Genomic DNA, 56,733 nt, shown 5'->3' on the forward strand with positions numbered 1-56,733 from the left:
GCCGGATGCCGCGCAACCGCAGGTCGACACCGTGTCGGGCGCACTCGGCGACCAGCGCCCGGGCGTCCACGAACAACCGAGGATCGTGAATGCCACGCGGCACCGTCGGCAGCCGTTCGGCGATCCGGACCGCGACGAGCCGGGCCAGCGCCGTGTCGTTCAGGGTGTCCAGCACCAGCACGCCACCCGGGCGCAACAGCCGGCACGCCTCGGCCACCGCCCGCGGCCAGTCCGGCACGTGCTCCAGCAACTCGCCGGCGGAGACCACGTCGGCACAGCCGTCGGGCAGCGGAACAGCGGTGGCGTCACCCTGGATCACGCTGACCCCGTGCTCGGCCGCCTGGACGAGGGCCGAGCGGGTCAGATCCACCCCGACGTGGCGGTAGCCCCTGCCGGCCAGGTGCGGCGCGAGCAGGCCGGCACCGCAACCCAGATCGACGAGCACCGCGCCCGCACGGGTGGCCGGCGGCACCAGCGCCGCACGCGCCTCCGCCAACCAGTGCAGCATCGCGAACGCGCCGTCGGGCCGCCACCACTCACCGGCCAGATCGTCGTACTGACGCGGATCGTTTCGCGGCAGCACCCTCGGCCCGGTGGACGCCCCGGCCGCAGCCACGTCTCGCATGGAACCGAGCGTGGCACGACTGCTCGGTAACGACCAGACTTCCCTTATGTCGTCGAGGGTGTTAGGGCTGGTCAGAGCGAGCCATCCGGAACCGGCCGCGGCGGTGACCACGGTGGCCGGTCTGCTGGCGTGGGGAGTGGGCCACCGGCCGGCCGGAATCGTCTCGGTGGTGCTCGCCGTGCTGGCGAGCCAGCTCGCTGTCGGCTGGACCAACGACGCGCTGGACGCCGAGCGGGACGCCACTGTGGGGCGTACCGACAAGCCGGTCGCCAGTGGCGCGGTCGGTCGGCGCGTCACGGCCTGGGCCGCCGTCGTGGCCGCGGTGGCCTGCCCTCTGCTGGCGCTGACCACGAACCCGGCGGCGGCGTTCTGGCTGACCCTCGCCCTGGTCTCCGCCCTGCTCTACGACTGGCCGCTCAAGGCCACCGCGTTCTCGGTGCTGCCCTACGCCGTGTCGTTCGGCGCGCTGCCCGCCTTCGTGGTGCTGGCACTGCCCGGTCAGCCGGCCCCGCCCGTCTGGCTGGTGGCGGCGGCGGCCTGTCTGGGCGCCGGCGCGCACTTCGCCAACGTGCTGCCCGACCTGGCCGACGACGCCCGCACCGGCGTGCGCGGCCTGCCCCACCGGTTGGGCGCCGCCGGCAGCCGGGTGGCCGCGGCGGGTCTCCTGCTCGCGGCGACCGCGGCCCTGGTCCTCGGGCCACCAGGGCCGCCGTCGGCGATCGGCTGGGCGGCGGTCGGCACGGCCGCCGTGGTGCCGCCACTGAGCTGGTACGCCGGACGCTCGGCGAGCCGGGCCGGTCAGCGGCCGGTGGCGGCCTTCCGGGCGGTCATGCTGGTGGCCCTCATCGACGTGGTTCTGCTGGTGGCGAGCGGTCGGGTGGTCTGAACGCCACCCGGCCAGGTGGCATTGCCGGGTCCGCGTGCGGGCCTCGATCAGCCCCAACTACCCTGGAGCGCGGTCTGCGCGGGTATGGCCACCGTGCCCGGCGTACGGCCCGGGTGGGGATTGTGACGAGGAGGACCGACGTGACGCGCTCGATCAGGGGATCCCGGCGGGCGGCCCTGTTGCTGTCCGGGATTGCGGCGGCCAGCCTGCTGGCTTCGGGATGCGGCGCCGGTCAGATCGCCGAGACCGCGTTGAAGGAGCCGTCGGTCCAGGGCGTCAACCTCACGACCGACAACGGTTCCTTCTCGGTGCGGGGCCTGCTGGTGGACTACCCGGGCACCGAGGGTTACCGGGCCGGGCAGGACGCCGGCCTCGGCGCAGTGATCTACAACGACTCCAAGGAGACGGTGACGGTCACCGTCACCACCGAGAGCGCCCGCGAGGTGGTGATCAGCGGCGGCTCGGCGAGCCCGTCGCCATCCGCCTCGGAGTCCGCCTCGGAGAGCCCGTCGCCGTCCGGTTCGGCCAGCCCGTCGAACTCCACCTCGGGTTCGCCGAGCCCGTCGGCGACGCCGTCCGAGACCGGGTCGTCCTCGGCCACGCCGTCCGCCCCGGAGTCGGCGCGGGCGTCCGGTTCGGCCAGCCCGGCCGCTCCGGGCCAGCCGGCCCGGATCGAGCTGGCGCCGTTGAGCTACATCCAGTTCAACTCCGAGGCCACCTCGCAGCTCCGGCTGATCGGCCTGACCGAGGCGCTGCGCTCCGGTCAGAACGTCGTGGTGACCTTCGACTTCGGCAACGGCAACACGGTCACCGGCCAGGCGCCGGTCGCGGTGCCGCTCACCCCGGCGGCCCCTCCGTCGCCGATCATCGAGCGCGAGGGCGGCTACGAGGGCGACGAGGGCGGCACGACCCACGAGTGACCCGTAGCGCACATCGACGAACGCCCCGGCGTGGTGACCACCACGCCGGGGTGTTTTCGTCGTACGCGGGGGCTAGCGTCCTGATGTGACCACGTCCCGATCGACCCCTCCGCGTGGCGGCACGGCCGGTGCCGCCCGTGCTCGGTCCGCCGCCCGCGAGCCGCGTCCGGCCTACCAGTGCGACGCCTGCGGGCACCAGCCGCCCAAGTGGGTGGGGCGCTGCCCGGAGTGCGGCGAGTGGGGGGCGGTGGTCGAGAGCACGGTGACCGGCCCGACCGTCTCCGGTCGGGTGGTCAGCTCCCGGATGCCGGCCGAGCCGGCCCGGCCGATCGCCACCATCAGCGCCGCTCCGGCCCGCGCCCGTCCCACCGGGGTCAGCGAGCTGGACCGGGTGCTCGGCGGCGGCCTGGTCCCCGGTGCCGTGGTGTTGCTCGCCGGCGAGCCCGGCGTGGGCAAGTCGACCCTCCTGCTCGATGTGGCACAGCAGTGGGCGGTCAATGCCGGCAGCCCTTCGCTGGTGGTCAGCGGCGAAGAGTCGGTGAGTCAGGTGCGGCTGCGCGCCGAGCGGATGGGCACCCTGCACGAGCAGCTCTACCTCGCCGCGGAGAGCGACCTGGCCTCGGTGCTCGGGCACCTCGACGCGGTCAAGCCGGGCCTGTTGGTGCTCGACTCGGTGCAGACCATCTCGACGACCGGCACCGAAGGGGTGCCCGGTGGGGTGACCCAGGTCCGCGCGGTCACCGCGGCGCTGGTGTCGGTCGCCAAGGAGCGGGGCATCGCCACCGTGCTGGTCGGGCACGTCACCAAGGACGGCCAGGTGGCCGGGCCTCGGGTGCTTGAGCACCTGGTCGATGTGGTGCTGCACTTCGAGGGCGACAAGCACTCGTCGCTGCGCCTGGTGCGCGGCGTGAAGAACAGGTTCGGCGCGGCCGACGAGGTCGGCTGCTTCGAGATGCACGAGGGCGGCATCAGCAGCCTGGCCGACCCGTCCGGGCTGTTCCTGACCCGCTACGCGGAGCCGGTCCCGGGCACCTGCGTCACGGTGGCAATGGAAGGGCGGCGGGCGCTGGTCACCGAGGTGCAGGCGCTGATCGGCGCGACGGTGGCGGGCTCTCCCCGACGCACCGTCTCCGGCCTCGACTCGGCGCGACTGGCGATGGTGCTCGCGGTGCTGCAACGGCGCACCGAGCGGCTGACCCTGCACGACCGGGAGGTTTTCGCCGCCACCGTGGGCGGGATCCGGGTGGTGGAGCCGGCCGCCGACCTGGCGGTGGCCCTGGCGGTCGCCTCCGGCGGGCTCAACCTGGCGATCGCGCCGCACCTGGTGGCGATCGGTGAGGTGGGGCTGACCGGCGAGGTGCGGCGGGTCGGGGCGGTGCCGCGCCGACTGGCCGAGGCGGCCCGGCTGGGGTTCAAGGTGGCCCTGGTGCCGCCCGGCTGCGGCCCGGCCAGCACCGGCGCCGGGCCCGAGCAGATGCGGGTGACCGAGGTCACCGACGTCCGTTCGGCGCTACACCATGCGGCCCGTGCGTCCGCCGAGTGACCCACCGTGCCGACGAGGGCGGCGAAACCGGACAGCGGGTCGTAAGCGGGAAACGCCGGAGAGGGCGGCATCGTGACACATCACAGTAACCACGACAGCACCCACCGCACGGCAGTCCGTAGACTGTGCCCGTGCCGATCGACCGCGATACCACCAAGCCAGCCGGCGCGCCGCCCCAGGCCCGCACCGGCGCCGTGGGCTCGCCCGCCCGCCCGATCAGCGTGAGCGTGACTGCGGGGGCCGCCGGGAGCGCCGGAGATCCGCTGCGGGCCAACCTCGCCCTGATGGCCCCGGGCACCGCCCTGCGCGACGGTCTGGAGCGCATTCTGCGGGGTCGCACGGGTGCGCTCATCGTGCTCGGCTACGACAAGGTGGTCGAGGGCCTGTGCACCGGCGGCTTCCCGCTGGACGTGGAGTTCTCCGCGACCCGGGTGCGCGAGCTGTGCAAGATGGACGGCGCCGTTGTGCTCTCCAGCGACGGCACCAGGATCGTCCGGGCCGCCGTGCACCTGATGCCTGACCCGTCCATCCCGACCGAAGAGTCCGGCACCCGGCACCGCACCGCCGAGCGGGTGGCCCGCCAGACCGGCTATCCGGTCATCTCGGTCAGCCAGTCCATGCGGATCATCAGCCTCTACGTCAACGGTCAACGACACGTGCTCGACGACTCGGCGGCCATCCTCTCCCGCGCCAACCAGGCGCTCGCCACCCTGGAGCGCTACAAGCTCCGGCTGGATGAGGTCTCCGGCACGCTCTCCGCCCTGGAGATCGAGGATCTGGTCACCGTGCGGGACGCGGTGGCAGTGGTGCAGCGACTGGAGATGGTCCGCCGGATCGCCGACGAGATCGCCGGCTACGTGGTGGAGCTGGGCACCGACGGCCGCCTGCTCGCCCTGCAACTCGACGAGCTGATGGCCGGCGTGGACGCCGACCGGACCTTGGTCATCCGGGACTACCTCCCGGTCGGCCGCAAGTCCCGCACCCTGGACGAGGCTCTTGTCGAGCTGGACCTGCTCGGTGCCACCGAGCTGATCGACCTGGTGTCGGTCGCCAAGGCGATCGGCTACCCGGCGGCGTCCGACGCGCTCGACGCCGCGGTCAGTCCGCGCGGCTTCCGACTGCTGGCCAAGGTGCCCCGGCTCCCGGTGGCGGTGGTCGACCGCCTGGTGCTGCACTTCGGCAGCCTCCAGCGGCTGCTCGGCGCGACAGTGGAGGACCTGCAAGCCGTCGAAGGGGTCGGCGACGCCCGGGCCCGTGGCGTCCGTGAAGGGCTGTCCCGGCTCGCCGAGGCATCCATCCTGGAACGCTACGTCTGAGCGGGCTCAGCCGGCGACGGTCAGCTTCACCGGCTCGCTGAGCTTCGTGCCGACCCTGGCGAACACCTGGTACGACCCGACCGGCGCGAACGGCCCACCGGCCAGCGCACCGTCGCAGCGGCTGGTGTCCCGCCCGTTCCACGGCACCTCGTAGGAGCGCACGAAGCCCGGCGTGAAGGTCTGCACGTCCGACCCCTGGACCTTGCCGCAGGTGTCCGACGACCAGACCTTCTCGGCACCGGACTTGATGAAGATCTCCTGCAGGTCGGCGCCGACGTTGCGACTGCACGTCCGGTCCGACGTGTTCTTGATCTTCAGTTGCAGCTCGACCACCGCGCCTCGCTGCACCGAGGTCTGGCTCGCCGACGAGACCACGCTGATCTCCCCGTCGGTGCAGGTGCCGTCGTCCTCCGAACCGGCCGCCGCGCCCAGCGGCGGGGTGTTGCTGGTGATCGCCGGGCTCGGAGTCGTCGCAGTCGAATCAGCGGGCGCGGGCGGTGACGGAGACCCGGTCTGCGGTGTCAACACCGGCCCGCCGGGATCAGACGTCGCGGAGGACGTCGCCGACGGGGTGCCTCCCGCCGTCGGCTTCTGACCGCCGGACCGATCCGAACCGGTGCAGGAGTAGAGCAGGACAATCAGGAACAGAAACCCCGCTCCGAGTACGACGGCGCGACGCCGCCAGTACACGGCGGGTGGCAGGGGGCCGACCGTCAGACGCATGATGCCCTCCACCGTAGCCGCGCCGTACCCGGCAGTGCGGCGCGACGCGCCGGAACCGATTCGAGGGCTACGCCCCACCGTCCACTGAGGACGGACGACGCACCGGTCACAGGTAGACCTTGCGCTGATAGATCGCGTGCGCACCGGCCACCCGGTCCAGGAAGAGCAGCCCCGCGCAGTGGTCGATCTCGTGCTGCAACGCCCGAGCCTCGAAGCCGTCGGTCACCAGCCGGACCGGCTCGCCACTGCCCGGCAGGTCACCCTCCACCACCAGCCGGCTGGCCCGCTTCACGTCACCGGTCAGGTCCGGCACCGACATGCAGCCCTCCCGGCCCGGCTTCCACCGGGTCGCCTCGACCACCCGCGCGTTGCACAGCACGAACGTGCCGTGCACCGTCACCGCCTTCGGATGCCCGGTCACGTCGACAGCGAAGACCCGAGCGCCCACCCCGACCTGCGGTGCGGCCAGCCCGACGCAGCCCGGCGAGACCCGCATCGTGGCCACCAGGTCGGCCGCCAACTGGACCGTCTCCGCGGCGGTGGGATCGACCTCGTCCGAGGCCCGGCTCAACACCGCGTGCGGGGCGGATACCACCGGCCGCACCACGCCAGGCACCAACAGCGAGTCCGGCGTCCAGTCACCCAGACCGGTGTACGCCTCGACGTCCGGCACGCGCTCCTCGCCCGTCACAGCAGATCCGGGTCCGCCGGCCGGAGGGTGACCTCCACGCCCAGCTCGGCAGCCGTCCGGTGTAGCCGGTCAACCAGAGTGTCCGCCACCCCGGCCGGCAACTCGACCTCCGCCAGGACCACGTAGAGCTCACCGGTCAACCGGGTGCTCAGGTCGGTGACATTCCCCCCGGCGTCCACCAGCACCCGGGTCATCGCCGCGACGATCCCCATCCGGTCCGAACCGTGCACCGCCATCACGTACGGCTCACCGGCCGGCGGCACGTCGCCGTCCGGGGTGACCGCGCGTACCGTCGCCAGCAGCTGGCCCTCGGCGGTCAGTGACGCCAGTGCGGCCTCGACCTCGGCGGCGGCCGGCCCGGTGCAGATGAGGGTCATCGCGAAATGCCCCCGCAGGCGCGTCATCGTGCTGTCGGTGAGGTTCGCGCCCAGTCGGGCCAGCACCTCCGCGACGTCGGCCACGATGCCCGGCCGGTCCCGACCGATGACGGTGATCGCGAGCTCGTTCATCCGGGCATTCTCCCCCGTCCGCCGGACGACGATGTGGCACCCCGCCCGAGCCGCCCATCCAACGGGAACGCCGGGCGTGACATCATCGACGACGCCATGACTCAACCCGACTTCGCCACGGCGGTCAGCCGATGGTTCCAGCAGCACGCCCGGGACCTGCCGTGGCGCGAGCCCGGTGTCACCCCGTGGGCCATCCTGGTCAGCGAGGTCATGCTTCAGCAGACGCCAGTCGTCCGGGTGGTGCCGGCCTGGGAGGCCTGGCTGGCGCGATGGCCGGAGCCGGCCGCGTTGGCGGCGGACACCCCCGCCGAGGCGATCCGGATGTGGGGACGCCTCGGCTACCCCCGTCGGGCGGTGCGGCTGCGCGAATGCGCGGTCGCGATCGTCGACCGGCACGCCGGCCAGGTGCCGGACCGGCTGGAGCACCTGCTGGCACTGCCCGGCGTCGGCACCTACACCGCGCGGGCGGTGGCCGCCTTCGCGTACGGGCAGCGGCACCCGGTGGTCGACACCAATGTACGCCGGGTCGTGTGCCGGGCAGTGGCCGGTGAACCGGACGCCGGGCCGGTCACCCGACCCGCCGACCTGGTCGCCACCGAAGAACTGCTCCCACTGGAACCGGCAGCGGCAGCGCTGGCCAGTGCCGCGTTCATGGAGCTGGGAGCGGTGATCTGCACCGCCCGGTCGCCGCGCTGCACGGCCTGCCCCGTCGAGTCGACCTGCGCCTGGCGGGCGTCCGGCCAGCAGGCACCGGCGGGGCCGACCCGTCGGCCCCAGCGGTACGCGGGTACCGACAGACAGGTACGCGGCCTGCTGCTCGGGGTGCTGCGGGACAGCACCGGACCGGTTCCGCACCAGCGGCTGGACCAGGTCTGGACCGACGACGTGCAGCGCGCCCGCGCCCTCGCCGGCCTGGTGCAGGACGGGCTGGTCGAGCCCGCCGGCACCGACTCCTTCCGCCTGGTCGGTGACGGCCCCTCCCTGCCAACGGCCGACCTCACGACCTGACCGTCCGCAAGATCGTGCTCGATCCTGGAAGTAGTGGTGTCAGGCGCGACGGATGCCACTACATCCTGGATGTTGTGCGATCTTGCGGGCGGAAGCGCTCCACCGGGACGAGGCCACCGCCGAGCGGGTGCGACGGGTCGGGCGGGTCGGGCGGTCCTGGAGGGTGGTCGGCCGGGCGGCGGCGGGGTGGCGGGTGTTGTTCGTGCGGGTGGCGCACGAAGGCGGGGCCCCGGTGGCTTGCGCCACCGGGGCCCCGCCCCTTGCCGGTTGTGCTACTCGTCCACGCCTGCGGCGGCGGTGCCAGCGGCAGTGCCACCGAGATCGGCCGGGACGGCGTCCGGAACTTCGACCGGCTTGTCCGAGCCCCGGAAGACGAGCTTGGACTTGTCGATGTCGTCCGGGTCGCCCTCGCAGTCGACCACCACGATCTGACCGGGGGTCAGCTCGTTGAACAGGATCCGCTCGGAGAGGTTGTCCTCGATGTCGCGCTGGATCGTGCGACGCAGCGGACGGGCACCGAGCACCGGGTCGAAGCCCTTCGCGGCCAGGTACTTCTTGGCGTTGTCGGTCAGCTCCAGACCCATGTCCTTGTTCCGCAGCTGGCCCTCGATCCGCTGGATCATGATGTCCACGATCGAGAGGATCTCGGTCTGACGCAGCTGGTGGAAGACGATGGTGTCGTCGATCCGGTTGAGGAACTCAGGCCGGAAGTGCTGCTTGAGCTCGTCGTTGACCTTCTGCTTCATCCGGTCGTAGTTGGACTCGGAGTCCTCCGACTGCTGGAAGCCCAGCGACACCGCCTTGGCGACGTCTCGGGTGCCCAGGTTGGTGGTCAGGATGATGACCGTGTTCTTGAAGTCCACGATCCGACCCTGACCGTCGGTGAGCCGACCGTCTTCGAGGATCTGCAGGAGCGTGTTGAACACGTCCGGGTGGGCCTTCTCGATCTCGTCGAAGAGGACCACCGAGAACGGCCGACGCCGCACCTTCTCGGTCAGCTGCCCGCCCTCGTCGTAACCGACGTAGCCGGGAGGGGCACCCACGAGCCGGGAGACCGTGTAACGGTCGTGGAACTCGGACATGTCCAGCTGGATGAGGGCGTCCTCGCTGCCGAAGAGGAACTCGGCGAGCGCCTTGGACAGCTCGGTCTTACCGACACCGGACGGGCCGGCGAAGATGAACGAGCCCGACGGGCGCTTCGGGTCCTTCAGGCCGGCCCGGGTACGCCGGATCGCCTTCGAGACCGCCTTGACCGCGTCCTCCTGGCCGATGACGCGCTTGTGCAGCTCGTCCTCCATGCGCAGCAGGCGCGAGGTCTCCTCCTCGGTCAGCTTGTAGACCGGGATGCCGGTCCAGTTGCCGAGCACCTCGGCGATCTGCTCGTCGTCAACCTCGCTGACGACGTCCAGGTCACCGGCCTTCCACTCCTTCTCCCGCTGGGCCTTCTGGCCGAGCAGCTGCTTCTCCTTGTCGCGCAGCTGGGCGGCGCGCTCGAAGTCCTGCGCGTCGATCGCGGACTCCTTGTCGCGACGCACCTGGGCGATGCGCTCGTCGAAGTCACGCAGGTCTGGCGGCGCGGTCATCCGGCGGATCCGCATCCGGGCACCGGCCTCGTCGATCAGGTCGATCGCCTTGTCCGGCAGGAAGCGGTCGGAGATGTACCGGTCGGCCAGCGTCGCGGCGGCCACGAGCGCCGCGTCGGTGATGCTCACCCGGTGGTGGGCCTCGTACCGGTCGCGCAGACCCTTGAGGATCTCGATGGTGTGGGCCAGCGACGGCTCACCCACCTGGATCGGCTGGAACCGGCGCTCGAGAGCGGCGTCCTTCTCCAGGTGCTTGCGGTACTCGTCGAGGGTGGTGGCACCGATGGTCTGCAGCTCGCCACGGGCCAGCATCGGCTTCAGGATGCTGGCGGCGTCGATGGCGCCCTCGGCGGCACCCGCACCCACCAGGGTGTGGATCTCGTCGATGAACAGGATGATGTCGCCGCGGGTGCGGATCTCCTTGAGCACCTTCTTGAGGCGCTCCTCGAAGTCACCGCGGTAGCGGGAACCCGCGACCAGCGCACCCAGGTCGAGCGTGTAGAGCTGCTTGTCCTTGAGGGTCTCGGGCACCTCGCCCTTGATGATCTTCTGGGACAGCCCCTCCACCACAGCGGTCTTACCGACGCCGGGCTCACCGATCAGGACCGGGTTGTTCTTGGTACGGCGGGAGAGCACCTGCATGACCCGCTCGATTTCCTTCTCGCGCCCGATGACCGGGTCGAGCTTGCCCTCGCGGGCGGCCTGGGTCAGGTTGCGGCCGAACTGGTCCAGCACCAGGCTGGTCGACGGCGCGGCCTCACCCGGCGCGGCGCCCGCCGCGGCAGGCTCCTTGCCCTGGTAGCCGGAGAGCAGCTGGATCACCTGCTGGCGGACCCGGTTGAGGTCGGCGCCGAGCTTGACCAGCACCTGGGCGGCGACGCCCTCGCCCTCACGGATCAGCCCGAGCAGGATGTGCTCAGTGCCGATGTAGTTGTGGCCGAGCTGCAGCGCCTCGCGCAGCGACAGCTCCAGCACCTTCTTCGCCCGCGGCGTGAACGGGATGTGCCCGCTCGGCGCCTGCTGGCCCTGGCCGATGATCTCCTCGACCTGCTGGCGGACGCCCTCCAGGGAGATGCCGAGGCTCTCCAGGGCCTTAGCCGCGACGCCTTCACCTTCGTGGATCAGGCCCAGCAGGATGTGTTCCGTACCGATGTAGTTGTGGTTGAGCATCCGGGCCTCTTCTTGGGCCAGGACGACAACCCGTCGCGCTCGGTCGGTGAACCGCTCGAACATGCCCTCGTGCTCCTCACGTGCCGTGCGCCTTGATGGTCAAGATCTTGGCGGGGCCGGTGCACGAACGTCCAGGACGGGCGTCCGTGCCTCCTTACTCTATCGTCGCTGACCGACTCAGCTGAGGTCGTGTGTCTCCGGTCTGGGTCAGTTCCACGTCGTTTTGAACAACCGTCCGCGCTCAGGAGGTGTTCCGGTAGCCCTGTCGCTACGCGCAGAGCGAAATCCGACTGGCGCCACCGAAGCCCGATCCGGGGTCCGGAAGCGCTCCCGGAGGCTCCGGGCGGCCGGACCGGCGGTCGCGACAAGCGTCGCGCCGGACCCTGGGGAGGTTGTCCACAGGTTGTGGACAGCTGGTCCACTGGTTGTGGACAACGACGGTCGGCTCGAATTGCTTCCCGGCCCGGACCGGACCCGACGACGCCGCCCCCGAGCGGCCACCGCGACCCCAGCGGCGAAACGGTCACTCACCCCGAACGGGCACACGACGCGACATCCCGGATACGGCGACGCCGGCCCGGAGAACTCCTCCGGCCCGGCGTCGGTGTCGCCTGCGGTGGCGGCTGGCCACCACGCTGCTGACAGGTCAGCGCTTCGCGTGGAACTCGTCCACGATCTCCTGGGGGATACGACCCCGGTCCGAGATGTCCTTGCCGGCCTTCTTGGCCCACTCCCGGATCGCCTTGTTCTGTTCCCGATCGGCGGTCGCGCCACCGCGACCGCGGGCAGCCCGCCCACCGATCACGACACCACCACGGCCGACCTTGGTGCCGGCGCCAACGTACGCGGCAAATGCATCACGCAATTTCGCGGCGTTGGCGCTCGACAGGTCGATCTCGTACTGAACGCCGTCGAGGGCGAACTTGACGGTCTCGTCCGCGTCCCCGCCGTCCAGGTCATCGACCAGCTTGTGAATGATCTGCTTGGCCACGTCCCACATTCCTTTCGAGCAGGGCGCTCCTGCTAACTAGAGCACAATAACCCCCGCGCCGCTCGTCGCGTCAATAGGACCCCGTTACGGCCCGCCGTGAGCTCCGGCCCGGACTACTCCTGGCGGACCAAGGGGAAGAGGATCGTTTCCCGAATTCCGAGGCCGGTCAGCGCCATCAACAGCCGGTCGATTCCCATTCCCATACCGCCGGCCGGCGGCATTCCATACTCCATCGCCCGAAGAAAGTCCTCATCGAGACGCATCGCCTCGTCGTCGCCACGGGCGGCCAACTGCGCCTGGGCGACCAGCCGCTCCCGCTGCACGATCGGGTCGACCAGCTCGGAGTACCCGGTGCCCAGCTCGAAGCCGAGCACGTAGAGGTCCCACTTCTCGGCCAACCCCGGCTCGCTGCGGTGGCCCCGGGTGAGCGGGCTGGTCTCCTCCGGGTAGTCCCGGACGAAGGTGGGCGCCTCCAGGCCGGGAACGACCAGCTCCTCGAACAACTCCTCGGCCAGCTTGCCCGGGCCCCACTTCGGGTCCACCGCCAATCCGACCTTGTCCGCGTACTCCACCAGGCGTGAGCGTTCGGTGCGGACCGTGACCTCCTCGCCCAGCGCTTCGGAAAGCACACCGAACAACGTCACGGACCGCCACTCGCCGCCGAGGTCGAACTCGCGCCCGTCGGCGTGGGTCACCACAGTCGAACCGCTCACCGCGATCGCCGCCTGTTGCACGAGATTACGGGTCAACTCGCCGATCGTGTCGTAGTCGCCGTACGCCTGGTACGTCTCCAGCATCGCGAACTCCGGCGAGTGCGAAGAGTCGACACCCTCATTACGGAAGTTGCGGTTGATCTCGAAGACGCGGTCGACGCCGCCGACCACAGCGCGCTTGAGAAACAGTTCGGGAGCGATTCGCAGATACAGATCGGTGTTCAACGCATTGCTGTGGGTCACGAACGGTCGAGCCGTCGCGCCGCCATGCAGCAGTTGCAACATCGGCGTTTCCACCTCGATGAAGCCCTGCCCGTGCAGTGAATCGCGCAGACTGCGTACGGCGGCGGCCCGGGTACGCACCATCTCCCGTGCCTGCGGCCGGACAATCAGGTCGACGTAACGCTGCCGGACGCGCGCCTCCTCGGACAGCGGCTTGTGGGCCACCGGCAACGGTCGCAGCGCCTTCGCCGTCATCTCCCAGTGCTGGGCCAACACCGACAGCTCACCCCGGCGGCTGGTGATCACCTCACCGGTGACGCCGACGTGGTCGCCGAGGTCGACCAGGCGCTTCCACGCCTCCAGCCGCTCCGGCCCGACCCGGTCCAGCGAGAGCATCGCCTGCAACTCGGTGCCGTCGCCGTCCCGCAGGGTCGCGAAGCAGAGCTTGCCGGTGTTGCGTACGAAGATCACCCGGCCGGTGACAGCGACCTGGTCGCCGGTCGCGGTGTCGGTCGGCAGGTCGGCGTAGGCCGCCCGGACCTGCGCCAGGGTGGTGGTGCGGGGGAAGCCGACCGGGTAGGGCTCGACACCCTCGGCGAGCATCCGGTCCCGCTTCTCCCGGCGGACCTTCATCTGCTCGGGAAGGTCGTCGGCGGGGTCCACTGGCACGGGGTTCTGCTCGCTCACGGCACGCTTCCTCGTCACGATGACTACGGGGGGTCAGGCCCGAGCGTACTCAAGCGCTCAGGTGGCTGTTACCGGATAACCTGCCCGTCATGGCGGATCACACTCACGCCCTGTCCTTCGGCGTCGCGGCGAGTGACTATGACCGCTTTCGGCCACGTTATCCCGAAGCTGCGGTCCGCTGGGCCCTCGGCGGGCTGCGGGCGGGCCAAGTGGTGGATCTCGCGGCCGGCACCGGCATCCTGACCCGCGCCGTGCTGGCCCTGGGCCACCAGGTCGTACCGGTCGAGCCCGATCCGGGGATGCGGGCGCAACTCGCCGTCAGCACCCCGGGCACGACCGCGCTGGCGGGCACCGCCGAGGCCCTGCCGCTGCCCGACTCGGCCGCGGACGCGGTGCTGGTGGGCACGGCGTACCACTGGTTCGACCGGGAGCCCGCGCACGCCGAGATCGCCCGGGTGCTCCGTGGCGGTGGCACCTTCGCCCCCCCTGTGGAACATCCGTGACGACAGCGTCGACTGGGTGGCCGAGCTGGGTCGTATCGCCCACTTCGGCGACAACTCAGCCAGCCTGGCGGGCAACGACCACCCCGACTTCGGCTCCGCCTTCGACCCGATCGAGCGGCGCGAGTTCCGGCACCACAGCACGCTCACGCCGGACGAGCTGCGCGGCGTGGTCCGCACCCGTTCGTACTGGCTCACCGCCACCACGGACGATCAACGGCGGGTCGAGCGGGAACTGACCGAACTCCTGAACACCCACCCCGCCCTCGCTGGCCGGGACACCATCGAGCTGCCGTACCGGACGCTGGTGCTGCGCGCCCGACGCCGCTGAGGTCCACCCGACGGCCGCCCCCGACGGCGGCCGGGGTCACCGGTTGCGCTCGTAGACCATCCGCAGGCCGATCAGCGTGATCATCGGCTCGTGGTGGGTGATGGTGCGGCACTCGTTGATCACCAGGGAGGCGAGGCCGCCGGTGGCGATCACCGCCCGCACCTCGCCCAACTCCTCGGTCATCCGCTCGACGATCCGGTCCACCTGCCCGGCGAAGCCGAAGTACAGGCCGGCCTGAAGGCACTCCACGGTGTTCTTACCGATCACCGAGCGGGGCTTGGTGGCCTCCACCTTGCGCAACTGCGCCGCCCGAGCGGCCAGCGCGTCGAAGGAGATCTCGATACCCGGGGCGAACGCGCCGCCCAGGAACTCACCGCGCTCGCTGATCACGTCGAAGTTGGTGGTGGTGCCGAAGTCCACAACAATCGACGGGCCGCCGTAGAGGGTGTACGCCGCCAGGGTGTTCACCACCCGGTCGGCGCCCACCTCCTTCGGGTTGTCGATCGCCAACTGCACGCCGGTCCGCACACCGGGCTCCACGATCACGCTCGGCAGGTCGGCGTAGTAACGGCCGAGCATGGTCCGCAGCGACCGCAACGCGGCCGGCACGGTGGAGCAGGCGGCCACGCCGGTGATCTCGACGTTGTCCCCGGCGAGCAGACCCCGGAACTTCAGGCCCAGCTCGTCCGCCGTCGAGCGGGCATCGGTCTTGATCCGCCAGGAGTGCACCAGCTTGTCGCCGTCGAAGGTCGCCAGCACGGTGTTGGTGTTTCCGATGTCGATGCAGAGCAGCACGCACGCAGCCTAGACAACTAGTCGGTACGCAGGTCCATCGCGATGTCCAGGATCGGCGACGAGTGCGTCAACGCGCCCACCGAGAGGAAGTCCACGCCGGTGGCCGCGTACCGGCCGGCCACCTCCAGGGTCAGCCCACCGGTCGCCTCCAGCTCCGCCCGGTCACCCACCGCGGCCACCGCCTCGGCCAGCGCCTCCGGCGTCATGTTGTCGCAGAGCAGGAAGTTCGCCCCGGCCTCCACCGCCTCCACCGCCTCGTCGACGCTGGTCACCTCGACCTGCACCGGCACCTCCGGGAACGCCTCCCGGACCCGCCGGTAGGCCGCCGTGATGCCCCCGGCCGCCAGCTTGTGGTTGTCCTTGATCATGGCGACGTCGTAGAGGCCCATCCGCTTGTTGGTGCCACCGCCCGCCCGCACCGCATACTTCTCCAGAGCCCGCAGGCCCGGCGTCGTCTTGCGGGTGTCCAGCACCATCGCCTTCGTACCGGCCAGCGCGTCCGCCCAGGCCCGGGTGTGGGTGGCCACCCCGGACATCCGGCAGAGCAGGTTGAGCGCCGTCCGCTCGGCCGTCAGCAGCAACCGGGTCGGGCCGGTCACCGTCGCCAGCACGTCACCGCGGGCCACCCGCTCACCGTCGCGGGCCAGCACCGACACCTCGACGGTACGACCGAAGCCCGTCACCTCACCCACCAGCTCGAACACGGCGGCGGCCACCGCCATCCCGGCCAACACCCCGTCCGCGCGGGCCACCAGGTCGGCCGTGTCGGTCTGCTCCGCCGGGACGGTGGCCACGCTGGTGACGTCCAGGAAGTCCGGGCCCAGATCCTCGACCAGCGTGCCCTCGATCACCTGCCGCACCTGTGCCGGGTCCAGCCCGGCCGCCTGCAACGCCACCGCCGTCGGCCCCGTCAACGCCATCTCCGTCGCGCTCACCGTGAACTCCCCTCCCACTGTTGCGTCACCCGGCCCTGCGCCCCGACCGCCCCGACGAGATGGCCCAGCCACCGTTCGTCGGCCGTCGGAAAGTCCTCCCGCCAGTGGCAGCCCCGAGTCTCACCACGGGCGTACGCGGCGGCGACCAGCGTCGACGCCACGGTCAGCAGGTTCGTCGCCTCCCAGTCGGCGGTGCGCGGGCGACCCCGGGCAACACCCAGCTCGGTCAACGTCCCGGCCGTCTCGGCCAGCGTCGCCGCGGATCGGAGCACCCCGGCCCCCCGGGTCATCGCCCGCTGCAGGGTCGGCGTCACCTCCGCCGGCAGCACCCAGCCCGTGCCGCCACGCCAGGCGCCGACGTCCGCCGGCTGGGCCTGCTCGGGCAGGCCGGCCGCGATGTCCTCGGCGATCCGCCGGGAGAAGACCAGCCCTTCCAGCAGCGAGTTGCTGGCCAGCCGGTTCGCGCCGTGCACGCCGGTGCAGGCCACCTCGCCGCAGGCGTACAGGCCGGGGATGGAGGTACGGCCGCGCAGGTCGGTCCGGACCCCGCCGGAGGCGTAGTGGGCGGCCGGCGCCACCGGGATCAGGTCGGTCGCCGGGTCCACGCCGATCGCCAGGCAGGACGCCACGATGGTGGGGAACCGACCGGCCAGGAAGTCGCCGCCCAGGTGCCGCGCGTCGAGGAAGACGTGGTCCGCGCCGGTGGCCACCAATACCCGGTGGATGCCCTTGGCCACCACGTCCCGGGGGGCCAACTCGGCCAACTCGTGCTGGCCCACCATGAACCGCTTGCCGTCCGCGTCCACCAGGTACGCGCCCTCGCCGCGCAACGCCTCGGAGACCAGCGGCTGCTGCGCGTGCCCGGCCCCGGGCACCCCCGCGCCGGCCGGGGTGATCAGGGCGGTCGGGTGGAACTGGACGAACTCCACGTCGGTCACCGCCGCGCCGGCCCGCAGCGCCAGCGCCACCCCGTCCCCTGTGGAGACCGCCGGGTTGGTGGTGGCCGAGAAGACCTGCCCCATTCCGCCGGTGGCGAGCACCACCGCGCGGGCCAGCAGTGCGCCGACGCCGTCCTCGCTGCCCTCGCCCAACACGTGCAGGGTGATCCCGCACGCCGGTCCGAGCCCGTCCGGGCCGTCGCCGGGCGCGCGCAGCAGGTCCAGCACGAGGGCGTGCTCGACCAGCCGGATCCACGGGTCGCGCTGCACGGCGGCGTGCAGGGCACGCTGCACCTCCGCGCCGGTGGCGTCCCCGCCGGCGTGCACGATCCGGTCCGCCCGGTGCCCGCCCTCGCGGGTCAACATCAACGAGCCGTCCGGGTGTCTGTCGAACTCGGCGCCGATCCGCATCAGCTCACGCAGCCGGGTCGGGCCCTCCTCGACCAGCACCCGGACCGCCGCCGGGTCGCACAGCCCGACCCCGGCGACCTCGGTGTCCCGGGCATGCGCCGCCGGGGAGTCGGCCGGGTCGAGCACGGCGGCGATGCCGCCCTGCGCCCAGCGGGTCGAGCCATCGTCGATGTTGACCTTGGTGACCACCGTGACGTGCAGACCCGCCTCGCGCAGGTGCAGCGCCGCGGTCAACCCGGCCACGCCGGAACCCACCACGATCACGTCGGTGGTCTCCACCCAGCCGGGCGCTGGCGCGGCCAGCAGCGTGGGCAGGGCGGGCAGGTCGACGGTCGGGAAACGCATTCCCCCAGTCAACCCGAACCGTCCTCGCCCGGGGCGGCGGGGGCGGGACGAGTGGTTTGGGCGACGCCGTCCGGCGCCCGCCGCGCCGCGTCGACCGTCAGGCCAGTGTCACTTCGTCCGCACCGGCAGACCCGCCGGGCCCGCGCCCTTCAGGGAGGCGGTCACCGTACGGTCGCTGAGCCACAGATAGCAGCGGACCCCCCGATCACCGACCTTCCACCGCCCCGCCCCCGGCGGCCGGACCACCACCCCGCTGCGGAAACGCAGCGTGGCGTCGTCCGGTACGCCCGCGTACCGGGCGAGGACGCTGCGACAACCCGTGTAGAGCGGCAGCCAATCGGCGTCCTGGGTCGGGTACGGCCGATCCGGTGCCCGCCACACCCCGACGAACTCCGCGTCGTGCTGTGCGCCGCACTCCACCGGGATCAACGTCTGCACCCCCCGGGCGGCGCCCGCGCGGGTCTGCTGGCAACCCAGGCGCAGCGCGGTGGGCCCTTTCAGGGCGTCCCGCAGACTGCCCGACCGGACCACCACGGTGGCCGCCGCCTCGACGGTGGTCAGCTCGGTGACGTCACAGCGGAACCACCGGGAACCCGCCGCCCAACCCGGCCCGTTGGGCAGCGCCACTGACAGCCGCAGCCGGCCCGACCGCCAGTCGTCACCCAGGTAGCCGGCCGCCCGGGTGTCGCACTCGGCGAACGCGCCGCGCAACTCCGCCGAACCACCCGCCGGGGCGGTCGTCCGCTCGACCGGGAACGCCCCCACGTGCACGGTCTCCAGCCGGTGCGGGCCGGCGCAGTCCACCGGCTGGTAGCTGGCCAGGCTGACCAGATCGGTGAAGTCGGCGGCGTGACACACGCCGGCTGCCGGGGTGAACGCCGACGGCGCCGGCAGGGCCGCCCAGTCGTCGGTCAGATCACCGTCCAGGCCGTCGGACCCGGCACAGGCCACCAGCAGCGCCGCCGCGGCAACAGCGGCGAACAGGGTCGTCATGGCACGGCGCATCGCGGCCTCCCCCAGCCACCGACCGGCTTCCGCCAGCGCGCCCAGGGTAACCGGAAATGACAGTCCGGTGACAGACCGGAATCGTGCTACCCGGGATCAGACTCCGGACACGGCCAACGGGCTGGGCACCGGGTTCCCGGCCGTGCCGGGTGCCGCCGCAGCCGGGTCGGCACCCAACTCGATCACCCGGTTGTCGGCGTCGACGTGCACCACCCGGGGCCGGTACGACCGGGCCTCGGCGTCGTCCATCTGCCCGTACGAGATCAGGATGACCAGGTCACCGGGGTGCACCAGGTGCGCGGCGGCACCGTTGATACCGATCACGCCGCTGCCCCGCTCGCCCGGGATCACGTACGTCTCCAGCCGGGCGCCATTGGTGATGTCCACGATCGCCACCTGCTCGCCGGGGAGCAGGTCGGCGGCGTCGAGCAGGTCCTCGTCCACCGTCACCGAACCGACGTAGTGCAGGTCGGCCTGGGTCACCGTGGCTCGGTGGATCTTCGACTTGAGCATGGTCCGCAACATCGGGATGGCCTTTCGCGGGATTGGTGGAGGGTGGTGCGGCCGGGTCAGGGGCGCGGGGCGAGGTGGATCGCCGCGTTGTCGATCAACCGGGTGGCACCCACCCAGGCGGCGATCACCAACCGGGCCGGCCCGGACACCGGTCCCGGTTCCAGGTCGGGGTCGGTGAGCACCAGGTAGTCGAGGCGGGAACCGGGCGTACCGGCACCAAACGCGGCGTGCGCCGCGGTCAGCACCGCCCCCGCGTCCCGACCGTCGTCGGCGGCCCGCGCGCCGGCCCGCAACGCGGCGGACAGGCTCAGCGCGGCGGCCCGCTCCGACTCGCTCAGGTAGCGGTTGCGGCTGGACAGGGCGAGCCCGTCCGGCTCGCGGACGGTCGGCACGCCGACCACCTCGACCGGCACGTCCAGGTCCCGGGCCATCCGTCGGACCAGGGTCAGCTGCTGGTAGTCCTTCTCGCCGAAGAACGCCAGGTCCGGCCGGGTGAGCTGGAGCAACTTCAGCACCACGGTGAGCACGCCGTGGAAGAAGCCGGGACGACTCGCCCCCTCCAGCTCAGCGCCGAGCGGACCCGGGTCGAGGCGGACCCGGGGCTGCCCGTCCGGGTACATGTCCGCCACCGACGGGGCGAAGACCAGATCGGCGCCCGCCCGCCGGCACACCTCCAGGTCGGCGTCGAGGGTGCGCGGGTAGCGGTCGAAGTCCTCGTTCGGCCCGAACTGCAACGGGTTCACGAAGATCGTCACCAGCACGTGGTCGGCCTGTTCCCGGGCCGCGCGCAGCAGCGTCTCGTGCCCGGAGTGCAGCGCACCCATGGTCATCACCACCCCGACCGTGCCCTTCAGCCCGGCCCGGGCCTCGGCCAACTCGGCCCGCGTGTGCACCACCTGGGTCATGCCGCCACCTCCCGACCGCTGTCGGCCAGCACACCGAGCAGCGACTGTGCGTCCACCGGCCGGAGGCGGCCGGCGGCGATCGCCCGGTCGGCGGTACGACGGGCCAACGCCAGGTACGCGGGGACGGACTCCGGCGCGGTGGCCACCAACCGGTCCAGGTGCCGCCGTACGGTGCCCGCGTCGCCACGGGAGACCGGGCCGGTCAACGCGTCGTCGCCGAGCCGCAGCGCGTTCTCCAGGGCGGCCCGCAGCAGCGGGGCGAGCACCTTCTCCGGCCGGGACACCCCGGCGTCGCGCAACCGGTCGGTCGCCTCGTTGACCAGGGTCACCAGGTGGTTCGCGCCGTGGGCCAGCGCGGCGTGGTAGAGCGGGCGGTCCGACTCGGCCACCCACTCGGGCACGCCGCCGAGGTCGGCGACCAGTCGGGCGGCCAGCGGGCGCAACTCCGCCGGGGCGGTCACCCCGTACGAGATGCCGTCGAGGCGGGGCAGGTCGTCCGGCGTACCGGTGAAGGTCATCGCGGGGTGCAGGGCGAGCGGGCGGGCTCCGGCCGAGACGGCCGGCCCCAGCACGGCCAGGCCGTGCGCTCCCGAGGTGTGCGCGACGATCTGGCCCGGGTGCAGCGCACCCCGCTGGGCGAGGTCGGCCACCACGGCGGCCAACCGGTCGTCCGGTACCGCGACGAGCAGCAGGTCGGTGGCGGCGTGGGCCACCGCGGCGGCCGGGCGGCGGGGCACCTCGGGCAGCAGCAGGGCGAGGCGGGCGCGGCTGGCTCCGGAGCTGCCGGAGACGGCGGCCACCCGGTGCCCGGCGGCGGCGAGCGCGGCACCCAGCACGGCGCCGACACGGCCCGCGCCGACGACACCGACGGTGAGCAGACGGGAGGTGGCGCGGGCGCCGGGAACGGCGCTGTCCCACGACGCGGCAGGCCCGGGCGGGGCGGCCGGACGCGGGCGCATCGGTGCGCTCATGTCGATGATCCAGTCCTCGAGAAGGGGTACCGGTCGATCGCAAGTATGCGCCCGGCCCGCCGAACCGGGACAAGCATGTGTGAAAACCTTCACCACCGACGAGACGGCTCGTCAGGGCGTTTCGGTAGGGGCTGACGTGATGGCGCGTAGCTCGGCGGCCACCTCGGCGATCAGGTCGCTGAGCGGGGCGTCGCTGCCGGGCGCGACCCAGCGGGCGTACGCGACCCGGAAGACCGTCGCGCCCGACTCGGTGGCCAGGGTGGCAGTGGTCTCGTCGAGGCCCCTGGCGCGCAGGGCGGCGGTGACGGCGGCGGCGAGTGAGCCGGTCTTGCGCAGTTCACGCTCCTGCAGCTCCGGGCTGCTCTCGATGATGGCCTGCCGCGCCCGGACCAGTTCGAGACGGTCCGCGAAAAGCTCCTCCGCCACCCGGCGGAAGGCGGCGACGACCGCCTCGAACGGGCCGGCGTCGGTCTCGGTCACCGCCTGGACCAGGACCTCCTCGACGTGCCCGCTGCCGCTGAAGAGTGCCTCGCGCTTGTCCCCGAAGAGCCGGTAGAAGGTGCGTTTGTCGAGGCCGGCACGGGCGGCGATGTCGGCGACGGTGGTCTGTTCGAAGCCGCGCTCGCGGAACAGCTCGAAGGCGGCCGCCTCCAGGCGGCCGCGCGCGTCCGGTTGCCAGCGGGCCATGCGGCGATGGTATCCGACGTCACACTGCGACATTAAGTTCGTCCGGATGTCGCTATGTGACATCACTCGGGATACGGTTATGTCGCAAGGTGACATCGACACTCACGAAGGAACCACCATGCGCGTATTCGTCACAGGCGCCTCCGGCCACCTCGGCTCCGCAGTCGTCCCGGAACTGCTCTCCGCCGGGCACGAGGTCGTCGGCCTCGCCCGCTCCGACACATCCGCCGCCGCCATCGAGAAGCTCGGCGCCCAGGCACACCGCGGCGACCTGGCCGACCTCGACGTGCTTCGGGACCAGGCGGTCGCCGCCGACGGCGTCATCCACCTGGCGTTCCGCCACGACCTCATGGTCAACGGCGACCTGGCCGGTGCCGCCAGGACCGACCTGGACGCCCTCACCGCACTCGCCGACGGCCTGGCCGGCTCCGGCAAACCCCTGGTCGGCACCAGCGGGACGGCCATGCTCGTGATGGGTGGCATCGTCGGCCGCCCCGGCACCGAACACGACACCTTCCCGGGCGGCGGCTACCGGATCGACGCGGAGAACTTCGTGGCCGACCTCGGCTCCCGCGGTGTGCGCTCCTCCATCGTCCGGCTCGCACCCACAGTGCACAGCTCCCTCGACCGCTACGGCTTCATCAGCACCATCATCGCCGCGGCCCGACGCAGGGGCTACGCCGCGTACGTCGGCGAGGGCACCAACCGGTGGCCGGCCGTCCACACCCTCGACGCGGCAGTGCTCTACCGACTCGCCCTCGAAAAGGCCCCAGCCGGCACGCGCCTGCACGGAGCCGCCGACGAAGGCGTCCCCTTCCGACAGATCGCGGCAGCCATCGGCGACAACCTCGGCCTCCGGGTCCGCAGCATCAGCCCCGCCGAGGCCGACGAGCACTTCGGCTTCCTCGGCTCGTTCGTGCAGATCGACAACCCCACGTCGTCCGCCCTCACCCGCGACCTGCTGGGCTGGACCCCGACCCACCCCGACCTGATCGCCGACCTGCACGAAGGGCACTACTTCCGGACGGCATGAACGGCACGACCCCGGGCGGGGATCACGGGTCGGCCCACAACCGGTGACCGTAGGGTCGGCACGGTGACGCACCCTGACCTGATGCCGATCCGCTGGCGGGACGCCATGAACCAGGCCCTCTACGGGCCGGGCGGCTTCTTCGTGGCCGGCGGCGGGCCGGCCGCCCACTTCCGGACCAGCGTGCACGCGTCCCCGGCGTTCACCACCGCCCTGCTGCGCCTGCTTACGCAGGTCGACGCCGCCCTGGGGCATCCGTCGCGGTTCGACGTGGTCGACGTGGGGGCTGGGCGAGGCGAGCTGCTGCGGGCTCTCGTCGGGCTCGCGGTGGGGGTTTCCGGGGAGCCCGCCCACTCCGGGCGGTCAGGCTTGATCCCTGCGTGGTCGGGCTCCCCGGAAACCCTGACTCCCACGGCCTCCGCCCGTCCGCTGGGCGGGGAGCCGTCGTCCGGCAATGTCCGTCCGTCGCTTGCGGAACGTATCCGCTTCACAGCAGTCGAGTACGCCGACCGCCCCGAGAACCTGCCCGAAGAGATCAGCTGGACCGCTGAGATTCCCGACGGGATCACCGGACTGTTGATCGCCACCGAATGGCTGGACAACGTCCCGTTGGACGTGGCAGTGCACACCGCCGATGGCTGGCGATACGTGCTCGTCGACCCCGACAGCGGCGCGGAGACGATCGGCGAGCCGGTCACCCCCGACGACCTCGACTGGCTCACCACCTGGTGGCCCAGCCTCACCAGCTCCCCGAGTGCGACCAGCGACCCGGATCCGGGGTTGACCTCGACTGACGCGACCAGCGGAAGCGAGTCGGGTTTCCGGGCAGCCCGGCCGGCGCAGGGATCAAGCCTGACCGCCCGGAGCTGGCCGGGCTGCCCGGAAACCCCCCACGGCAACCACCGCGCAGAGATCGGTAGACCGAGGGACGAAGCCTGGGCGAACGCGGTCCGGAAGATCAGCCGAGGGCTGGCGGTTGCCGTCGACTACGGGCACCTACGCGACGAGAGGCCGGTGGACGGGACGTTGACCGGGTACCGGGGTGGGCGGCAGGTGCCTCCGGTGCCGGACGGGACGAGTGATGTGACAGCCCACGTGGCCATGGACTCGGTCGCCTCCGCCGGTGCGGCGGTCGCCCGGTGCGCGTACTCAATGGTTCCGCAGCGGGAGGCGCTGCGGGCGCTCGGGGCCGACGGTGGGCGACCGCCGCTCAGCCTGGCCGGCACCGACCCGGCCGGCTACGTGCGGGCGCTGGCCGCCGCGTCGGCGGTGGCCGAGCTGACCGACCCGGCCGGGCTCGGCGGGCACCTGTGGTTGCGCCAGCCGGTCGGCATCCCGCTCGGGTCGGTCGTGGCACGATGACGGGCATGACCACCGACGCCGGGGACCTTCGTGAACTGACCGTCGGCACCGGGGCCGGCCTGGTCGCCGGCACCGGTGATCAGCAGCTCGGCACCGACATGGTGCTGAACATCGGCCCGCAGCACCCCTCCACGCACGGTGTGCTGCGGTTGAAGCTGGTGCTCGACGGCGAGCGGGTGGTCGCCTGCGAACCGATCGTCGGCTACATGCACCGGGGCGCGGAGAAGCTTTTCGAGGTGCGTGACTACCGGCAGATCATCGTGTTGGCCAACCGGCACGACTGGCTCTCGGCGTTCTCCAACGAGCTGGGTGTGGTGCTCGCTGTGGAACGCCTGATGGGCATGGAGGTGCCGGAGCGGGCCACCTGGCTGCGGATGGCCCTCGCGGAGCTGAACCGGGTGCTCAACCACCTGATGTTCCTCGGCTCGTACCCGTTGGAGATCGGCGCGATCACGCCGATCTTCTACGCCTTCCGGGAACGCGAAACCATCCAGGCGGTGATGGAGGAGGTCTCCGGCGGCCGGATCCACTACATGTTCAACCGGGTGGGTGGCCTCAAGGAGGAGGTGCCGTACGGGTGGACCGGGCGGGCCCGCGCGGCGATCGGTGAGGTACGCCGCCGGTTGCCCGACCTGGACCACCTGATCCGCCGCAACGACATCTTCCTGGCCCGCACCGTCGGCGTGGGTGTGCTGTCCGCCGCGGACGCCGCCGCGTTCGGTGCGTCCGGCCCGGTGGCCCGAGCCTCCGGGCTCGACCTGGACCTGCGCCGCGACGACCCCTACCTGGCCTACGACGAGCTGGACGTGCCGGTGGTCACCCGGACGGCCGGGGACTGCCACGCGCGGTTCGAGGTGCTGCTCGACCAGGTGTACGCGTCGCTGGATCTCGCCGAGCAGTGCCTGGACCGGGTGGATCGGCTGACCGGGCCGATCAACACCCGGCTGCCGAAGGTGCTCAAGGCGCCGGAGGGACACACGTACGCCTGGACAGAGAACCCGCTCGGCATCAACGGCTACTACCTGGTGTCGCGGGGCGAGAAGACGCCGTGGCGGTTGAAGCTGCGCACCGCCTCGTACGCGAACGTGCAGGCGTTGGCCACCCTGCTCCCCGGCTGCCTGGTCCCGGACCTGATCGCGATCCTCGGCTCGATGTTCTTCGTGGTCGGCGACATCGACAAGTGACCCGAGCCGGCTGACCGGTCAGCGCCAGCGGTCGGCGGGTGGCGCGCCCCCGGCGCGCGGCACGTCGTCCTGGGGCGGGTAGCCGTAACGCTCGTCGACCCGCCGCCGGCCGGTCCGTTCCGGCGCGGGTTCCGCCTGGTGGCCGCGTTGGCGCGGTGGACGCCACTCGTCGGGCACCGGCACACCGCCCGCCGGCAGCGCGGGCCGGCCCGGCTCGTCCCGCCAGCCACCGTCGCGGTCGCGGCGACGCGCCGGCTCGTAACCGCCGGCCTCCTCGTGGCGGCGCGACTCCTCGTAACCGCTGGCGTCCTCGTAGCGGCGCGGCTCCTCGTAACCGCCGGCGTCCTCCTGGCGGCGCGGCTCCTCGTGGCGGACGGCGGCCCAGCGGTCGGCCATCCGGTACTCGGTGCCGGTGGCGTCGGCGTGCACCTCGGCCCGGCGTTCGCCGACCCGCAGCTCGCGGCCGTTCTCGTCGTCGCGGACGGCGGCCCACCGGTCACCGGTCCGCAACTGCGACCAGTACTCGCCGGTGTCGTCAGCCCGCAGGGGCGGCCCGGGCTGCGGCGCGGCAGCCGCCCGGTCACGCTGCTCCGACCAGCCCCGATCGTCCGGGCTGTCCCAGGAGGCGGCCGCCGGCCGCTCCGGGGTGCGGTGCGACCGGGAAGGCGGGGTGGGCTCGTCGGGTGGGGCGTACCCGTCGCGCCGGTCGGTCCACTCTGGTTCGTCGCGGCGGCCCGTCCAGCCCGACTCGTCGCCGTACCCGGCTCGGGGGCGCTCGTCCGGCTCGTGCCTCGCCCGGCCGGCCGGCCGGGGGCGCTCGTCCGCGTCGCCGCCCCGGGTCCACTCCTGCGCGGGCGGGGTCCACTGGCCGGCGTACCCGCCGCCGTAGCGCCCGGCGGGTTCGGCCGCGCCGCCGTCCACCACCGTGTGCCGGGTGGTGACGTGCACGGTCTCGGTGTGCCTGACCACGCCACCCGGCCGGTGGGCCGGTTCGGGGCGGTCGTGCTCCCGGGGTCGGGCTGAGCCGTACGCGGCGGCCGTTGGTCGTTCCCCGCCGTACGTCCCGGCGGTGGCCGGTGGCTCGGGGGCTGCCCGCGCGTACCCCGGCTCGTCGTCGTCCGGGTGCTCGGAGCGCCCCCACCGGGGCGCGTCGTCGGGGCTCGACACCCGGGCCCGGCCGGCCGACGCGTCACCCGGGACCCGGCTACGGGCCGCCGGCGTGTCGTCCACCGGCGGCTCGACGGCAGCCACCCGCGCCCGCCCGGCGCCCGCTGGTTCGACAGCGGGGGCGGCACCGGCGAGAGCGGCACCGCTGACGTCGAGTCGGCGACGCACCGCGGCGATCGCCTCCTGGGCCCGTTGCGCCTGGTCGAGCGCCTGATTGCCGCGTTGCGCGGCGGCCACGATCTCGCTGCGCAGCTCCCGACGCAGCCCTTCGATCTCGTCCAGCAGCTCGTCGGTCCGCACCGAGTCGACCTCGCCCTCGGGCCGCAGCGCGATGGACAGACCGATCAACACCACCGCGAGGATGGCGAGCACGGCGGCGAAGCGCAGCGGGCCGTTGCCGTCGGCCACCAGCAGGATCAGCGCCGCCACCGGGGCGAGGGCGACGCCCGCCCAGAAGAGCATGGTCAGCAGCGGTGGTTGACGCCGGGCGTCGGGGGTGGCCGGGGCTGGCATGGATGTGCAGCCTACCCACGATGTCCGGCGGAGGGAACGGGTCCCCGGGACGCGCGGACGCCCCCGCCCGGTCGGGGGCGGGGGCGTCCACAGCGCGTGCGGGGAGGGCTCAGCTGGTGGCGAAGGCACCATCCGAGGAGAAGATCAGGCCCACGCTGATCGAACCGTCGCGCAGCCCGCTCTTGGTCAGCGGCCCGCCCTGGTCCAGCGAGGAGAACTTGCCGACCGACAGCCCGTACGTCTTCTCCAGGCCCGGCTTGCAGAACGGACGCTGCTCGCACTCCGGCGGCCCGCCCAGCACCGTCGCGCTGCCGGAGCACTTCGCCGCCAGCTCGGAGAGGGTCCGCACGCCGTACTTGTCGGCGAAGGCCTGGGTCACCGCGAAGGCGTTCTGGTCCTGCGCGGCGGCCGGGGTGCCGAAGGTGAGGCCGGCCTTGTCGCCCTCGGCCTTGAGCGCGGTCACCGTGGCGTTGATGTCCGGCGAGGAGATCGGCTGGGCGTTCTGGCCATTGGCCTTGGTGTTGAGGAACTCGGCCATGGTCGCCGCGTACTCCGGGACGACCTGGATCTCGCCCTTCTCCAGAGCCGGCGCGTAGAGCTCCCGGTTACCGATCTGCTGCACCTTGACCTGGTAACCGGCGGCGGTGAGCGCGATCCGGTACAGCTCGCCGAGGATCTGACTCTCGGCGAAGTTGCCGGCACCGACGGTGATGTCGCCGCCCGGGCCCTTGGCGATGCCAGCGGTGAGGTTGTTGGCGGACGCGAACTCCTCGGCCGCCACCTTTGGGGTCTTGCGGTCCTCGTTCACCGCCTTGTTGAGCTGGATCAACTTCGGGGTGTCGAGCGCGGCGGAGACCTTGTCCAGTGCCGCGATCAACTGCGGGTTGGCCGCCTTGCTGTTGACCGCCGGAATGACGTTGTCGGAGTTCTGGAGCTTCTTGTCGTCCTGCAGAGCGATGAGCTGCTGACCGGCGACCGGGGCGCACCCGGCGCCGGAGGCGCTCGACTGCGGTGCGTCGGTGCCGGACGAGCCGGCGTCACCGCAGCCGGTGAGGAGCGCTGCCCCGGCGACGGCGCTGACCGCCCCGATCGCCAGACGTGTACGTGCGCGCATGTGCCCGCCTTCCGTGTCCCGGCGCGGCCCGTCCCGGGCCGGCCGCGTGTCCGACGGGCGATCCTGACTGTCGGCCGCCCGCGAATATCCACCCAACATCCTCCGCAACCGACCGACAACTTGGGATGGACTTCGTCACCCCATCGTCACCGAACGAACCGGGCCGGGTGGTCAGTTCGACGCCGGCCCACCCGGACGGGTCACGCGCTGCCGGTGGCGTCGGCGGCCCGGGGGCGTCCCAGGCGCTGCCGCCCGCGTCGCAGTGGTTTGGGGGTGACCAGCCGTTCGACACCGCCCAGGACCACCTCGGCGAGCAGCGCGAGCCCGGCCACCAGCACACCGCCCGCGACGATCTGCCCGCCGCCGGCCGCGATACCGATCCCGAAGCCGGTCCGGATGATCTGGCCCAGGCCCCCGCCGTTGACGAAGGACGCCAGCGCGGCGGTCGCGATCACCTGAACCGCTGCGGTCCGGAAGCCGGCCGCCAGATAGGGCACGGCCAGCGGCAACTCCACCCGGCGCAGCAACTGCGCGCTGGACAGACCCATCCCCCGGGCCGCGTCCCGGGCTTCCGGGTCCGCCTGCCGCACCCCGGTGTACGCGTTGGCCAGCAACGGAGGCACGGCGAAGACGGCCAGCGCCACCACTACCGGCGTCTTCCCGAAGCCGCTGGCGAAGACCACCGGCAGGATGGTCAGCAACGCCAGGGTGGGGATGGCCAGGGTCGCGTTGGAGATCAGCACCACCAGACCGCCACCTCGGCCGAGGTGCCCCAGCCAGAGTCCGAGCGGCCAGGCCACCAGGCACCCGAGCGCCACCGCCAGGGCGGAGATCGTCAGGTGCTCGCCGAGCCGGTCCAGCATGCCGCCAGGGTTGGTCCAGTTCAGCGGGTCGTTGATCCAGGTGATCGCCTGCCCGATCGGGTTCGCCGCCACGATCACCGCGCCCTCCGGGGGGACCAGGGGGTCACCAGCCGGGCGACCAGGATGAGCAGCAGGTCGAGCACCACCGCGAGCGCCACGCAGAGCAGCGCGGCGGTCATGATCTCGGCCTTGTAGAGGTTGTTCTGGAAGCCCGCGAAGATCAACTGCCCGAGCCCGCCGTGCCCGACCAGCACCCCGACCGTGACCAGCGCCACCGTCGAGACGGTCGCCAGCCGTACGCCGGTCACGATGCCCGGCAGCGCCAGCGGCAGATCGATCCGGAACAGGCGCCTCCACCTGCCGTAACCCATGCCCTCGGCGGCCTCGCGCACCTCCGGCGGCACCTGGTTGAGACCGGCCACCACGTTGCGCACGATCAGCAGCAGCGCGTAGAGGACCAGCCCGACCAGCACCGTTGTCGCACCGGTGCCCAGGTACGGGGCGATGAACGCGAAGAGCGCCAGAGACGGGATGGTGTAGACCACCCCGCTGACAGCGAGGATCGGGCCGGCGAGCGGACGGAACCAGTACGCCAGCACCGACAACGGCAGGGCGATCAGCACCGCGATCACCACCGCCCGCCCGGTGAGGGAGGCGTGTTCGCGCACCGCGGCGAGGATCGTGTCAGAGTTGTCCCGCACGTACTGCCAGGAGAACCAGGGGTTACCCGGGTCGGCCAGGTAGCTCAGGCGGAAGGACATACGTGGACGTTACCCCGGAGGCTGCCAGCGTGGCCCAGTCACCTCGCGCGGCGTCGATCTCCCTGCACGGCATCCAGAAGCGCTATCCGAACGGCACCGAAGCTGTCCGGGACCTCAGCCTGGACGTCCGGGCCGGCGAACTGGTGGTGCTGATCGGCCCGTCCGGCTGCGGCAAGTCGACAGTGCTGCGAATGATCAATCGCCTGATCGAGCCGACCGCCGGCCGCATCACGCTCGGCGACGAGGACGTCACCGACGTCGACCCGGTGCGCCTACGCCGTCGGATCGGGTACGTGATCCAGAACGTCGGCCTCTTTCCACACCAGACGGTGCGGGCCAACGTGGCCACGGTGCCGGGCCTGCTCCGCTGGCCCAAGAGCCAGACCCGGGCCCGGGTGGACGAGCTGCTCGACCTGGTCGGGCTGGACCCGGCCGAGTTCGGTGGTCGCTACCCGCACGAGCTGTCCGGTGGCCAGCGTCAGCGCGTCGGGGTGGCCCGCGCACTCGCCGCCGACCCGGTGGTGCTGTTGATGGACGAGCCGTTCTCGGCCGTCGACCCGATCGTCCGGGCCCGCCTCCAGGAGGAGTTCCTGCGCCTTCAGGCCGAGGTGCGTAAGACGATCGTGCTGGTCACCCACGACCTCGACGAGGCGGTCCGACTCGGCGACCGGATCGCGGTGCTCTCCGCGGGCGGGCACCTGGAGCAGTACGACACCCCGGCCGCCCTGCTCGGCGCACCCGCCACCGAATTCGTACGCGAGTTCGTCGGCGCCGACCGGGGCATCCGCCGACTGGCGGTGACCCCACTGGACCGTGACGCGCTGGAGCCGGTGCCCGACGGCACCGCAGCGGACCTGCCCACCGTGACGGTGGACGGCTCCGCGTACGACGCGCTGGCAGTCCTGCTCACCTCGGGCCGGGACCGGCTCCTGGTGACCGACGCCGGCCGCCCGGTCGGCACGCTCAGCCGACAGCGCCTCCTCGACCTCGGCCGACAGGCCACCTGACCCGCGACCGAGGCTGACCCCGCCTCGGTCGGGTCGGTCAGGCGCGACCACCCAGGCTGGCGACGCCGATGATCCACCCGGTGAGGAAGCCGTAACCGGCACCGCTGCTGGCGCCCTGCAGGGTCCCCAGCAGCGACGGTGCCGGGCCGAGCAGCACCGCCAGCACGGCGGCCAACCCACCGGCCAACACGTACGCGGCCCAGCCGGAGAAGAACTGGCTGACCGGGCCCGGCACCCGGGCGACCTGGGCGGCGGGCAGCAGGTAGAGCAGGGCCACCGCCAGGACCACCAGCAGCACGGCCCGCACGTCGGCGGCGAACAACCCGCCGGCCTGCCCGTCCGCGTCCAGCCGCCAGGCCGGCCAGGCGAGAAGGCGCGCGTAGAAGGCACCGCCCGACTCCGGGTCGGTCAGGGTGGCGGCCCAACCGGTGTACGCCGGACTGCCGCAGATGCCGACCAACAACAACACGGCCAGCGCGCCGGTGCCGGCGGCCGTGCCGTAGCGGCTGACCGGGCCGGAACGGTGCAGGAACGACGCCATCCGCCTAGCCCTCGCACCGTTGGATCGGGCGGACCTGGGCTGCCCCGGGCGGCTCAGTGCTTCATCAGGTAGTCGATGAAGGCGGCCCGCAGCAGCGGCGCCGACTCCTCGTACCCGTGACCGGTGAGCTCCCGCCACAACGCGTTGGCCTCGTCGATCGTCGGGCCGATCGAGTTCGGGGCGCCGTCCAGCACGGTGGCCTCGTCCGCGTTCGGCAGATGGCGGATCACCGACCAGTAGAACTTGACGTCGCGACGCTCCCGGGCCAGGGCGAACGCCCGCTCCCGCAGTTCCTCGGTGGGCAACGCGTCAAGCTCTTCGAACGAGGTTCCGCCGGGGGTGGCGGCAGGTGTGTCGGTCATGTCGCCGAGCCTAACTGTCGAGATCAGCTCCGGCTCGGCGGACGCGACGCGGCTCACCGACCGTCGGTGTCCCACTGCCGCGGGCCGTCCTCCCAGCGCGGATCCCGCCACGGGTCGGCGGGCGGGGGCGCGGCCTGGGTCGGCAGGGTGGGCGGCCAGTTGTCGACCGACTGCTGCTGCGGCATCGTCCAACCCGAGCTGATCGTGCCGTCGCTGACCGGCTCGGGCTGCTCGGGGCCGCCCGCCCGGGGCCGCCCGAGCGTCTCGACCAGCCGGGTCGCCAGCAGCCCGACGCCGAGCGCGGCCCCGCCGACCACCCAGTTGCTCAACGTCCAGTCGCGTTCCGACGCGTACACCTGGAAGACGGCGACCAGACCGACCGCCAGCAGCGTGCCGAACACCCCGCCCCGGCGGCCGTACGCGCTGGTGCCGGCGAGCAGGGCCACGCCGACTGCCAGCACGGTCCAGTCCAACCCCGAGGTCGGCGCCACCGGGCCGGGGTCGTTCGCGGCGAGCAGCACACCGGCGAGAGCGGCCAGCACCGTGGAGACGACCAGCGCGACAGCGGTCACCACGGCGGCCACCGCACCCCGGCGGCGGGCCGCATCGACGACCGGCCGGTACCGGCCGACGAGCCGGCGGATCGCCCGGATCGCGCCGAACAGCCCACCGAGGACGGCCACCGCGGCGAAGCCGGCGAAGAGGTACCCGGCGCTTCTGGTCGGTTCGTAGTCACCCTGCACCAGCACGGGCGCCGAACGGCGTTCGATGTACACCACCACGGCGGCGGCACCGGCCAGGCTGGCGGCCCAACCCGGCACGTGCAGCACCACCACGGCCAGCGCCAGCACCAGCCCGCCCACCGCCGCGACCGCCACCGCCGGGCCGATCGACGCCGGCAGGCCCCGGTCACCCTGCTCGGCGTAGTGCAGCGCAGCCGCCACCGCGACCGGGCCGATGGCCAGGTTGGGCGCGGCCGTCCGCAGACTCAGCCCAGCGGCCAGTGCGAGCAAACCCAACCCGACCGCGTCGATCAGCAGGGTGCGCAGGTTGCCGTCGCGCACCGCGGCCGGGTCCTCCTGCCAGAGCAGCCAGCTCACGGCCGCCAGACCGGCCAGCAGCACCAGCTCCCACCCCAGGTGTACGCCGATCCGGTCCCGGCCGGGTTCACCGTGGGTGGGGTCGTCGAAGACGTTCTCCAGTACCGCGGCCGGCACCCCCGACGAGGGCTCGGCCGACCGGTCCCGGCCCGCTTCTTCGTACCCCATGACGCCGCCTTCCCGGTGGCCGACCGCCCCCGGTCCGGCGCACGGACGGACCCTGGGCGGCCTCGCTCTCTGATCGCAGGCACCGTACCCGCGCCCGCAGCCGGGCGTAACCCCCTGCTCAGCGCTGGCCGGGGCGGCTCTCGCGCGGGTCCTGCTCGCGCTCGTCGTCCGGGCGTTCCGGCACCCGACAGGAGCGCTCCAGCCAGAGCGCGGCGCCGACCAGGGCCAGTGCGGCGAGCAGGCCCCCACCGGCGGCCGGTCGATCGTCCAGGGCGGCCCGGGTGGTCTCCACGAAGAGCCAACCGGTGAGCCCCGCGTAGAAGCCCGCGAAGATCGCCGCAGCCAGTGCCGACGCCTTGGCCAGCACCACGAAGCGGGCGACCATCAGCGGGTTGACCGGGTCCCGGCCCGGCTTGCGCTCGATCCGACCCCGCGTGTTGATCGCCGCGTACGCCTCCAGCACGGCGAGCCCGGCCAGCGTCACCACCGGCAGCCAGGGCAACCGGGGAATGCCGCTGTAGTAGAGGGTGCTGATCAGCAGCCAGGCCACCGCCGCCGCGGCCAGCCCGGCCACGACCAGTGTCGAGATCCGGGTGGGGCCCATCCGGGACCCGTCCGGGCCCGACCCGCGGGGTGGGGGCTTCGCCTGCGTCATGCCGGCCGGTTCCGCTCGGTCATGCCGTCGACTCTAACGCCAACTCCGGCCGCGGACGCAGTTCCAACGCCTCGTCCGCCGCCGGGCCGGTGGTCAGCAGGTCGGTCAGCCAGCCGTGACCGGGCAGCTGACCGTACGGCTGGATGTCGATCCACGGGCGCAGCACGAAGGCGCGCAGGTGGGCCCGGGGGTGCGGCAGGGTCAGCTCCGCGTCGTCGCTGAGCACCGGCTCGCCGTCGTCGCCCCAGACCGCGATCACGTCCACGTCGAGGGTGCGCGGCCCGAACCGCCGCTGCGGGTCCCGGACCCGACCGGCCGCACGCTCCGCGTCGCGGGCCCGCTCCAGCCAGTCGCGCGGGGTCGCGCTGTCGTCCTGGGCCAGCACCACCGCGTTGAGGTACGCGGGCTGGTCGGTGTCGCCCCACGGTGGAGTCTCGTACACCCCGGACAGTACGAGCACCGCGTCGCCGAGGGTGGCGACGGCCGTACGCAGGTGCTCCAGCCGGTCGCCCAGATTGCTGCCGAGCGAGAGGACCGCCCGGGTCACCGGGCACGCGCCCGGGTCATGGTGACGGCCACGTCGGTGAAGGTGTGCGGCACCGGAGCCTCCGGCTTGTGCACGGTGACGGTCGCGGAGTCGACCCGCTCGTCTGCCAGGCAGACCGTGAGGAGCCGGTCGGCGAGGGTCTCGATCAGGTTGACCGGTTCCCCGGTCACCACCGCGACCAGGCGTTCGGCCAGCTCGCCGTAGTGCACGGTGGCGGTGACGTCGTCGCTGGCCGCGGCCGGGCCGAGGTCCAGCTCCAGGACGGCGTCGACAACGAAGTCCTGCCCCTGTGCGCGTTCGAAGTCGTACACCCCGTGCCGGCCGTGCGCCCGCAGGCCGGTCAGCTGGATCCGGTCCGTCGTCATCGCCGTACCTCGTGTTCGTGATCGTGTTGCGCTCGCCAGTGGTCGCGGGATGCGGCGGCGAGACGGGGGCTGCCGGTGGCGGCCCAGACGGCGAGCGCGTCGGTGGTGGCCCGTACGTCGTGCACACGTACGCCCCAGGCGCCCGCGGCGACCGCCAGCACGCTGGTGGCCACGGTGGCAGCCTCCCGCTGGGCGGTCGGTCGGGGCGTGCCGTCCGCTGCGGCGAGCAGGCCGCCGAGATACGACTTCCGGCTGGCCCCGAAGAGCAGCGGGTAGCCGAGGTCCAGCAGCTCCGGCAGGCGGGCGCTGAGCTCCCAGTTGTGGGCGGCCGTCTTGGCGAAGCCGAGCCCGGGGTCGACGACGAGACGGTCGGCGGCCACCCCGGCGGCCAGCGCCGCGTCGATCCGTTGGGCCAACTCGGCCCGCACGTCGGCCACCACGTCGGTGTAGGTGGCCAGCTCGCGCATCGCGCGGGAGTGGCCACGCCAGTGCATCAGCACCCACGGGCAGCGCGCGTCGCGGACCACGCGGGCCATGTCCGGGTCGGCCAGGCCGCCGGAGACGTCGTTGACCACGGCCGCGCCGGCGGCCAACGCGGCCTCCGCCACCCGGGCGCGGCTGGTGTCGACGCTCACCGTCACACCGGCGGCGGTCAGCTCACGGATGACCGGCAACACCCGCTCCGCCTCGGTCGCGGCGTCGATCCGCTCAGCGCCCGGACGGGTCGACTCGCCGCCGATGTCGACCAGGTGCGCGCCGGCGTCGCGCAGACGGACGCCGTGTCCGACGGCAGCGTCCAGGTCGGCGTACCGTCCGCCGTCGGAGAAGGAGTCCGGCGTGACGTTGAGGACGCCCATCACCACCGGGCCCGAGGCCCGCACCAGATCGGTCACGACTAGACGGTACCGGTCGCGGCAGCGGCGCCCAGCGACCCGGGTCGACCCTGCGGCACTGCCCCTGACGTGCCGATTAGAACAGGTGTACGATCGGTCATCCGGGCAGCATCAGGCAGGCCCTTCGCGGCTTGTCGCAATCCGGGGCGGCCCGTACGCTTTGGAATTGGCCAGCATCGAGATGGCGAAGCTTGGAGGGAGGGCCGAAGCGGGGGAAATCCGCCCAAACCTCGCCACCCTCCGTGGTGAGTAACGAACACAGGGTCAAGAACGCCATGCCCTGTGGAGCACTTTTCCCGCAAGGCTTGCCTATTGCACCGCCGCGGCACCGCCGGCCGCGCTATGGGGAGGTTCCAGTGATCGCCTTCGAGCTCATGGAGACGGCGTCGTCCGGCGTCGCCCACGCGCTCTCCACCCTGGCGTCGGCTCCACTCGCGGAGCCGGCACCGAAGGGGATCGACACCAACAGTGTCGTCACCTTCTTCGCCAGCAAGATCGCGCCGATCCTGCTCGCCGTCCTGGGCGTCATCTTCATCGGCCGTGCCAGCCGAGGTGAGATCTCCAAGGTGCTGACCAGCTCCGCGATCGCCATCGTCGGGCTCGCCTTCATCGCCGGCGCGGCAACACTCTTCTTCGTCGGCGATTACCTGATCGACCTGATCTTCGAATAGGCGCGTTCACCAGATGCGGCTGCGCACCGACGACGACATCTACCGGGCCCGCCTGGTCTACCTCGGGCCGCCCGGTTACACCCTTCCGGTCCACCTGCCCTACGCCCAGTACGGGCTCTTCATCCTGCTGGTCCCCCTCTACATGTTCATCCACTGGCTGTTCACGTTGACGGTCGAGCTCTTCCCGGCCTGGGAGATCGCGCTCGCCATCGTGACCACGTCGTTCATCTTCCGGCACGTCGACCCCGACCGGCCGGCGCGGGTGGTCATCCGCACCGCGCTGACCGACTGGCGACGCACCCGGGAGCCGGCGGTCGAGCAGCGCGATCCGCGCCTGGTCGGCAGCCGGATCAGGATTCGGGAGGAGCTGGCATGACCGGAAGCATGGCGAACGGTCCGTCACCGGACGCGGGCACGGGTCTGCCGACAGTCGCTGAGGCGGTGGCATGAGCCGCTCCTCCACGCCGGGTTCCCCGGCCGGCCGCCCAGGCGCGCCGGCCGGTCACCGTGCGCACTCATTCGACTACACCGAAGACGAGGACGAGGTCGCCCTCGACCCCGCGCTGGTGACGTCGCCCGGTCACGGTGCCGTCGGCGTGTTCCAGGCCCCCCGGCCGGTCCCCCGCCGGACCCCACCGGCCGAACCCAGCACCGTGTCGGCCGGTGAGAACGCCGACATCGACTCCCCCTTCCTGGACCTCTTCGGCGGCGGGGCCCGGCCCGGCGCGACCCGAGCCGTCACGGCCGGCCCGAGCACCCGCGAGCAACCGGCGATCCCGCACCAGCCGCCACCCACCGCCAGCCCGGCACCAGCCCGTGCGGTTCCCGAAGTGGAGCCGCCGTGGACGCCCGCCGACCAGCCCGGCAGCGGTGTCCGACCCGTCGAGGCACGCCACGGAGGCGGCCACCCGACCGAGTCCCGGGTGCCGCATCAGGCCGGCGATCGACGGCCGATGCGGCGTCCGCCGGACGAGCCCGCCCCGGCCACCGGCCCTGGGCCATCGGCGGCGACCACCGACCCCGCCGGCCGGCCAGCCGGCGCCCCGCCGAGCCGACCCCCGGCACAGGCGGCCCGGCCCACCGCACCAGCCCCGCAGCCGGCCAGCATCGCCGGCACTGACCGCCCAGCCCTGGAACGCACGGCGCGGCGGGCGGCCGACCCGGGTCGCCCCAGGAGCACCGGCACCGCGTCCACCGGCAAGGAGGTCGCCGCACCCCGCCAACGTGCGGCGAGCCGAGCGGACCGACCGATCAAGCCGACCCGGGTACGGGCTCCAAAGATCAAATTCGGAGACCGGGACCCGTCGGTCGAGTTGGCCATCACCGAGATCGCCGGCCACCTGACCTTCACGCCGAACACCGTCACGGCCTGGTACTGGTTGCCCGAGGTCCGCTGGGCGTTCCGGCCGGACGCCGAACGTGAGGCGCTGCTGTCGGCGATCTCCGAGCAGTACGCCGGCCTGGCCGGCTTCCGACTGCACCTGCGCCGCACCACCCGGCCGTTCCCCGCCGACGAGTGGGCCCGCACGATCGACACGCACACCTCGGCACCGCTGCCCGACGTCCCCGGCACCACCGGCTGGGCCGATCACCTGGTCGCCGCCCAACGCCACCTGATGGCGGTCAACCACGCCGAGGGGCAGACCTACCTGGGGGTCACCTTCGCCCGCCGCTCACTCGGCGACTCGCTCACCGAGCGGCTGCTGCGCACCTTCGGTCGGGGCACCGCCGACGGCGAACGCCGCAAGCTGGGCCGCACCGTCGAGCAGTTCGACGAGGTGCTCGGCGCGTTCGGCATGCGCGGCCGGCGGGTCACCGCCCAGGAGCTGGAATGGCTGCTCTACCGCTCGGTGGCGCTGTGCATGTCGCCGCCGAGCACCCTCTCCCCCGTCACCGACGGGCGCTGGGAGCGCGGTGACCTGCTCGCCATGACCGAGCAGGTGGAGCGCTACCGCACCCCGTACGGCTCGACGGTGAAACTGGTCAACCGGATGACCGGTGAGGAGCGGCACGTGGCCGTGCTCGCCGTCGGCCGGATGGAGCCGCTGGAGATCCCCGAACGGCACGAGCCCTGGCTGCACTTCCACGAGCGGTTGCCGTGGCCGATGGAGATCTCCACCCGCGTCGACATCCTCGGCTCCGGTGACTCCTTCCGCAATCTCGAACACCGGCTGCGGATGATCCGCTCGCAACAGCTCGACTACGCCGAACACGGCATCGACGCGCCCCCCGAGCTGGAGCGACTGGCCAAGCGCGCCCTGGTGATCGGCGACGAGATGACCACCGGCCTGCCGGTCGACTCGGCCCGAGCGCACGGCTGGCACCGGATCGCGGTCGGCGGCCGGACCAGGGAGGAATGCCTGGAGCGGGCCCGCCGGCTCATCCAGCTCTACTCCCGGGAGCTGCGCATCTCATTGCAGCACCCGAAGAACCAGGACTGGCTGGCCCGCGAATTCATCCCCGGCGAGCCGATCGCCAACACCGGTTACGTCCGGCGCATGCCGGTGCCGTTGCTCGCCGCCGCGCTCCCCCAGGCAGCATCGAACGTGGGCGACCGGCGGGGCGACCTCATCGGCCGGACCGCCGGCACCTGCCGCCGCCCGGTCTTCCTCGACCTGCACTTCCCCATGGAGGTCCGGGAACGCTCCGGGCTCGCGGTCTTCGTCGCCGAACCGGGCGGTGGCAAGTCGACACTGCTCGGCGCCCTGGGCTACCTGGCCGCCCGCCGAGGTGTCCAGGTGACCCTGCTCGACCCGTCCGGCCCGCTGGCCCGTCTCTGCGCGATGCCCGAACTGCGGCCGTACTCCCGAGTGTTGAACCTGACCGGTTCGGAGCACGGCACCCTGGCGCCCTACTCACTCATCCCGACGCCGCTGCGCTCCGAGTTCGGCCCCGGGGCCTCCGGCGACCGGGAGTTCGAAATCGCCGTCTCCAACGCCCGGGCCGAGCGGCGGATGCTGGTCCAGGACATCTGCATGATGCTCGTCCCACCGCAGGTGGCCAGGGAGGCGTCGACAGCCACCCTGTTCCGGCACGCCGTCCGGCAAGTCCCCGCCGAGGAAACCTCCACCCTGGACGACGTGGTGAGCTGCCTCGGGCGGCTCGACGACGACGCCGGGAAGGAACTGGCGAACCTCCTGCTGGACACCGCCGAGATGCCGTTGGCCATGCTCTTCTTCGGCCGACCGCCGGAAGGGCTGCTCGGCGCCGACGCGGCACTCACCGTCATCACCATGGCCGGGCTGCGGTTGCCCGACCTCAAGATCGAACGTGAGTACTGGTCAGCCGAGGAAGCCCTCGCCCTGCCGATGCTGCACACCGCGCACCGGCTCGCCGTCCGGCGTTGCTACGGCGGCTCGATGTCGTCCCGCAAGCTCGTCGGCCTGGACGAGGCGCACTTCATGGAGGGCTGGCGCTCCGGGCGCTCCTTCCTGGTCCGGCTCGCCCGCGACTCCCGCAAGTGGAACCTGGCCGCGCTGGTCGCCTCCCAGAACCCCCGCGACATCCTCGGCCTCGACGTGCAGAACCTCGTCTCCACCGTCTTCGTCGGCCGCATCGCCGAGGACGCCGAGATCGCCTCCGAGGCCCTGCGGCTGCTGCGGGTGCCGGTCAACGACGGGTACGAGGCCACCCTCGCCTCACTCTCCGCCGCCGACACCAGCTCGTCCAGCCGGCTCGGCTTCCGTGAGTTCGTGATGCGCGACGTCGACGGCCGGGTGCAGAAGGTCCGAGTCGATGTCTCGTACGTCGAAGGCCTGCTGGACCACCTCGACACGACGCCCGCCGCGATCGCCGCAGCGGCCGGAGTGCTGCCGAGCATCCCCCTGCCGGATCTGGAGGCGTGACATGGCTAGGGCCTGGGTCAAGGTCCTCGGTCGAGCCGAGGCGGAGGGCCGTGACCGAGGCCCGGGAGCCTGGGCAAGGCTCACGTCGTTCCTGCTCGCCCTCGGCGTACTGGCCGGGGCCAGCCTCACCTGGCCGCTGATCGGCGCCGAGGCCGCCGCCGCCGCACCACCAGCCGCCCAGGCCCGCGCCGACCTCTGCACGACCGCTGAATGGCAGGCCGACTTCCGCACCTGCGTGGGCAAGCTGAAGCAGGTCAGCCAGGCTGAGATCGATTGCCGAAAGCCACCTGTACCGTCCGCCCCGGATTCTGGCCTTGCCGGCTGGTTCGCTTCCCGCCCAGACTCGTCAAAGCTGCCCGGGCCGAAGGGCATCTACAGCGACTACGGGTACGGCGGTTACAGCTTCAACACCTATGACGTGGATGGTGGTTGCGCCTCCACCATTCTCCATCCGGACTACAAGTTCACCACCACGGTCGCCAACGGTGAGCTCATGATCGCCACTGCGGTCGTGGGCGCCTCGAACGCCCTGCGGGAACGGGCCTGGGATCCACGCGCGATGTGGGACTGGGCCGACCCACTGGTGGAGAAGGCCACCAAAGCCGTCTACCAGAAGGTGTTCAGCGTCTTCGGGATCGTCACGCTCTGCGTGGTGGGCCTCTACCTGCTCTGGCGCTCCCGGCAATCGGACATGAGTAACGCGATGACCACCGCAGGCTGGGCATTGCTGGTGATGGTGGCGGTCACGGCCCTGGCCGCCTGGCCGGTCAAGTCGGCGAACATCGCCGACGGCACTCTGATCACCTCGCTCGGCGTCGTGCACGACGCCATAGGCCCGGCTTCAAGGGATACCCCGCCGGATCAATGCGACGATCCGGATCCCAAGGCCTGCAAGGACAACCGACCGCCGGCTGTCCGGGCCAGCGACACTGCCACCGAATCCATGCTCTACCGCAACTGGCTGCGTGGAGTACTCGGCTCGGCGGACAGCGAGACCGCTCGTAAGTACGGGCCGGCACTCTACGACGCGAAGGCCCTCTCCTGGGAGGAGTCGGAAAAGCTCCGTGCCAACCCGGCCACCCGGGATGCCACGATCAAGGCCAAGCAACAGCAGTGGATGACGGTTGCCGAGCAGATCAAGACTGAAGACCCGGAGGCGTACGAGTTCCTGACGGGGACCCGAGACATGGACCGGATTGGGTCCGGATTCATCGCGGTACTCGCGGCAGTGCTCTTCGCGATGTTCGACCTCACCGCGTCGGTGCTCGTGCTGCTCGGCTTCCTGATCTTCCGCTGGGCGGTGATCGCTGCCCCGATTCTCGGCACCATCGGTCTACTCCGACCGGCCAGCGCCGGGCTTCGCCGGCTGGCCAATGCGGTCGTTGCCGCAGTGTTCAACATTGCCATTTTCGGCACTGGCGCCGCTATCTACCTGTTCGCGGTTGATTTGATCATGAGCACTCCCACCCTGCCGGGTTGGCTTCAGGTGGTGCTGGTGTGGCTCTGTGGGGTGGTCGGATGGCTGCTGCTGCGGCCGTACCGACGGATCACCCAACTCGGCGGCAAGGACAGCAGCGAAGCGGTGAGTTCGGCCGGCTCCTGGCACCGCCGGTTCTTCCGTGACATGCGGACCGCAGCGCGGCTGGACGTGGCGGAGCCGGGCGGCACCGCCGAACCGGTGGGCGGACGTCGACGGTCACCCGACGCGGAGCAGACCCGGCTACGACCGGAGGCGCGGCGGGAGGACCCGGCCCCGGTCCCGACCGCCGCCGCCGAGGGCCGGCGCAGCGACACGGTGCGTCCGGACGGTCGAGAGCGGCCCGACGATGCGCTGGCCGAGGAGGGTCGCGGTCGGAGCCGCCCGGTGGCACCGCAGCCCCGACGCCGAAAGCCGGCGACCTGGACCGAACCCGATGTGCCGGCTGAGAACCCGTCGTTCGTGGTCTACCGCCCGGGCTCCTCCGAACGAGCGCCGGATCGCACCGGACCTCGGGTGCGCTCAGAGGCGAGGTGACAGCCATGCGGCGGGCGTTGGAGTTCCTCTTCACCCGGGCGCTGCGGTCCCGGCTGGGCATTGCCCTGTTGATCGGGGTGGTGGTTGTCGGTGTGCTCGGGGCAGCCCGGCTGGTCGGCAACCCGGTCGATTCGACGGATGGGTTGAGCAACCGTCCTGATGGACCGATCATCACCGTGGACCCAACAGCCGGGGACGACGGCCTGCTCAACAGCGCGGCTCCGCCGTCACCCGTGACGTCGCCGGGTGCCCGCACCCCCGAACAGACCGCTGACCGCTTCGCCGCAGCCTGGCTGGGTCGCCCCGGGATGACCACCGAAGACTGGCAGGCTGGCCTGCGGCCGCTCTCCACACCGGCGCTGAGGGAGAAGTTGACCGGCGCCGAGCCCGAGAGCGTGCCCGCCGAGAAGGTCACCGGTCCGCCGACCATGCGGGAGCGAACCGAGACGTTCGTCGAACTGCTGCTCCCCCTCGATACCGGCCGGCTCCGGCTGGAGCTGGTCACCTCCGACGATGGTTGGCTGGTCGACGTTCTGGACTGGGAGCGGCCGTGAGCGACGTTGATAGCCCCACTCGCCGCCGGCCCCGGCTCGGCCTGATCGCCGCGGTGCTCACCGGGATGCTGCTTCTGCTCTGCTGCACGGGCGGCACCGCGGCGTTCTTCCTCACCGGGCTCGGCGGCGACGACGCCGAGAACGGGGACGCCCTCGCGGGAATGGAATGCGGACCGATCCGAGCGGTGAACGTCGCGGGCAAGCTGCCGCGGTTCGCCGAGTACGGCGACAGCCAGGTCCGCAATGCCGCGATCATCATCAAGGTTGGTCAGGACATGGGCGTGCCGTCGCGCGGCTGGGTGATCGCCCTCGCCACCGCGATGCAGGAATCCGCCCTTCGCAACCTGGCGAACAGCGGCGTACCCGAGTCCCTGGCCCTGCCCCACGAGGGCGTTGGCGCGGACCACGACTCGCTGGGCCTGTTCCAGCAGCGTCCGGGGTGGGGCTCCGTCGCCGAGCGGTTGAACCCGGCGTACGCGGCCCGCAAGTTCTACGAGAAGCTCGTCAAGGTTCAGGGCTGGCAGGGCCGACCGCTGACAGTTGTCGCGCAGCGGGTGCAGGTCAGCGCGTACCCGGACGCGTACGCCAAACACGAGGAGGTGGCCAGCCGGATCGTGGACGCGCTGGCCGGCGGTGCGGCCCGCACCGTCGAGATCAACGGCAAGGCGGTGTGCAACGCGGCGGAACGCGGCCAGATCGCCGCCTCCGGCTGGACCGCGCCGATACCCGGCCGAGTGGGCTCCGGTTTCCGCACCGCCAGCCGGCCCAGCCACAACGGCGTCGACATTGGCGCGGCCAAAGGCACCGAGATCCGCGCGGCAGCGACCGGTCGGGTGCTGGTCTCGACCTGCGACGAGGACCACCGCGGCCGCCAGGACTGCAACGTGGACGGATTTCCCGGCAAGGGGGGTTGCGGCTGGTTCGTCGACCTGCTGCACGCCGGTGGCTACATCACCCGGTACTGCCACATGGTGGTCCAGCCCTTCGTCAAAAAGGACCAGATCGTCACGGCCGGTCAGGTGATCGGCAAGGTCGGCAGCAGTGGCAACTCCTCCGGCCCGCACCTGCATTTCGAGGTACACCTGCGCAACAACCGCAGCGCCTCCGGCGCGGTGAACCCGGTCCCGTTCATGCGCGAGCGGGGCGCCCCGCTGCGCGCCGCTGAGTGAGGTCACCGCGGGGATGACCGGTCCATTGCCCGACCCGTTCGCCGACCAGCCCGACTGGGCACCGCAACCACCTCGACCGCTGGCCATCGTCCCCGCGACGGATCGGGTCGACCTACGCGGGCGACGGGTGCTGGTCGGGTTGCCCGGGCTGGGTTGGCGTGGCGATCTGCGCGCGGACGACCGGGTGGTGCAGAACGCCCGGACCTACGTGCCGGTGATTCCCGAGCACGAGTGGTACCGGGCCGAAGCCGAGCAGGTCGAGGTGTTCGCTCCGTTGGTGCCGGTGGAGCGGGTCTGGGTGGAGACCGTCGGCAGCCGACCGGTGGTGGATGGTGCCCGGGACACCGGCATCCGGTTGGTCTCGCTGGACGGCCCGGCACACCGGGCTCCCACGCCGGTCTTCGAAGCCGACGCGGTCACCGGGCGGCGGGTGGTGCACGTCGAGAACGGCCTGGAGCACCGTGACCTTCGAGCGGTCACCGAGACCTACTCAGGCGCCGAAGGGGACATCTGCGTGCGGATCACACCCGAGGTGGAGTGGTACCGCTGGGCCTGGCGCGGCCAGTCACCCACCACGCTGGAGGTTCCGGTTCACCTGCTCTGGATCGAGTGACATCAGCCAGCACGTGCGCCGCCACATACCTGCCAACCGCCGTCATCCTCGACGACAGTAAACGTCCAGTCCTCTCGGCGACTGCTTCGGACGACACCCTCAGCAGCGCCGGAAATAGTCAGCGTGGTGGCAACAACTTCTCCCGCACCCGACTGTGTGCGAGTCAGTGCACCCCAACTGACTCGCACAGTGACCCCGAACTTCGCCTCACGCTGCTCAGCCTCAGCTCGCAGGTCTCGAACGGGCTGAAGGTCGGCTCCGCTCTCGCAGGTGAAGAGGTCTGCTCTCGTGTCATTGCGATCCACAAGGAACGCGCGCAGATAGTTGTCCACCACTACGTCGGGTGCGCTGCGATCCGGGGCTGAGGCGCGGTCGTACCAGACGTAGGCGGTGGCGATTCCGCCGAGACACAGCAGCGCGAGCACGCCAGCGGCGACGGTGAGAACCGTCCGCATCCGGCGGCGTGGGGGCTGCGGTGCCGGCGCTGCCGGGGCGGGCGGCAGCTGCTCGGACGGTGTCCGCTGGGCCGGTACGCGGGAGACCTGGGAACCGGCGGGGGGCTGCACTGATTCCACCTCCTGAAGTTATCGGCTGGACGCTCCGGAGCCAATGCCTCAGATCCAGCGGATCGTGACGGACCCCTCCCCACCGGTGAGATCCGCGACAACACCGGCGCAGCGCCGAGGCACCTCCCGGAGGTGCGCCCGCGGCTGGGATACCGTCTCTGCTTGGGAGGGGTTGCCAACCTCGGGTAGAGGGGGTGGACGCGGTGGCCGGTCCGAAGGCTCGCACGAACCGCGCCGCAGCCCTGCACCGTCGGGCGACGGCTGTCGCGACCGCGGCTGCCGGAATCCTGGACGAGACGCGGCCGGCTCCGGCGGATCAGCGCCGTCAGTACGAGGTGGCTGACCGGCTACGGTCGGCTGCGGCGTTGGTGGCTCCGGGTTGGGCGGGCGCGGCGCTGGATTCACTTTCCGTGGACTCTCCGGCTGGTGATGGTCCGCCGCCGTTCGTTCGGGTCGGCACTGCGGCGCCGTTGGACGACGCTCGTTTCCCCGCGTTGGTGCCACTTGTCGGCACCGGTCATCTCAGCGTGGACGTTGACGCGCGCGAGGCGCGAGTGGCGGGGTTGCTCCGGGCCGTACTCCTGCGGTTGTTGGGTGCGGCACCGGCGGGTGCCCTGTTGATTCGCGCGGTGGATGCCACCGGGGCGGTGTTGACGCCGTTCGGGGCGCTCGCGGATGCCGGTCTGCTGCCGCCGCCGGCGGTGGATGTGGCGGGTCTGCGTGCGGTGCTGACCGAGGCCGAGCAGTGGGTCACGCCGGGGGCGAGTGGGCGTCGTCGTCACGACCGGACGCTGTTGCTGGTGGTGGCCGCGTTGCCGGAGTCGACCGGTCCGACCGATCTGGCGCGCATCGAGACGTTGGCCGAGCAGGGGCCGGCCGCGGGGCTGCACCTGGTGGTGGCGGGTTGGCCTCCCGCCGGCCCGTACTCGGCCCGGGCGCCGTTGCCGCTCAGCACCGCGCTGGCGTTGCGTAATGCGTACGCGCTGCTCGGTGACCCGCCGGGGGCGTCGTTCGCCGGGCCGGGCGCGGATCCGCCGGGTGGTTTGAACTCTCCGGTCTTCGTGGAGTCGGACCCGCCGGCCGAGTTGGTCGACGCGGTCTGTCGGCGGCTCGCCGAGCAGGTGGAGGCGGGTTCCCGGTTGGCGTTGGGGACCCTGCTGCCGCCGACGGGTGAGCGGCTGTGGGAGTCGGACTCGGCCGACGGGTTGACCACGACGGTCGGCGATGCCGGAGGCCGGTCGGTGTCGCTGGGTTTCACCGAGTTGACCCCGCACTGGCTGGTGAGCGGTCGGTCCGCAGCGGCCCGTGCGGCGTTCCTGACCACCGCGCTGCTCGGCCTGGCCGCCCGGTACGGCCCGGATGACCTGGCGTTCTACCTGGCGGATCTCGGCGACGGCGAGTCCTTCGTGGAGTTTTTGCAGACCGAGCGGGACCGGTCGTGGGTTCCGCAGGTGCGGGCGGCGGCAATGGCTGCCGACCGGGAGTACGTCAGGGATCTGCTTGAGGAGTTGACGGCCGAGGTCCAGCGCCGCACGGAGGCGGGTGCGCGGGCCGGGGGGCAACGCTTCGCGGAGTTGCGTCAGCATCAGCCGCTGCCGCGGATCGTCTGTGTGGTGGACAATGCGCCGCTGCTGTTCGCCGGGCGGGATCGGCTGGCCGCCGAGGTGGCCGCCCAGCTGGACGCGCTGGCCCGGGCCGGCCGGGCGTACGGCGTGCACCTGGTGTTGGCCGGTGCGGGTGAGTTGGGGTTGAGTGCGCGCGCCGACGCCGGTCATCGGGATTCGGTGCTCGGGCAGTTTCCGGTTCGGGTGGCGCTGCCGGGTGGCAGTCCGGTGCTGGAGCCGACGAACGATTCGGCCGCCGGTCTGCCGGTGGGCAGTGCGGTGGTGAACACGGCCGGTGGGCTCGGCGGTCCGCGGGGGGCGATCCGGGGTCACGAGCGGTTGATCCGTCACCCGGATCCGCAGGATCATCCGGAGGTCGTGGAGGCGTTGCGGCACGAATTGTGGGCGGCGCGTCCGACCGGGTCGGTGCCGCCGGTGGTCTTCGCTGGTTACGCCCGGCCTCTGCTCGGCAACGATCCGCGCCATCGGGCGGCCCTGGCGGGGCAGGCGCACGGGCCGGCCGCCCTGTTGGGCCGGGCGGTGGACGTGGCCCGTTCGACGGTTGCGGTGCCGTTGGGGCCGGCGGCCGGGCGCAACCTCGCGGTGCTGGGCTCGGGCACCGCGGCGGGCGGGCTGTTGGCGACGGCGGCGCGGAGCACAGCGGCTCACCACGCACCGGGTGGCGCCCGTTTCCTGGTGGCGGCACCGGACCCGGGCTCCCGGGCGTTGGCGCAGGCGTTGACGGCCGAGTTGGCGGCCCGGCATTCGGCCGAGTTGGTGGATCTGCCGACGCTGCTCGCGGACACCGCCGACGACCTGCCGACGTACCTTGTGGTGTTCGGGCTGGACCGGCCGGGTCCTCGGGAGTTGCCGGTGGACCGGCTGCGGTCGCTGCTGCGGGACGGGCCTCCGGCGGGCAGGCATCTGCTGGGCTGGTGGCGTGCGGTGCCGCCGTTCGCGGCGTTGTTCGAGCCGGCGGGCGAGGTCGACAAGCTGGCTGCGGTGGCCGTGCTGGACGTGCCGGTCGCGCAGCTCACCGCGGTCTTCGGCCGGCCGGTCGAGTGGCACGCGCGCCCCGACCGGGCGGTGCTCTGGGACGGCCCGGACGAGCGGGGCACCGTCCTGGTGCCGTTCGCCGACGGGGCCGGCTGATCGGGTGGCGCGGGTGGGGGGTGCCGAGGTGAATTCGAACGCGACGGTGACCGGGCCGGGGCGACAGCGGGCCGCTGCGGCGACCGGGGACGCCACGCTGCCGGCTGTCGAGCCCAGCACGGCCTGGGCGGGGTATCTTGCGGCCGCCCGTCAGTTGGACGGGGTACGCCGTAGCGCTGCTGCGGCCGCCGGTGAGCAGGCCCGGTCGGCGGAGGCCGCGCGGGAGGAGTTGACGGTGCTCCGTACCGGGCTGGCGAGCCAGCAGGAACGGCTGCGTGAGTTGGGCGTACCGGCGATCTCTCTGGTGCCGTCGCCGCCGGAGGTGTCGGAGGCGGCCCGGTCGATGGCGGGTGGTCCGGCGGCCGTGCTGGCGGCGTTGCGGTCCGCGCGGGGGTGGGCCGAGGCGGCCGACGCGGCGTTGGCCGCACGCCGCCGGATCCGGCCGGGGTCCTGGCCCGCGCGAGCGCGCAACCTCCTGGTGTACGGGCCGTTTGCGCTGCTGGTGCCGTTGATCCAGGTCGTGGTGCTGGCGGCCACGGGGGTGGGACCGGCGACCGTGGCGGCGCTGATCTGTGGGCTGCCGATGCCGGCGGTGGCGTTCGTCGCGGGTTGGATCGGCATCGGACGGTTGTTCCGGGTCAGTCCCACCGAGCGGTTGGAACGTACGGCGCGTTTCGGCGCGTTGGTGTGCCTGGTGCCGGCGGTGCTGGCCACGGCCGGGCTGCTGCTGGCCCTGCTCGCCGGCTGACGGGCACCAGGGACGCAACGGCCGGCCGTCCCCGCCAGGGGGTGTCGGCCGGCCGTGGTGCGTCGGGTTGTCAGCGGGGGATGATCAGCGCCATCGCCTCGGCCCGCGACTTGGAGTCCGTCTGCAGGATGCCGCGTACGGCCGACGTGATGGTCTTGGCACCAGATTTCTGGATGCCCCGCATCGCCATGCACATGTGCTCGCATTCGAGCACGACGACGACGCCGCGGGGTGCGAGTTTGCTCATCAGCAGGTCGGCGACCTGCGAGGTGAGCCGCTCCTGCACCTGCGGGCGGCGGGCGAAGACCTCGACGAGCCGGGCCAGCTTGGACAGGCCGGTGATCCGCCCGTCGGGGCCGGGGATGTAGCCGATGTGCGCGCTGCCCCGGAAGGGCAACAGGTGGTGTTCGCAGAGGCTCATCACGTCGATGTCCCGGACGATGACCAGCTCTTCGTGGTTGGCCTCGAAGGTGGTGCTGAGCACCTGGGCCGGGTCGACCCGCAGGCCGGCGAAGAGTTCGGCGTACGCGCGGGCGACCCGGGCCGGGGTCTGTTGGAGTCCGTCGCGGTCCGGGTCCTCGCCGACCGCGATCAGGATCTCGCGGACGGCCTTCTCGATCCGGCCGAGGTCGACAGCGTCCTCGACGGGGCGGCCGGTCAGCTTGCCGCTGATCAGCCGCGCGGCCACGTAGTCCAGTTCGTCGTCGCCGTCGGGTTCGGTCGCGGAGACGGCCAGCTCCCGGTGTGGGGAGCTGGCCGTCGGGTCGTTGCTCAGTGCGTGCCGTCCGAGTTGTTGGACGGCGCCACGCCGCCGACCGACGCCTGCGCGCCGTCGGCCTGGGCCTGCGCCTTGAGCTTGTCCTTCTCCGCAGGGGTGAGCACGGGCGGCTCGGTGGAGGGTTGACGCTTGCCGAAGCCGTTGTACGGTGCCAGCGGCGGGCGCTTGACCACCCGGGAGCAGATGCGCGCCATGTCGGCGGTGGAGAGGGTTTCCTTCTCCATCAGCTCGAGCACGATGTTGTCCAGGACGTCCCGGTATTCCACCAGGATCTCCCAGGCCTCGTCGTGCGCCAGCTCGACAAGTGCCCGCATCTCACCGTCGATCTCGGCGGCCACCGAGTCCGAGTAGTCCCGCTCGTGGCCCATGTTGCGGCCGAGGAACGGCTCGTCCCCGCTGGTGCCGTACTTGATGGCCCCGAGCTTGGAGCTCATGCCGTACTGGGTGATCATCGCGCGGGCCAGTTGGGTGGCCTTCTCGATGTCGTTGCCGGCACCGGTGGTGGGCTCGTGGAAGACCAGCTCCTCAGCGGCCCGGCCGCCCAGCGCGTACGCCAGGGTGTCGATCATTTCGGCGCGGGTCTGGGTGTACTTGTCTTCGGTCGGGAGCACCAGGGTGTGGCCCAGCGAGCGGCCACGGGACAGGATCGTCACCTTGTGCACCGGCGCGGCGTGCGGCAGCGCCCAGGCGACCAGCGCGTGGCCACCCTCGTGGTAAGCGGTGATCTTCTTTTCCTGGTCGCTCATCACGCGGGTCCGTCGCTGCGGACCGGCGATCACCCGGTCGATCGACTCTTCGAGCGAGTCGTTGGTGATCGCGCGCTGGTCCTTACGGGCGGTGAGCAGGGCCGACTCGTTGATCACGTTGGCCAGGTCGGCGCCGCTGAAGCCAGGGGTGCGCCGGGCCACCGAGTCGAGGTCGACGTCGGGGGTGAACGGCTTGCCCTTGGCGTGCACCCGCAGGATGGCCTTGCGGCCCTCCATGTCGGGGGCGTCGACCGGGATCTGCCGGTCGAACCGGCCCGGACGCAGCAGCGCAGGGTCGAGGATGTCCGGCCGGTTGGTGGCGGCGATCAGGATGACCCCGCCCTTGGTGTCGAAGCCGTCCATCTCGACGAGCAGCTGGTTGAGCGTCTGCTCCCGCTCGTCGTGGCCGCCGCCCATGCCGGCGCCGCGGTGCCGGCCGACGGCGTCGATCTCGTCGACGAAGACGATCGCCGGGGCGTTCGTCTTGGCCTGCTCGAACAGGTCACGGACCCGGCTCGCGCCGACACCGACGAACATCTCGACGAAGTCGGAGCCGGAGATCGAGTAGAAGGGCACCCCGGCCTCGCCGGCGACCGCGCGGGCCAGCAGCGTCTTGCCGGTGCCGGGCGGGCCGAACAGCAGCACGCCCTTCGGGATCTTGGCGCCCAGGGCCTGGTACTTCGCCGGGTTCTGCAGGAAGTCCTTGATCTCGTGCAGCTCCTCGACGGCCTCCTCGGCACCCGCGACGTCCGCGAAGGTCGTCTTCGGAGTGTCCTTGGTGATCATCTTGGCCTTGGACTTCCCGAAGTTGAGCACCCGGGAGCCGCCGCCCTGCATCTGCGACATGAAGAACAGCAGCAGGAGGACGAGCAGCGCGATCGGCAGCAGATTGACCAGCAGGCTCACCCAGATGCTGTCCGAGGAGACCTTGGCGTCGGCGGGGCCGGTGACCCGGTTGGCCGCCTTGGCGTCCAGCACCTCGTTCCAGATCTGGTCGCCAGCCTGGTACGGGAACTGGGCCTCGATCCGGTCGGTCTCGGTCTTGCCGAACTTCGTCTTCTGGGCCAGATCCAGCTGGAGCGTCTGCTCCTTGTCCTGGAAGACAACCTTATTGATCTTGGCGGTGTGCAGTTGATCGAGCGCAACGGAAGTGTCCACGCGGTGGTAGCTGGGACCAGCGGTGAACAGCTGACTGAGCACAACGGCGCCGAGGATGACCAGGATGATCCAGACCACCGGTCGGCGGAAGAAACGCGTACGTTCCATACTGTTGTCGAGCGCCGGAGCGCCCGCATCCTCCTGATCGACGTCCTGACCGTCTGATGGTGTCGCCGCGCTGAGCGGCGGCCGGAGCCGCCGTGCGGGCCGGCTCGACCCCGAGACGCGAAAACTGCCGCGCCGCGGTCATTCGACGGTACACCGTGTACGCGAGGAGTGAGCTTGCGAGCCCCGCAGTCGTACACAATCACAGCGGTGTGCGCGAGGAGTGAGCTTGCGAGCCCCGCAGTCGTGCACCATCAAAAGACCGAGGACGCCGACAGCGAGCCTGCGAGCCTCCGCACTCGGCGCGCCTTCGACATCGACGACACGCACCGTGGGCAGGCCCACCAGCCCCGCAGCCAACGTACGGCGAGTCCGGGTGGAGCCGGCGTGGCGAGGAGTCCGGCTCGGCCACCCGAACGCCCGGTCACGCGATCGAGGGGGTCGAGCGCGGAGTAACCTCCGGGCCACCGTGCTACACGGTAACCGCATCAGCTGAGAGCGCGCTGAACGTCGGCTTGATGGATGCCGATGCGAGTTGGGCTCATTACGCCCGAGGGGCCACCCCGACGGGGTGGGACCCGTGGTCAGGAGCGGGCGTAGACCTCGGGCTTGAGCACCCCGACGTAGGGCAACTCCCGGTAGCGCTCACCGAAGTCGAGGCCGTACCCGACCACGAACTCGGTGGGGATGTCGAAGCCGACGTACTTCACCGGGACCGGCACCTTCACCGCGTCCGGCTTGCGGAAGAGAGCGACCACCTCGACGCTCGCCGCCGACCGGGACTCGAGGTAGCGCAGCAGCCAGGAGAGCGTCAGGCCGGAGTCGACGATGTCCTCGACGACGACCACGTGCCGACCCGCGATGTCGCGGTCCAGGTCCTTGAGGATGCGGACGACCCCGGAGGAGGTGGTGCCCTGGCCGTAGGACGAGATGGCCATGAAGTCGAGCTCCGCCGGCGGGCCGTTGCGGCCCAGCGCCCGGGCGAAGTCCGCCATGAACATCACCGCACCCTTGAGGACGCACACCAGCAGCAGCCCGTCGCCCACGTGGGCGTAGTCGGCGGAGACCTGCTTGGCCAGCTCCGCCGTCTTCTCGCGGATCTGCGCCTCAGAGATGATCACGTGGTCGATGTCGGCGTCGTACCAGGAGCCGTCAGCCATGACTCCTAGCCTGCCGTACGTCTGCTGGCCTCCGTCGGCGGGGCCGCACCTTTTGGCGCGGTCCCGCCGAGGATTTTCTGGGCAAACAACGCCAATCACATCAGTTGGTACGTGACTGCCAGCGGCGGCCGTCGTCGCTGGGCTTCCAGTCGGCCGAGTCGTGGCTGTCGACGGTGAGGCCGGCCGCCGAGGCGGCGACGAGCAGGACGAGGAACAGGAGGAAGAACAGGAACTCCATGGCGGCGCTCGCTTTCGCATGGTTGCTGTCGGTTTCGCCGCCGGTGCGCACCGGACTGAGACCAGTCTGCGACCTGCCGGAGCAACCGGACAGTGGCAGGAATGCCATTGGTCATCGATTTACTGCCACCTGTCGGGTTACCCTCGTCACATGCTGCGGTCAGTTGCCGTCCTCGCCCTCGACCAGGTCGCTCCCTTCGAGCTCGGCGTACTCGCCGAGGTGTTCGGCACCGACCGGACGGCCGACGGTTTCCCCGCCTACCGCTTCCAGGTGTGCAGCCCCGACGGCGATCCCGTGCGGACCTCGTCCGGCTTCCACCTGACCCCACACGCGGACCTCGGCCCGGTCGACGAGGCCGACCTGGTGGCCATCCCCGCGCACAGCCAGGGCACCACCGTCCCCGGCCCGGTGCTCGACGCGCTACGCCGTGCCGACGCCCGCGGAGCGCACCTGTTCAGCGTCTGCTCCGGAGCCTTCCTGCTCGGCGAGGCCGGCCTGCTCGACGACCGCGAGTGCACGACCCACTGGCGGTACGTGGACGAGCTGCAACGCCGCCACCCCCGCGCCCGGGTGCGCTGCAACTCGCTCTACGTCCAGGACGGCCGGCTCCTCACCAGCGCCGGCACCGCGGCCGGCATCGACGCGTGCCTGCACCTGATCCGCCAGGAACACGGCTCGGCCACCGCGACCCGGCTGGCCCGGCGGATGGTGGTCCCGCCGCACCGCGACGGCGGCCAGTCCCAGTACGTCGAGGCGCCCATCCCGAAGGCGCCCGAGGCACCCACCCTCGAACCGGTGCTGGAGTGGATGATGGGCCACCTGGACCGGACGATCACCGTGGAGGAGCTGGCCGCCCGCGCCGGCATGGCACCCCGCACGTTCGCCCGCCGGTTCCGCGCCGAAACCGGCACCACCCCGCACGACTGGCTCACCAACCAGCGGGTGCTGCTCGCCCGCCGGCTGCTGGAGGAGACCCCGTTGAGCGTGGAGGCGGTCGCCGACCAGTCCGGCTTCGGCGACGCCGCCGCGCTCCGGCACCACTTCAGCCGCCGGGTCGGCGCCACCCCGCACAGCTACCGGACCACCTTCCGGGACCGGGCACACAGCGGCTGACCGGACAGCTCAGCCCGGGGTCAGCCGGCCGTCGCGGCGCAGCACCCGGACACCCCCGGGCAGGTCGGCCGGGCCCTGACCGTGCCAATCGGTGACCAGGGCGTCCAGTGCGGCGACGTGCCGGTGCGACAGCGCGCCCGGCAGCGCGCCCAACTCACGGGCCCAGACGTGCAGCACCCGACCGCGTACGGCGGGCACCAGGCCCAGCAGCGCCGCAACGGACAGCCCTCCGTCGGGACGCCGGGCCGCCGCCAGCGCCGCCCCCGCCAACTCGTCGAGCGCGGCGTTGTCGGCGGCCACCAGCCGGGCGGTACGCGCGAGGTTGTCCACCACGCCGGGACCGAGCGCCCGCACCAGCGCCGGCAGCAGGTCGGCCCGCACCCTCGACCGGGCGTACGACGGGTCGGTGTTGTGCGGGTCCTGCCACGGACTCAGCCCGAGCACGGCGCAGGCGGCCCGCGTCTGCTCCCGACCGACCTCCAGCAGCGGGCGCAGCAGCGGCACCCCGCCCAGATCCCGCCGGGCGGGCATCCCGGCCAGCCCGCGCGGGCCGGCGCCCCGGGCGAGCGCGAGCAGCACCGTCTCCGCCTGGTCGTCGCGGGTGTGCCCGGTGAGCACCGCTACCGCGTTCTGCTGCCGGGCCACCTCGGTCAGCGCCTGGTAGCGGGCCTCACGGGCAGCCGCCTCCGGCCCGCCGGGGCGCCCGGCCACCTGCACCCGGACCACGGTCGCCGACGCGAATCCAACCTCCCGACCCCAGGCGGCCACCGCCTCCGCGCGGGCCGCGGAGCCGTCCTGCAAGCCGTGGTCGACGGTGACGAGCGTCGCGGTACGGCCCAGCCGAGGTGCCACGAACACGGTGGCCGCAGCAAGCGCCAACGAGTCAGCCCCACCGGAGCAGGCGACCAGCACACCGCCGGACGGCAGATCGGTCAGGGCGCGGCGTACCGCCACCCGGATCGCGGCCACCGGCGGGGCGAGCGCGGCCACCGGCGGGTGATCAGCCGGCGGCCGGGACGGTGCCGGCCGGGCCGTGCACCCGCGCGACCCAGGCGTCCGGGTCGCCCAACTCCGACAGTCGGGGCAGGGTCAGCGGCGAGTTGAAGATCGAATTGAAGCCGTCCATGCCGACCCGCTCCACCACGCCGTGCACGAACTTGCGCCCCTCGGCGTACTGGCGCATCTTGACGTCCACCCCGAGCAGCCGGCGAATCGCCTTCTCCAGCGGGTTGCCCGCCTCCCGGCGACGGTTGAACGACGCCCGGATCCGCTCGACGCTCGGGATCACCTGCGGACCGACGCCGTCCATCACGAACTCGGCGTGCCCTTCCAGCAGGGTCATCAACGCGGTGAGCCGGTCCAGGACCGCCCGCTGCGCCGGGGTCTGCACGATGTCCAGCACGCTGGTGCGGCTCTCCGGGTCACGGACCGCCTCGGACAACGTGGCCACCCCGCGCCGCAACCGCTCGACCAGGTGCTCGCTCCCGCTGGACGAGGCGTCCACGAACGCCTGCACCTCGCTGAGGAAGTAGGCCCGCATCCACGGCACGGCCGTGAACTGGGTGCGGTGGGTGACCTCGTGCAGACACACCCAGAGACGGAAGTCCCGAGGATCGGCGCCGAGCTTGCGTTCCACCTCGACGATGTTCGGTGCGACGAGCAGCAGCTGGCCCGGCTCGGCCGAGAAGACCTCGTACTGGCCGAGCACCCGGCCGGAGAGGTAGGCCAGCACCGTGCCGGCCTGCACCCCGGTCAGCCGGGACCCGATCGCCTCGGTCAACGCTCCCGGTTGCTTGTCGCCGGAGAGCCGACTCACCAGCGGGGTGATCACCTCGCGGAGCCCGGCGATGTTGGTCGCCGCCCAGTCGCGGCGATCGACCACCCGGACCGGCGGATGCGACACCTGCGCCCGCAGCCCCGTGTAGTCGGCCACGTGCCCGGCCGCCTCGTCGGTCAGCCGGCGCAGGTCGCCGACCACGTCGGTGGCTTCGGCATACGACACGCGGGGGCCAGACTTGCTCAACGCCCCCGCCGTGGCGGCGGCCAGATCCCAGTCCACGAACTGCGCCATGGACCCACCGTACCCGCGCCGCGACACCCCGGCCCGGGCTCGCGCCCTCGATCGACACCGATGGCGACCGCGTCCCGCCGCAGCGGCGCAGGTCAGCCGCAGCCGCAACCGGCCAGCGCGGCGGTGATCCGGTCCAGCGCCGGCTGGGCGGTCTCCCTGCCCCCCGGCACCTTGTCGGTGAGCACCGCGAAGGTCAACAACCGACCGTCGGCGGTGGTGACCAGGCCCGCGATGGAGTGCACCTGGGTCAGCGTGCCGGTCTTGGCCCGGACGCTACCCGCGCCGGCGGCGGTGCCAGCGGTGTTGCGGTAGCGCTCGTTCAGCGTCCCGGACCAACCGCCCACCGGCAGACCACCGAAGACACCTGCCAACTCCGGGTGGTCCGGGCTGGCGGCCAACCGGATCAGATCGGTCAGCAGCGACGGGCTGATCCGGTTACGACGGGACAGGCCACTGCCGTCGGAGACGCTGATCTCGTCGGCGGGCAGGCCCAACTCCGCCACCTCGGCGTCCATGGCTGCGGCACCCCCGTCGAACGAGGCCGGCTGGTTGCGGGCCAACGCGACCTGACGGGCGAGCGCCTCGGCGACCAGGTTGTCGCTCTCGCTGATCATCACGTCCACGAGCCGGATCAGCGGCGGAGACTGCACCACGCCCAACTCGGTTCCCGGCGCCGGGCTGGGGCCCGCCGCGGCCTGGGCCGGGGCCGAGCCACGCTTCACGGCGTCGGTCGGCACTCCGAGCAACCGGGCGAACGCCTTGCCGGCGGCCAGGTCCGGCTCGGCGAAGCGCTGGGCGGACCCGTGTTCGACGCTCGGGTCCGTACGCGCGCCGTCGGTCATCAACGCGGTCACCGCGCCGCCCGACCCACCG

At 72.0% G+C, this 56,733-nt stretch carries 55 protein-coding genes (2 of these 55 only partly in view); 21 read left to right on the top strand and 34 right to left on the bottom strand.

Annotated elements, in window-relative coordinates:
- Positions 1–625, bottom strand: the 5' portion of a protein-coding gene (locus tag IF22_RS0102470; protein ID WP_036410625.1) for a methyltransferase domain-containing protein. Its footprint begins 149 nt before the window's first position; the window shows 625 of its 774 coding nt (coding positions 1–625); it begins with the start codon at positions 623–625; the stop codon falls past the left edge of the window.
- A gap of 46 nt (positions 626–671) precedes the next feature.
- Between IF22_RS0102470 and IF22_RS0102475 the strand changes: the two genes are divergently transcribed.
- The 4 genes from IF22_RS0102475 to disA all read left to right on the top strand — a co-directional run bounded on the left by IF22_RS0102475 (position 672) and on the right by disA (position 5,290).
- The gene (locus tag IF22_RS0102475; RefSeq protein ID WP_156057241.1) at positions 672–1,511 is read left to right on the top strand and encodes a UbiA family prenyltransferase; all 840 of its coding nucleotides are present in this window, start codon (positions 672–674) and stop codon (positions 1,509–1,511) included.
- Positions 1,512–1,651: 140 nt separating this feature from the next.
- Positions 1,652–2,431 (top strand): hypothetical protein, encoded by a 780-nt coding sequence (locus tag IF22_RS0102480; RefSeq protein WP_030327917.1) that lies wholly within the window; start codon positions 1,652–1,654, stop codon positions 2,429–2,431.
- An 85-nt stretch (positions 2,432–2,516) separates the two neighbouring features.
- Entirely contained in the window at positions 2,517–3,974 is a 1,458-nt protein-coding gene (radA, locus tag IF22_RS0102485) for a DNA repair protein RadA (RefSeq protein WP_030327919.1), read from the top strand.
- Between the two features lie 131 nt (positions 3,975–4,105).
- A complete protein-coding gene (disA, locus tag IF22_RS0102490) occupies positions 4,106–5,290 on the top strand; it encodes a DNA integrity scanning diadenylate cyclase DisA (protein ID WP_030327921.1) in 1,185 nt (394 codons plus the stop codon).
- A gap of 6 nt (positions 5,291–5,296) precedes the next feature.
- On the opposite strand, the gene IF22_RS0102495 is transcribed toward disA, so the two are convergent.
- From IF22_RS0102495 to IF22_RS0102505, 3 genes are all read right to left on the bottom strand, one after another.
- The gene (locus IF22_RS0102495) at positions 5,297–6,013 is read right to left on the bottom strand and encodes a hypothetical protein (RefSeq protein ID WP_030327923.1); all 717 of its coding nucleotides are present in this window, start codon (positions 6,011–6,013) and stop codon (positions 5,297–5,299) included.
- Between the two features lie 106 nt (positions 6,014–6,119).
- A complete protein-coding gene (locus tag IF22_RS0102500; protein ID WP_245233493.1) occupies positions 6,120–6,704 on the bottom strand; it encodes a peptide deformylase in 585 nt (194 codons plus the stop codon).
- Complete coding sequence (locus IF22_RS0102505) at positions 6,701–7,213, bottom strand: glycine cleavage system transcriptional repressor (protein ID WP_030327926.1); 513 nt, start codon at positions 7,211–7,213, stop codon at positions 6,701–6,703. The genes IF22_RS0102500 and IF22_RS0102505 overlap by 4 nt, the downstream gene beginning before the upstream one ends.
- Positions 7,214–7,309: 96 nt before the next feature.
- Between IF22_RS0102505 and IF22_RS0102510 the strand changes: the two genes are divergently transcribed.
- The gene (locus IF22_RS0102510; protein WP_030327928.1) at positions 7,310–8,221 is read left to right on the top strand and encodes an HhH-GPD family protein; all 912 of its coding nucleotides are present in this window, start codon (positions 7,310–7,312) and stop codon (positions 8,219–8,221) included.
- Positions 8,222–8,493: 272 nt separating this feature from the next.
- Here IF22_RS0102510 and IF22_RS0102515 read toward each other — a convergent pair whose 3' ends face one another.
- The 3 genes from IF22_RS0102515 to lysS form a co-directional block, all read right to left on the bottom strand.
- Positions 8,494–11,037 (bottom strand): ATP-dependent Clp protease ATP-binding subunit, encoded by a 2,544-nt coding sequence (locus IF22_RS0102515; protein ID WP_030327930.1) that lies wholly within the window; start codon positions 11,035–11,037, stop codon positions 8,494–8,496.
- 583 nt (positions 11,038–11,620) lie between these two features.
- Positions 11,621–11,965, bottom strand: a complete 345-nt coding sequence (locus tag IF22_RS0102520; protein WP_081883668.1) for a histone-like nucleoid-structuring protein Lsr2 — start codon at positions 11,963–11,965, stop codon at positions 11,621–11,623.
- A gap of 113 nt (positions 11,966–12,078) precedes the next feature.
- The gene (lysS, locus tag IF22_RS0102525; RefSeq protein ID WP_030327934.1) at positions 12,079–13,587 is read right to left on the bottom strand and encodes a lysine--tRNA ligase; all 1,509 of its coding nucleotides are present in this window, start codon (positions 13,585–13,587) and stop codon (positions 12,079–12,081) included.
- A gap of 89 nt (positions 13,588–13,676) precedes the next feature.
- On the opposite strand from lysS, the gene IF22_RS35725 reads away from it, so the two are divergent.
- Together IF22_RS35725 and IF22_RS35730 are read left to right on the top strand one after the other, a co-directional pair.
- On the top strand, positions 13,677–14,090 hold the full coding sequence (locus IF22_RS35725; RefSeq protein WP_245233494.1) for a class I SAM-dependent methyltransferase: 414 nt from the start codon (positions 13,677–13,679) through the stop codon (positions 14,088–14,090).
- Positions 14,091–14,106: 16 nt separating this feature from the next.
- The gene (locus IF22_RS35730; RefSeq protein ID WP_245233495.1) at positions 14,107–14,418 is read left to right on the top strand and encodes a hypothetical protein; all 312 of its coding nucleotides are present in this window, start codon (positions 14,107–14,109) and stop codon (positions 14,416–14,418) included.
- A gap of 36 nt (positions 14,419–14,454) precedes the next feature.
- Here IF22_RS35730 and IF22_RS0102535 read toward each other — a convergent pair whose 3' ends face one another.
- The 8 genes from IF22_RS0102535 to IF22_RS0102570 form a co-directional block, all read right to left on the bottom strand.
- Positions 14,455–15,213, bottom strand: coding sequence for a type III pantothenate kinase (locus IF22_RS0102535; RefSeq protein WP_030327937.1), 759 nt, complete (start codon positions 15,211–15,213; stop codon positions 14,455–14,457).
- A gap of 17 nt (positions 15,214–15,230) precedes the next feature.
- Positions 15,231–16,133, bottom strand: a complete 903-nt coding sequence (nadC, locus tag IF22_RS0102540) for a carboxylating nicotinate-nucleotide diphosphorylase (RefSeq protein WP_030327939.1) — start codon at positions 16,131–16,133, stop codon at positions 15,231–15,233.
- An 11-nt stretch (positions 16,134–16,144) separates the two neighbouring features.
- Positions 16,145–17,842, bottom strand: coding sequence for an L-aspartate oxidase (locus IF22_RS0102545; protein WP_030327941.1), 1,698 nt, complete (start codon positions 17,840–17,842; stop codon positions 16,145–16,147).
- A gap of 108 nt (positions 17,843–17,950) precedes the next feature.
- Positions 17,951–18,847 carry a septum formation family protein gene (locus IF22_RS0102550; RefSeq protein ID WP_030327943.1) on the bottom strand — a complete coding sequence of 299 codons (897 nt, stop codon included), beginning with the start codon at positions 18,845–18,847 and terminating at the stop codon, positions 17,951–17,953.
- A 96-nt stretch (positions 18,848–18,943) separates the two neighbouring features.
- On the bottom strand, positions 18,944–19,372 hold the full coding sequence (gene panD, locus IF22_RS0102555) for an aspartate 1-decarboxylase (protein WP_030327945.1): 429 nt from the start codon (positions 19,370–19,372) through the stop codon (positions 18,944–18,946).
- Positions 19,373–19,416: 44 nt separating this feature from the next.
- Entirely contained in the window at positions 19,417–20,265 is an 849-nt protein-coding gene (panC, locus tag IF22_RS0102560) for a pantoate--beta-alanine ligase (protein WP_030327947.1), read from the bottom strand.
- Complete coding sequence (locus IF22_RS0102565) at positions 20,262–21,236, bottom strand: Rossmann-like and DUF2520 domain-containing protein (RefSeq protein ID WP_030327948.1); 975 nt, start codon at positions 21,234–21,236, stop codon at positions 20,262–20,264. Before IF22_RS0102565 ends, panC begins: the two co-directional genes overlap by 4 nt.
- A gap of 111 nt (positions 21,237–21,347) precedes the next feature.
- Entirely contained in the window at positions 21,348–21,923 is a 576-nt protein-coding gene (locus IF22_RS0102570) for a TetR family transcriptional regulator (RefSeq protein WP_030327950.1), read from the bottom strand.
- 118 nt (positions 21,924–22,041) lie between these two features.
- On the opposite strand from IF22_RS0102570, the gene IF22_RS0102575 reads away from it, so the two are divergent.
- The 3 genes from IF22_RS0102575 (at position 22,042) to IF22_RS0102585 (ending at position 25,499) form a co-directional block, all read left to right on the top strand.
- Complete coding sequence (locus IF22_RS0102575) at positions 22,042–22,956, top strand: SDR family oxidoreductase (protein ID WP_030327952.1); 915 nt, start codon at positions 22,042–22,044, stop codon at positions 22,954–22,956.
- Positions 22,957–23,037: 81 nt separating this feature from the next.
- Positions 23,038–24,315 (top strand): SAM-dependent methyltransferase, encoded by a 1,278-nt coding sequence (locus tag IF22_RS0102580; RefSeq protein ID WP_030327954.1) that lies wholly within the window; start codon positions 23,038–23,040, stop codon positions 24,313–24,315.
- A complete protein-coding gene (locus tag IF22_RS0102585; protein WP_209444462.1) occupies positions 24,312–25,499 on the top strand; it encodes an NADH-quinone oxidoreductase subunit D in 1,188 nt (395 codons plus the stop codon). Before IF22_RS0102580 ends, IF22_RS0102585 begins: the two co-directional genes overlap by 4 nt.
- Positions 25,500–25,517: 18 nt before the next feature.
- Here IF22_RS0102585 and IF22_RS0102590 read toward each other — a convergent pair whose 3' ends face one another.
- The 4 genes from IF22_RS0102590 to IF22_RS0102605 all read right to left on the bottom strand — a co-directional run bounded on the left by IF22_RS0102590 (position 25,518) and on the right by IF22_RS0102605 (position 29,917).
- The gene (locus tag IF22_RS0102590; protein ID WP_051708123.1) at positions 25,518–27,179 is read right to left on the bottom strand and encodes a hypothetical protein; all 1,662 of its coding nucleotides are present in this window, start codon (positions 27,177–27,179) and stop codon (positions 25,518–25,520) included.
- A 109-nt stretch (positions 27,180–27,288) separates the two neighbouring features.
- The gene (locus IF22_RS0102595) at positions 27,289–28,293 is read right to left on the bottom strand and encodes a glycine betaine ABC transporter substrate-binding protein (protein ID WP_030327960.1); all 1,005 of its coding nucleotides are present in this window, start codon (positions 28,291–28,293) and stop codon (positions 27,289–27,291) included.
- Between the two features lie 200 nt (positions 28,294–28,493).
- Positions 28,494–29,234 (bottom strand): ABC transporter permease, encoded by a 741-nt coding sequence (locus IF22_RS0102600; RefSeq protein ID WP_030327962.1) that lies wholly within the window; start codon positions 29,232–29,234, stop codon positions 28,494–28,496.
- Positions 29,231–29,917 (bottom strand): ABC transporter permease, encoded by a 687-nt coding sequence (locus IF22_RS0102605; RefSeq protein WP_030327965.1) that lies wholly within the window; start codon positions 29,915–29,917, stop codon positions 29,231–29,233. Before IF22_RS0102605 ends, IF22_RS0102600 begins: the two co-directional genes overlap by 4 nt.
- Before the next feature lie 2 nt (positions 29,918–29,919).
- Here IF22_RS0102605 and IF22_RS0102610 point away from each other — a divergent pair, with 2 nt between their 5' ends.
- Positions 29,920–30,924, top strand: a complete 1,005-nt coding sequence (locus IF22_RS0102610; RefSeq protein WP_051708124.1) for an ABC transporter ATP-binding protein — start codon at positions 29,920–29,922, stop codon at positions 30,922–30,924.
- Positions 30,925–30,961: 37 nt separating this feature from the next.
- On the opposite strand, the gene IF22_RS0102615 is transcribed toward IF22_RS0102610, so the two are convergent.
- The 7 genes from IF22_RS0102615 to folP form a co-directional block, all read right to left on the bottom strand.
- Positions 30,962–31,465 carry a hypothetical protein gene (locus IF22_RS0102615; protein WP_030327970.1) on the bottom strand — a complete coding sequence of 168 codons (504 nt, stop codon included), beginning with the start codon at positions 31,463–31,465 and terminating at the stop codon, positions 30,962–30,964.
- A gap of 53 nt (positions 31,466–31,518) precedes the next feature.
- Complete coding sequence (locus tag IF22_RS0102620; RefSeq protein WP_030327972.1) at positions 31,519–31,827, bottom strand: hypothetical protein; 309 nt, start codon at positions 31,825–31,827, stop codon at positions 31,519–31,521.
- Positions 31,828–31,880: 53 nt separating this feature from the next.
- Positions 31,881–33,095 carry an ABC transporter permease gene (locus tag IF22_RS0102625; protein ID WP_030327973.1) on the bottom strand — a complete coding sequence of 405 codons (1,215 nt, stop codon included), beginning with the start codon at positions 33,093–33,095 and terminating at the stop codon, positions 31,881–31,883.
- A 118-nt stretch (positions 33,096–33,213) separates the two neighbouring features.
- Entirely contained in the window at positions 33,214–33,750 is a 537-nt protein-coding gene (locus IF22_RS0102630; protein WP_030327975.1) for a DUF3180 domain-containing protein, read from the bottom strand.
- 19 nt (positions 33,751–33,769) lie between these two features.
- Complete coding sequence (gene folK, locus IF22_RS0102635; protein ID WP_030327977.1) at positions 33,770–34,297, bottom strand: 2-amino-4-hydroxy-6-hydroxymethyldihydropteridine diphosphokinase; 528 nt, start codon at positions 34,295–34,297, stop codon at positions 33,770–33,772.
- Complete coding sequence (gene folB / locus IF22_RS0102640) at positions 34,294–34,662, bottom strand: dihydroneopterin aldolase (RefSeq protein ID WP_030327979.1); 369 nt, start codon at positions 34,660–34,662, stop codon at positions 34,294–34,296. The genes folK and folB overlap by 4 nt, the downstream gene beginning before the upstream one ends.
- Complete coding sequence (gene folP / locus IF22_RS0102645; RefSeq protein WP_030327980.1) at positions 34,659–35,555, bottom strand: dihydropteroate synthase; 897 nt, start codon at positions 35,553–35,555, stop codon at positions 34,659–34,661. The genes folB and folP overlap by 4 nt, the downstream gene beginning before the upstream one ends.
- Positions 35,556–35,911: 356 nt before the next feature.
- Here folP and IF22_RS0102650 point away from each other — a divergent pair, with 356 nt between their 5' ends.
- The 7 genes from IF22_RS0102650 to IF22_RS0102680 all read left to right on the top strand — a co-directional run bounded on the left by IF22_RS0102650 (position 35,912) and on the right by IF22_RS0102680 (position 44,421).
- The gene (locus tag IF22_RS0102650; RefSeq protein ID WP_030327982.1) at positions 35,912–36,226 is read left to right on the top strand and encodes a hypothetical protein; all 315 of its coding nucleotides are present in this window, start codon (positions 35,912–35,914) and stop codon (positions 36,224–36,226) included.
- A gap of 13 nt (positions 36,227–36,239) precedes the next feature.
- A complete protein-coding gene (locus IF22_RS0102655) occupies positions 36,240–36,602 on the top strand; it encodes a hypothetical protein (protein ID WP_030327985.1) in 363 nt (120 codons plus the stop codon).
- A gap of 70 nt (positions 36,603–36,672) precedes the next feature.
- Entirely contained in the window at positions 36,673–40,071 is a 3,399-nt protein-coding gene (locus IF22_RS0102660; protein WP_030327986.1) for an ATP-binding protein, read from the top strand.
- A gap of 1 nt (position 40,072) precedes the next feature.
- Complete coding sequence (locus tag IF22_RS0102665) at positions 40,073–42,085, top strand: MFS transporter (RefSeq protein ID WP_245233496.1); 2,013 nt, start codon at positions 40,073–40,075, stop codon at positions 42,083–42,085.
- A complete protein-coding gene (locus IF22_RS0102670; protein WP_036410627.1) occupies positions 42,082–42,639 on the top strand; it encodes a hypothetical protein in 558 nt (185 codons plus the stop codon). Before IF22_RS0102665 ends, IF22_RS0102670 begins: the two co-directional genes overlap by 4 nt.
- A complete protein-coding gene (locus IF22_RS0102675; protein ID WP_030327993.1) occupies positions 42,636–43,808 on the top strand; it encodes a M23 family metallopeptidase in 1,173 nt (390 codons plus the stop codon). The genes IF22_RS0102670 and IF22_RS0102675 overlap by 4 nt, the downstream gene beginning before the upstream one ends.
- 13 nt (positions 43,809–43,821) lie before the next feature.
- Positions 43,822–44,421: a hypothetical protein gene (locus IF22_RS0102680; protein WP_030327995.1), complete on the top strand. Its 600-nt coding sequence runs from the start codon at positions 43,822–43,824 to the stop codon at positions 44,419–44,421.
- Positions 44,422–44,423: 2 nt separating this feature from the next.
- Here the strand turns inward: IF22_RS0102680 and IF22_RS35735 are convergent, their stop codons facing one another.
- Positions 44,424–44,987: a hypothetical protein gene (locus IF22_RS35735; RefSeq protein WP_081883661.1), complete on the bottom strand. Its 564-nt coding sequence runs from the start codon at positions 44,985–44,987 to the stop codon at positions 44,424–44,426.
- 194 nt (positions 44,988–45,181) lie between these two features.
- On the opposite strand from IF22_RS35735, the gene IF22_RS0102685 reads away from it, so the two are divergent.
- Both IF22_RS0102685 and IF22_RS0102690 read left to right on the top strand, forming a co-directional pair.
- Positions 45,182–47,743: an FtsK/SpoIIIE domain-containing protein gene (locus IF22_RS0102685; protein WP_030327997.1), complete on the top strand. Its 2,562-nt coding sequence runs from the start codon at positions 45,182–45,184 to the stop codon at positions 47,741–47,743.
- A gap of 28 nt (positions 47,744–47,771) precedes the next feature.
- Positions 47,772–48,491, top strand: a complete 720-nt coding sequence (locus tag IF22_RS0102690) for a hypothetical protein (protein ID WP_030327999.1) — start codon at positions 47,772–47,774, stop codon at positions 48,489–48,491.
- A gap of 70 nt (positions 48,492–48,561) precedes the next feature.
- Here IF22_RS0102690 and folE read toward each other — a convergent pair whose 3' ends face one another.
- The 4 genes from folE to IF22_RS35290 all read right to left on the bottom strand — a co-directional run bounded on the left by folE (position 48,562) and on the right by IF22_RS35290 (position 52,676).
- On the bottom strand, positions 48,562–49,227 hold the full coding sequence (gene folE, locus IF22_RS0102695) for a GTP cyclohydrolase I FolE (RefSeq protein WP_030328001.1): 666 nt from the start codon (positions 49,225–49,227) through the stop codon (positions 48,562–48,564).
- Positions 49,228–49,262: 35 nt separating this feature from the next.
- The gene (gene ftsH / locus IF22_RS0102700) at positions 49,263–51,281 is read right to left on the bottom strand and encodes an ATP-dependent zinc metalloprotease FtsH (protein ID WP_030328003.1); all 2,019 of its coding nucleotides are present in this window, start codon (positions 51,279–51,281) and stop codon (positions 49,263–49,265) included.
- Between the two features lie 581 nt (positions 51,282–51,862).
- A complete protein-coding gene (gene hpt, locus IF22_RS0102705; RefSeq protein ID WP_030328005.1) occupies positions 51,863–52,438 on the bottom strand; it encodes a hypoxanthine phosphoribosyltransferase in 576 nt (191 codons plus the stop codon).
- A 100-nt stretch (positions 52,439–52,538) separates the two neighbouring features.
- On the bottom strand, positions 52,539–52,676 hold the full coding sequence (locus IF22_RS35290; protein WP_167337263.1) for a hypothetical protein: 138 nt from the start codon (positions 52,674–52,676) through the stop codon (positions 52,539–52,541).
- Between the two features lie 150 nt (positions 52,677–52,826).
- Here IF22_RS35290 and IF22_RS0102715 point away from each other — a divergent pair, with 150 nt between their 5' ends.
- Complete coding sequence (locus IF22_RS0102715; RefSeq protein WP_030328007.1) at positions 52,827–53,789, top strand: GlxA family transcriptional regulator; 963 nt, start codon at positions 52,827–52,829, stop codon at positions 53,787–53,789.
- Positions 53,790–53,798: 9 nt separating this feature from the next.
- Here the strand turns inward: IF22_RS0102715 and tilS are convergent, their stop codons facing one another.
- From tilS to dacB, 3 genes are all read right to left on the bottom strand, one after another.
- Positions 53,799–54,779 (bottom strand): tRNA lysidine(34) synthetase TilS, encoded by a 981-nt coding sequence (gene tilS / locus IF22_RS0102720; RefSeq protein WP_030328008.1) that lies wholly within the window; start codon positions 54,777–54,779, stop codon positions 53,799–53,801.
- A gap of 10 nt (positions 54,780–54,789) precedes the next feature.
- Positions 54,790–55,860, bottom strand: a complete 1,071-nt coding sequence (locus IF22_RS0102725) for a zinc-dependent metalloprotease (protein WP_030328010.1) — start codon at positions 55,858–55,860, stop codon at positions 54,790–54,792.
- A gap of 92 nt (positions 55,861–55,952) precedes the next feature.
- Positions 55,953–56,733: the 3' portion of a D-alanyl-D-alanine carboxypeptidase/D-alanyl-D-alanine endopeptidase gene (gene dacB, locus IF22_RS32795; protein ID WP_342446897.1), read on the bottom strand. The gene runs 710 nt beyond the window's last position; 781 of the gene's 1,491 nt are visible here — the last part of the coding sequence; its start codon lies beyond the right edge, outside the window; its stop codon occupies positions 55,953–55,955.

The organism is Micromonospora parva (assembly GCF_000718515.1).
GTDB classification, from domain to species: domain Bacteria; phylum Actinomycetota; class Actinomycetes; order Mycobacteriales; family Micromonosporaceae; genus Micromonospora; species Micromonospora parva.

Excerpts from the sequence above, each read along its gene's own strand:
- IF22_RS0102475 (WP_156057241.1), top strand. The coding sequence starts at position 672 with ATGTCGTCGAGGGTGTTAGGGCTGGTCAGAGCGAGCCATCCGGAACCG.
- IF22_RS0102680 (WP_030327995.1), top strand. The coding sequence starts at position 43,822 with ATGACCGGTCCATTGCCCGACCCGTTCGCCGACCAGCCCGACTGGGCA.
- folB (WP_030327979.1), bottom strand. The coding sequence starts at position 34,662 with ATGACGACGGACCGGATCCAGCTGACCGGCCTGCGGGCGCACGGCCGG.
- IF22_RS0102595 (WP_030327960.1), bottom strand. The coding sequence starts at position 28,293 with ATGCGCGCACGTACACGTCTGGCGATCGGGGCGGTCAGCGCCGTCGCC.
- IF22_RS0102585 (WP_209444462.1), top strand. The coding sequence starts at position 24,312 with ATGACGGGCATGACCACCGACGCCGGGGACCTTCGTGAACTGACCGTC.
- IF22_RS0102505 (WP_030327926.1), bottom strand. The coding sequence starts at position 7,213 with ATGAACGAGCTCGCGATCACCGTCATCGGTCGGGACCGGCCGGGCATC.
- IF22_RS0102590 (WP_051708123.1), bottom strand. The coding sequence starts at position 27,179 with ATGCCAGCCCCGGCCACCCCCGACGCCCGGCGTCAACCACCGCTGCTG.
- IF22_RS0102605 (WP_030327965.1), bottom strand. The coding sequence starts at position 29,917 with ATGTCCTTCCGCCTGAGCTACCTGGCCGACCCGGGTAACCCCTGGTTC.
- IF22_RS0102545 (WP_030327941.1), bottom strand. The coding sequence starts at position 17,842 with ATGCGTTTCCCGACCGTCGACCTGCCCGCCCTGCCCACGCTGCTGGCC.
- IF22_RS0102615 (WP_030327970.1), bottom strand. The coding sequence starts at position 31,465 with ATGGCGTCGTTCCTGCACCGTTCCGGCCCGGTCAGCCGCTACGGCACG.
- nadC (WP_030327939.1), bottom strand. The coding sequence starts at position 16,133 with ATGGCGTTGACGGGGCCGACGGCGGTGGCGTTGCAGGCGGCCGGGCTG.
- panD (WP_030327945.1), bottom strand. The coding sequence starts at position 19,372 with ATGTTGCGGACCATGCTCAAGTCGAAGATCCACCGAGCCACGGTGACC.
- IF22_RS0102655 (WP_030327985.1), top strand. The coding sequence starts at position 36,240 with ATGCGGCTGCGCACCGACGACGACATCTACCGGGCCCGCCTGGTCTAC.
- IF22_RS0102515 (WP_030327930.1), bottom strand. The coding sequence starts at position 11,037 with ATGTTCGAGCGGTTCACCGACCGAGCGCGACGGGTTGTCGTCCTGGCC.
- IF22_RS0102575 (WP_030327952.1), top strand. The coding sequence starts at position 22,042 with ATGCGCGTATTCGTCACAGGCGCCTCCGGCCACCTCGGCTCCGCAGTC.
- hpt (WP_030328005.1), bottom strand. The coding sequence starts at position 52,438 with ATGGCTGACGGCTCCTGGTACGACGCCGACATCGACCACGTGATCATC.
- IF22_RS0102570 (WP_030327950.1), bottom strand. The coding sequence starts at position 21,923 with ATGGCCCGCTGGCAACCGGACGCGCGCGGCCGCCTGGAGGCGGCCGCC.
- ftsH (WP_030328003.1), bottom strand. The coding sequence starts at position 51,281 with ATGGAACGTACGCGTTTCTTCCGCCGACCGGTGGTCTGGATCATCCTG.
- IF22_RS0102665 (WP_245233496.1), top strand. The coding sequence starts at position 40,073 with ATGGCTAGGGCCTGGGTCAAGGTCCTCGGTCGAGCCGAGGCGGAGGGC.
- IF22_RS0102660 (WP_030327986.1), top strand. The coding sequence starts at position 36,673 with ATGAGCCGCTCCTCCACGCCGGGTTCCCCGGCCGGCCGCCCAGGCGCG.
- IF22_RS0102625 (WP_030327973.1), bottom strand. The coding sequence starts at position 33,095 with ATGGGGTACGAAGAAGCGGGCCGGGACCGGTCGGCCGAGCCCTCGTCG.
- panC (WP_030327947.1), bottom strand. The coding sequence starts at position 20,265 with ATGACCCAGGTGGTGCACACGCGGGCCGAGTTGGCCGAGGCCCGGGCC.
- IF22_RS0102510 (WP_030327928.1), top strand. The coding sequence starts at position 7,310 with ATGACTCAACCCGACTTCGCCACGGCGGTCAGCCGATGGTTCCAGCAG.
- IF22_RS35725 (WP_245233494.1), top strand. The coding sequence starts at position 13,677 with ATGGCGGATCACACTCACGCCCTGTCCTTCGGCGTCGCGGCGAGTGAC.
- IF22_RS0102565 (WP_030327948.1), bottom strand. The coding sequence starts at position 21,236 with ATGAGCGCACCGATGCGCCCGCGTCCGGCCGCCCCGCCCGGGCCTGCC.
- IF22_RS0102725 (WP_030328010.1), bottom strand. The coding sequence starts at position 55,860 with ATGGCGCAGTTCGTGGACTGGGATCTGGCCGCCGCCACGGCGGGGGCG.
- IF22_RS0102495 (WP_030327923.1), bottom strand. The coding sequence starts at position 6,013 with ATGCGTCTGACGGTCGGCCCCCTGCCACCCGCCGTGTACTGGCGGCGT.
- IF22_RS35290 (WP_167337263.1), bottom strand. The coding sequence starts at position 52,676 with ATGGAGTTCCTGTTCTTCCTCCTGTTCCTCGTCCTGCTCGTCGCCGCC.
- IF22_RS0102630 (WP_030327975.1), bottom strand. The coding sequence starts at position 33,750 with ATGACGCAGGCGAAGCCCCCACCCCGCGGGTCGGGCCCGGACGGGTCC.
- IF22_RS0102550 (WP_030327943.1), bottom strand. The coding sequence starts at position 18,847 with ATGCGCCGTGCCATGACGACCCTGTTCGCCGCTGTTGCCGCGGCGGCG.
- IF22_RS0102715 (WP_030328007.1), top strand. The coding sequence starts at position 52,827 with ATGCTGCGGTCAGTTGCCGTCCTCGCCCTCGACCAGGTCGCTCCCTTC.
- IF22_RS0102620 (WP_030327972.1), bottom strand. The coding sequence starts at position 31,827 with ATGACCGACACACCTGCCGCCACCCCCGGCGGAACCTCGTTCGAAGAG.
- IF22_RS0102580 (WP_030327954.1), top strand. The coding sequence starts at position 23,038 with ATGCCGATCCGCTGGCGGGACGCCATGAACCAGGCCCTCTACGGGCCG.